This is a genomic window from Streptomyces flavotricini (assembly GCF_020639365.1).
Lineage (GTDB): Bacteria > Actinomycetota > Actinomycetes > Streptomycetales > Streptomycetaceae > Streptomyces > Streptomyces flavotricini.
The window spans coordinates 8,450,546-8,508,075 of sequence record NZ_JAINUL010000001.1; the positions used below are offsets into that span (position 1 = coordinate 8,450,546).

The 57,530-nt window shown below is 69.5% G+C and carries 47 protein-coding genes and 7 pseudogenes (1 of these 54 cut by a window edge); 36 read left to right on the plus strand and 18 right to left on the minus strand.

Annotated features, from left to right (window positions below):
• Window positions 1–83: 83 nt before the first annotated feature.
• Both K7B10_RS38830 and K7B10_RS38835 read left to right on the plus strand, forming a co-directional pair.
• Window positions 84–1,205 carry an IS630 family transposase gene (locus K7B10_RS38830; protein ID WP_229344297.1) on the plus strand — a complete coding sequence of 374 codons (1,122 nt, stop codon included), beginning with the start codon at window positions 84–86 and terminating at the stop codon, window positions 1,203–1,205.
• A gap of 72 nt (window positions 1,206–1,277) precedes the next feature.
• Window positions 1,278–1,505 carry a transposase gene (locus tag K7B10_RS38835; protein WP_229345723.1) on the plus strand — a complete coding sequence of 76 codons (228 nt, stop codon included), beginning with the start codon at window positions 1,278–1,280 and terminating at the stop codon, window positions 1,503–1,505.
• 896 nt (window positions 1,506–2,401) lie between these two features.
• Here K7B10_RS38835 and K7B10_RS38840 read toward each other — a convergent pair.
• Window positions 2,402–2,668, minus strand: a complete 267-nt coding sequence (locus K7B10_RS38840; RefSeq protein WP_229344299.1) for a hypothetical protein — start codon at window positions 2,666–2,668, stop codon at window positions 2,402–2,404.
• A 121-nt stretch (window positions 2,669–2,789) separates the two neighbouring features.
• On the minus strand, window positions 2,790–3,446 hold the full coding sequence (locus K7B10_RS38845; RefSeq protein ID WP_229344301.1) for a TetR/AcrR family transcriptional regulator: 657 nt from the start codon (window positions 3,444–3,446) through the stop codon (window positions 2,790–2,792).
• A 132-nt stretch (window positions 3,447–3,578) separates the two neighbouring features.
• Here K7B10_RS38845 and K7B10_RS38850 point away from each other — a divergent pair, with 132 nt between their 5' ends.
• The 4 genes and pseudogenes from K7B10_RS38850 to K7B10_RS38860 form a co-directional block, all read left to right on the plus strand.
• Window positions 3,579–4,529 carry an alpha/beta fold hydrolase gene (locus K7B10_RS38850; RefSeq protein WP_229344303.1) on the plus strand — a complete coding sequence of 317 codons (951 nt, stop codon included), beginning with the start codon at window positions 3,579–3,581 and terminating at the stop codon, window positions 4,527–4,529.
• A gap of 22 nt (window positions 4,530–4,551) precedes the next feature.
• The gene (locus tag K7B10_RS41745; RefSeq protein WP_372481583.1) at window positions 4,552–5,349 is read left to right on the plus strand and encodes an ATP-dependent DNA ligase; all 798 of its coding nucleotides are present in this window, start codon (window positions 4,552–4,554) and stop codon (window positions 5,347–5,349) included.
• A 57-nt stretch (window positions 5,350–5,406) separates the two neighbouring features.
• The gene (locus K7B10_RS38855) at window positions 5,407–6,714 is read left to right on the plus strand and encodes a serpin family protein (protein WP_229344305.1); all 1,308 of its coding nucleotides are present in this window, start codon (window positions 5,407–5,409) and stop codon (window positions 6,712–6,714) included.
• 83 nt (window positions 6,715–6,797) lie between these two features.
• Window positions 6,798–7,253, plus strand: a pseudogene (locus K7B10_RS38860) (GNAT family N-acetyltransferase); the annotation flags it as partial.
• 407 nt (window positions 7,254–7,660) lie between these two features.
• On the opposite strand, the gene K7B10_RS38865 reads toward K7B10_RS38860, so the two are convergent.
• On the minus strand, window positions 7,661–7,912 hold the full coding sequence (locus tag K7B10_RS38865) for a hypothetical protein (RefSeq protein WP_229344307.1): 252 nt from the start codon (window positions 7,910–7,912) through the stop codon (window positions 7,661–7,663).
• Between the two features lie 362 nt (window positions 7,913–8,274).
• Here K7B10_RS38865 and K7B10_RS38870 point away from each other — a divergent pair, with 362 nt between their 5' ends.
• The 5 genes from K7B10_RS38870 (at window position 8,275) to K7B10_RS38890 (ending at window position 15,107) form a co-directional block, all read left to right on the plus strand.
• Window positions 8,275–9,477, plus strand: coding sequence for an IS110 family RNA-guided transposase (locus K7B10_RS38870; protein WP_372481517.1), 1,203 nt, complete (start codon window positions 8,275–8,277; stop codon window positions 9,475–9,477).
• 1,367 nt (window positions 9,478–10,844) lie between these two features.
• Window positions 10,845–11,600, plus strand: coding sequence for a (5-formylfuran-3-yl)methyl phosphate synthase (locus K7B10_RS38875; RefSeq protein ID WP_229344308.1), 756 nt, complete (start codon window positions 10,845–10,847; stop codon window positions 11,598–11,600).
• 8 nt (window positions 11,601–11,608) lie between these two features.
• A complete protein-coding gene (locus tag K7B10_RS38880; protein ID WP_229344310.1) occupies window positions 11,609–13,012 on the plus strand; it encodes an aldehyde dehydrogenase family protein in 1,404 nt (467 codons plus the stop codon).
• A 2-nt stretch (window positions 13,013–13,014) separates the two neighbouring features.
• The gene (locus tag K7B10_RS38885; protein WP_229344312.1) at window positions 13,015–14,121 is read left to right on the plus strand and encodes an NAD(P)-dependent alcohol dehydrogenase; all 1,107 of its coding nucleotides are present in this window, start codon (window positions 13,015–13,017) and stop codon (window positions 14,119–14,121) included.
• 80 nt (window positions 14,122–14,201) lie between these two features.
• Window positions 14,202–15,107 (plus strand): class I SAM-dependent methyltransferase, encoded by a 906-nt coding sequence (locus K7B10_RS38890; RefSeq protein ID WP_229345727.1) that lies wholly within the window; start codon window positions 14,202–14,204, stop codon window positions 15,105–15,107.
• 265 nt (window positions 15,108–15,372) lie between these two features.
• Here K7B10_RS38890 and K7B10_RS38895 read toward each other — a convergent pair whose 3' ends face one another.
• The 3 genes and pseudogenes from K7B10_RS38895 to K7B10_RS38905 all read right to left on the minus strand — a co-directional run bounded on the left by K7B10_RS38895 (window position 15,373) and on the right by K7B10_RS38905 (window position 17,327).
• The gene (locus K7B10_RS38895; RefSeq protein ID WP_229344314.1) at window positions 15,373–15,906 is read right to left on the minus strand and encodes an EF-hand domain-containing protein; all 534 of its coding nucleotides are present in this window, start codon (window positions 15,904–15,906) and stop codon (window positions 15,373–15,375) included.
• A 240-nt stretch (window positions 15,907–16,146) separates the two neighbouring features.
• Window positions 16,147–16,392, minus strand: a pseudogene (locus K7B10_RS38900) (transposase); the annotation flags it as partial.
• 65 nt (window positions 16,393–16,457) lie between these two features.
• Complete coding sequence (locus K7B10_RS38905) at window positions 16,458–17,327, minus strand: IS5 family transposase (RefSeq protein WP_229344316.1); 870 nt, start codon at window positions 17,325–17,327, stop codon at window positions 16,458–16,460.
• A 471-nt stretch (window positions 17,328–17,798) separates the two neighbouring features.
• Here K7B10_RS38905 and K7B10_RS38910 point away from each other — a divergent pair.
• A pseudogene (locus tag K7B10_RS38910) lies at window positions 17,799–18,533 on the plus strand (transposase).
• 46 nt (window positions 18,534–18,579) lie between these two features.
• Here the strand turns inward: K7B10_RS38910 and K7B10_RS38915 are convergent.
• Window positions 18,580–18,720: a hypothetical protein gene (locus K7B10_RS38915; protein WP_229344318.1), complete on the minus strand. Its 141-nt coding sequence runs from the start codon at window positions 18,718–18,720 to the stop codon at window positions 18,580–18,582.
• Window positions 18,721–18,927: 207 nt separating this feature from the next.
• Between K7B10_RS38915 and K7B10_RS38920 the strand changes: the two genes are divergently transcribed.
• From K7B10_RS38920 to K7B10_RS38930, 3 genes are read left to right on the plus strand one after another with little or no spacing between them, the layout of a single operon-like run.
• On the plus strand, window positions 18,928–19,395 hold the full coding sequence (locus K7B10_RS38920) for a hypothetical protein (RefSeq protein WP_229344320.1): 468 nt from the start codon (window positions 18,928–18,930) through the stop codon (window positions 19,393–19,395).
• A complete protein-coding gene (locus tag K7B10_RS41090) occupies window positions 19,389–19,649 on the plus strand; it encodes a helix-turn-helix transcriptional regulator (protein ID WP_372481518.1) in 261 nt (86 codons plus the stop codon). Before K7B10_RS38920 ends, K7B10_RS41090 begins: the two co-directional genes overlap by 7 nt.
• Window positions 19,646–20,617 (plus strand): NAD(P)-dependent alcohol dehydrogenase, encoded by a 972-nt coding sequence (locus tag K7B10_RS38930; protein ID WP_229344321.1) that lies wholly within the window; start codon window positions 19,646–19,648, stop codon window positions 20,615–20,617. The genes K7B10_RS41090 and K7B10_RS38930 overlap by 4 nt, the downstream gene beginning before the upstream one ends.
• A gap of 18 nt (window positions 20,618–20,635) precedes the next feature.
• Here K7B10_RS38930 and K7B10_RS38935 read toward each other — a convergent pair whose 3' ends face one another.
• A complete protein-coding gene (locus tag K7B10_RS38935) occupies window positions 20,636–21,502 on the minus strand; it encodes a S1 family peptidase (RefSeq protein ID WP_229344323.1) in 867 nt (288 codons plus the stop codon).
• On the minus strand, window positions 21,499–21,726 hold the full coding sequence (locus K7B10_RS38940; protein WP_229344325.1) for a hypothetical protein: 228 nt from the start codon (window positions 21,724–21,726) through the stop codon (window positions 21,499–21,501). Before K7B10_RS38940 ends, K7B10_RS38935 begins: the two co-directional genes overlap by 4 nt.
• A 135-nt stretch (window positions 21,727–21,861) precedes the next feature.
• Here K7B10_RS38940 and K7B10_RS38945 point away from each other — a divergent pair, with 135 nt between their 5' ends.
• On the plus strand, window positions 21,862–22,248 hold the full coding sequence (locus K7B10_RS38945) for a barstar family protein (protein WP_229344327.1): 387 nt from the start codon (window positions 21,862–21,864) through the stop codon (window positions 22,246–22,248).
• Between the two features lie 299 nt (window positions 22,249–22,547).
• On the opposite strand, the gene K7B10_RS41430 is transcribed toward K7B10_RS38945, so the two are convergent.
• Window positions 22,548–23,813, minus strand: coding sequence for a helix-turn-helix transcriptional regulator (locus K7B10_RS41430; RefSeq protein WP_229344329.1), 1,266 nt, complete (start codon window positions 23,811–23,813; stop codon window positions 22,548–22,550).
• 170 nt (window positions 23,814–23,983) lie between these two features.
• Between K7B10_RS41430 and K7B10_RS38955 the strand changes: the two genes are divergently transcribed.
• From K7B10_RS38955 to K7B10_RS38970, 4 genes are all read left to right on the plus strand, one after another.
• Window positions 23,984–24,202: a hypothetical protein gene (locus K7B10_RS38955; RefSeq protein WP_229344331.1), complete on the plus strand. Its 219-nt coding sequence runs from the start codon at window positions 23,984–23,986 to the stop codon at window positions 24,200–24,202.
• A 271-nt stretch (window positions 24,203–24,473) separates the two neighbouring features.
• A complete protein-coding gene (locus K7B10_RS38960; RefSeq protein WP_229344333.1) occupies window positions 24,474–24,692 on the plus strand; it encodes a hypothetical protein in 219 nt (72 codons plus the stop codon).
• A gap of 102 nt (window positions 24,693–24,794) precedes the next feature.
• Complete coding sequence (locus K7B10_RS38965; RefSeq protein ID WP_229344335.1) at window positions 24,795–24,998, plus strand: hypothetical protein; 204 nt, start codon at window positions 24,795–24,797, stop codon at window positions 24,996–24,998.
• Between the two features lie 64 nt (window positions 24,999–25,062).
• Entirely contained in the window at window positions 25,063–26,304 is a 1,242-nt protein-coding gene (locus K7B10_RS38970) for a ricin-type beta-trefoil lectin domain protein (RefSeq protein WP_229344338.1), read from the plus strand.
• Window positions 26,305–26,945: 641 nt separating this feature from the next.
• On the opposite strand, the pseudogene K7B10_RS38975 reads toward K7B10_RS38970, so the two are convergent.
• Window positions 26,946–27,762, minus strand: a pseudogene (locus tag K7B10_RS38975) (IS5 family transposase).
• A 42-nt stretch (window positions 27,763–27,804) separates the two neighbouring features.
• Here K7B10_RS38975 and K7B10_RS38980 point away from each other — a divergent pair.
• Window positions 27,805–27,933: a hypothetical protein gene (locus K7B10_RS38980; protein WP_372481519.1), complete on the plus strand. Its 129-nt coding sequence runs from the start codon at window positions 27,805–27,807 to the stop codon at window positions 27,931–27,933.
• 148 nt (window positions 27,934–28,081) lie between these two features.
• Here the strand turns inward: K7B10_RS38980 and K7B10_RS38985 are convergent, their stop codons facing one another.
• Both K7B10_RS38985 and K7B10_RS41435 read right to left on the minus strand, forming a co-directional pair.
• On the minus strand, window positions 28,082–29,125 hold the full coding sequence (locus K7B10_RS38985) for a hypothetical protein (protein WP_229344340.1): 1,044 nt from the start codon (window positions 29,123–29,125) through the stop codon (window positions 28,082–28,084).
• 516 nt (window positions 29,126–29,641) lie between these two features.
• Window positions 29,642–31,567 carry a multicopper oxidase family protein gene (locus K7B10_RS41435; RefSeq protein ID WP_229344342.1) on the minus strand — a complete coding sequence of 642 codons (1,926 nt, stop codon included), beginning with the start codon at window positions 31,565–31,567 and terminating at the stop codon, window positions 29,642–29,644.
• A gap of 830 nt (window positions 31,568–32,397) precedes the next feature.
• Between K7B10_RS41435 and K7B10_RS38995 the strand changes: the two are divergent.
• Both K7B10_RS38995 and K7B10_RS39000 read left to right on the plus strand, forming a co-directional pair.
• Window positions 32,398–32,619 (plus strand): annotated as a pseudogene (locus K7B10_RS38995) (transposase); the annotation flags it as partial.
• Between the two features lie 56 nt (window positions 32,620–32,675).
• Window positions 32,676–32,837 (plus strand): annotated as a pseudogene (locus tag K7B10_RS39000) (universal stress protein); the annotation flags it as partial.
• A gap of 67 nt (window positions 32,838–32,904) precedes the next feature.
• Here the strand turns inward: K7B10_RS39000 and K7B10_RS39005 are convergent.
• A pseudogene (locus K7B10_RS39005) lies at window positions 32,905–33,629 on the minus strand (response regulator).
• Between the two features lie 261 nt (window positions 33,630–33,890).
• On the opposite strand from K7B10_RS39005, the gene K7B10_RS39010 reads away from it, so the two are divergent.
• Both K7B10_RS39010 and K7B10_RS39015 read left to right on the plus strand, forming a co-directional pair.
• The gene (locus tag K7B10_RS39010) at window positions 33,891–34,217 is read left to right on the plus strand and encodes an STAS domain-containing protein (protein WP_229344345.1); all 327 of its coding nucleotides are present in this window, start codon (window positions 33,891–33,893) and stop codon (window positions 34,215–34,217) included.
• A 126-nt stretch (window positions 34,218–34,343) separates the two neighbouring features.
• Window positions 34,344–34,838, plus strand: a complete 495-nt coding sequence (locus K7B10_RS39015) for a pyridoxamine 5'-phosphate oxidase family protein (protein ID WP_372481520.1) — start codon at window positions 34,344–34,346, stop codon at window positions 34,836–34,838.
• Between the two features lie 15 nt (window positions 34,839–34,853).
• Here K7B10_RS39015 and K7B10_RS39020 read toward each other — a convergent pair whose 3' ends face one another.
• Window positions 34,854–36,536: a sensor histidine kinase gene (locus K7B10_RS39020; protein ID WP_229345735.1), complete on the minus strand. Its 1,683-nt coding sequence runs from the start codon at window positions 36,534–36,536 to the stop codon at window positions 34,854–34,856.
• An 889-nt stretch (window positions 36,537–37,425) separates the two neighbouring features.
• Between K7B10_RS39020 and K7B10_RS39025 the strand changes: the two genes are divergently transcribed.
• The 4 genes from K7B10_RS39025 to K7B10_RS39040 all read left to right on the plus strand — a co-directional run bounded on the left by K7B10_RS39025 (window position 37,426) and on the right by K7B10_RS39040 (window position 42,230).
• Window positions 37,426–38,649 (plus strand): arginine deiminase, encoded by a 1,224-nt coding sequence (locus tag K7B10_RS39025; protein WP_229344348.1) that lies wholly within the window; start codon window positions 37,426–37,428, stop codon window positions 38,647–38,649.
• Between the two features lie 65 nt (window positions 38,650–38,714).
• Entirely contained in the window at window positions 38,715–39,716 is a 1,002-nt protein-coding gene (gene argF / locus K7B10_RS39030) for an ornithine carbamoyltransferase (protein WP_229344350.1), read from the plus strand.
• 32 nt (window positions 39,717–39,748) lie between these two features.
• On the plus strand, window positions 39,749–40,696 hold the full coding sequence (gene arcC / locus K7B10_RS39035; RefSeq protein WP_229344352.1) for a carbamate kinase: 948 nt from the start codon (window positions 39,749–39,751) through the stop codon (window positions 40,694–40,696).
• Between the two features lies 1 nt (window position 40,697).
• A complete protein-coding gene (locus K7B10_RS39040; protein WP_229344354.1) occupies window positions 40,698–42,230 on the plus strand; it encodes a YfcC family protein in 1,533 nt (510 codons plus the stop codon).
• 706 nt (window positions 42,231–42,936) lie between these two features.
• Here the strand turns inward: K7B10_RS39040 and K7B10_RS39045 are convergent.
• The 3 genes from K7B10_RS39045 to K7B10_RS39055 form a co-directional block, all read right to left on the minus strand.
• Window positions 42,937–43,869, minus strand: a complete 933-nt coding sequence (locus K7B10_RS39045) for a universal stress protein (RefSeq protein ID WP_229344356.1) — start codon at window positions 43,867–43,869, stop codon at window positions 42,937–42,939.
• Window positions 43,870–43,955: 86 nt separating this feature from the next.
• A complete protein-coding gene (locus tag K7B10_RS39050) occupies window positions 43,956–44,753 on the minus strand; it encodes a sigma 54 modulation/S30EA ribosomal C-terminal domain-containing protein (RefSeq protein ID WP_229344359.1) in 798 nt (265 codons plus the stop codon).
• 312 nt (window positions 44,754–45,065) lie between these two features.
• Window positions 45,066–45,752: a CBS domain-containing protein gene (locus K7B10_RS39055; RefSeq protein ID WP_229344361.1), complete on the minus strand. Its 687-nt coding sequence runs from the start codon at window positions 45,750–45,752 to the stop codon at window positions 45,066–45,068.
• 344 nt (window positions 45,753–46,096) lie between these two features.
• Between K7B10_RS39055 and gap the strand changes: the two genes are divergently transcribed.
• The 7 genes from gap to pflA form a co-directional block, all read left to right on the plus strand.
• On the plus strand, window positions 46,097–47,125 hold the full coding sequence (gene gap / locus K7B10_RS39060) for a type I glyceraldehyde-3-phosphate dehydrogenase (RefSeq protein ID WP_229344364.1): 1,029 nt from the start codon (window positions 46,097–46,099) through the stop codon (window positions 47,123–47,125).
• A gap of 232 nt (window positions 47,126–47,357) precedes the next feature.
• On the plus strand, window positions 47,358–50,015 hold the full coding sequence (gene adhE / locus K7B10_RS39065; protein ID WP_229344367.1) for a bifunctional acetaldehyde-CoA/alcohol dehydrogenase: 2,658 nt from the start codon (window positions 47,358–47,360) through the stop codon (window positions 50,013–50,015).
• Between the two features lie 187 nt (window positions 50,016–50,202).
• A complete protein-coding gene (locus K7B10_RS39070) occupies window positions 50,203–50,913 on the plus strand; it encodes a response regulator (protein ID WP_229344369.1) in 711 nt (236 codons plus the stop codon).
• A gap of 346 nt (window positions 50,914–51,259) precedes the next feature.
• Window positions 51,260–52,129, plus strand: coding sequence for a universal stress protein (locus K7B10_RS39075; protein WP_229344371.1), 870 nt, complete (start codon window positions 51,260–51,262; stop codon window positions 52,127–52,129).
• 82 nt (window positions 52,130–52,211) lie between these two features.
• Complete coding sequence (ppdK, locus tag K7B10_RS39080; protein WP_229344372.1) at window positions 52,212–54,989, plus strand: pyruvate, phosphate dikinase; 2,778 nt, start codon at window positions 52,212–52,214, stop codon at window positions 54,987–54,989.
• 202 nt (window positions 54,990–55,191) lie between these two features.
• The gene (pflB, locus tag K7B10_RS39085) at window positions 55,192–57,462 is read left to right on the plus strand and encodes a formate C-acetyltransferase (RefSeq protein WP_229344374.1); all 2,271 of its coding nucleotides are present in this window, start codon (window positions 55,192–55,194) and stop codon (window positions 57,460–57,462) included.
• On the plus strand, window positions 57,459–57,530 hold the 5' end (the start) of the coding sequence (gene pflA / locus K7B10_RS39090) for a pyruvate formate-lyase-activating protein (RefSeq protein ID WP_229344377.1). The gene runs 657 nt beyond the window's last position; the window shows 72 of its 729 coding nt (coding positions 1–72); its start codon is at window positions 57,459–57,461; the stop codon falls past the right edge of the window. Before pflB ends, pflA begins: the two co-directional genes overlap by 4 nt.

The following is a 57,530-nucleotide window of genomic DNA, read 5'->3' on the forward strand; positions in this document are numbered from 1 at the left end:
CTAGTGCTGTGACCGGGAAGGTTTGCCGGGTTGTTCCTGGTGCTGGTTGGACATGAGTTCTCCAAGCAGCGTGGGGAGGCGTGATGGCGAAACCGGTCCGGGTTCGCGGGCTGACGGAGCAGGAGGGCCAGAAACTCCAGCACATCGTCCGGCGGGGCAGCACGAGTTCGGTGCGGTTTCGGCGGGCGATGATGCTGCTGGCTTCGGCCGGCGGCAGTACGGTCCCGGTCATAGCCCGCCTGGTCCAGGCGGACGAGGACACCGTCCGCGACGTGATCCACACGTTCAACGAGATCGGGCTCGCATGCCTGAACCCTCGGTGGGCGGGAGGCCGTCCCCGCCTTCTCGATCGTGACGACGAGGACTTCGTCGTCCAGACGGCCGCCACTCGTCCGACCGTGCTGGGCAAGCCCTTCACCCGCTGGTCGATCCGAAAGCTCGCCGATCACCTGCGCAGGAACACTGCCCGGCCCGTCCGGATCGGCCGGGAGGCACTGCGGTGCTTACTGGCCCGCCGCGGGATCTCCTTCCAGCGCACGAAGACCTGGAAGGAGTCCCCGGATGAGGCCTTCGACGCGAAGCTCGCCCGCATCGAGTACGCGATCAACGAGCGGCCGGACCGCACGTTCGCGTTCGACGAGTTCGGGCCTTTGGGGATCCGCCCCACCGCCGGCTCCTGCTGGGCCGAGCAGACCCGGCCCGACCGCCTGCCGGCCACCTATCGGCGCACCCACGGCGTCACCTACTTCCACGGCTGCTACTCGGTCGGCGACGACCAGATGTGGGGGATCAACCGGCGCCGCAAAGGCATCGACCACACCTGGACCGCGTTGAGAACGATCCGTGCCGCCCGCCCGGACGGCGCCCCGATCTACGTGATCCTCGACAACCTCTCCGCCCACCTCAACTGGAAAATCCGCAGGTGGGCGGCTCGCAACAAGGTCGAGCTGTGCTTCACCCCGACCTACGCCTCCTGGGCCAACCCGATCGAAGCCCACTTCGGACCGCTACGGCAGTTCACCCTGGCCAACTCGAACCACCCCAACCACACCGTCCAGACCCGGGCCCTGCACGCCTACCTGCGCTGGCGCAACACGAACGCACGCCACCCCGACGTCCTTGCCGCCCAACGACGCGAACGCGCCCGCATCCGCAGCGAGAAAGGCATCCGCTGGGGCGGCAGACCCCTACCCTCCGCGGCCTGACCGCTCAACCCGGCGAACCTTCCCGGTCACAGCACTAGGCGAGCATGGGTCGCCGAACAGGACTGGCTGACCCTGGAGCGATTACCCGCCTACGCTCCGGAGCTGAACCCGGTGGAACTGCTGTGGTCCTCACTCAAGAAACGCGAACTCGCCAACCTCGCCGGCGACCACCTCGCAGACGTAGCCGACGCCACCGAACACGGCATCCACCACAACCCACAACTGCCATGGTCCTTCCTCACCCACACCGGACTCACCATCCACCCACCACACCCACCGAACTTACGAAAAGATCAGTAGTGCCGAGACGATCAGTCGCGTTGAGTCTCGCGGGAGGCCGGATGTCCGCTTCTGCGGGAGTTTCAGCGGGTGATGCGCCTGGTCGACCGATTTCCCCGATCGAAACGGGCTTACTGGAGGGGGCCGTAGGCGATGTGAAGGCGGCCGGGGCTCCCGCTGATGGCCGGCTCCGACATCGTCCTCGGACCGGGGGTGGCGCTGAATCCGCTCCAGGCGGTGCCTTGGACGTGTTGAGATGGACATGTGAGTCCAGGCCCCGGACTGCGCAGTACAGGATGCCGCCGAGGACGCCCAGGGCCGGGGCGCTGTCGGACATTCCGCCCAGGTTCGATGCCGCGGACCAGGCGCTGCCGTCGTGACTCAGCACGTAGGTCTTGCCGTCGAAGCCGACGCAGGCGAGGTAGAGCTTGCCTCCGGAGGCGGCCAGTGGCGGAGCGTAGAACGTCTTCAGGCCCCCGACTCGCACGAGGTTGCTCCACGTGGTGCCGGTGAGCCAGGAGAGGTGGACGTTGGCGTCGCCGTGCTGGCCGTGGCCGTGGATCGCGCAGTGCAGTACCCCGGGCCGGCTGGCCAGAGCCGGGGCGGCCGAGCCGTACGCGGGAGCGTGACGGCCTGGCCCCAGCTGCCGGAATGGTTGGCGGTGACGTGCACCCGTTTCTGCGGGTCGCAGGTGCCCACATGCAAGGAGCCTTCATGCACGGCCAGGGCCGGCGGGGTCCCGGTCCAGACGTTGGGCTCGTATCCGTAACCTTGCCAGACGCCACCGCTGAACTTGCCGATGTGAGTGCCGGAGTTCAGGCTCCGGGACGCGACGTAGAGGTCGTCGTTGAAGAACGCCATCGAGTGCCCTGCGTCGGTGACCCCGGCGGCCGTGGCTGGGGCGCCCCAGTTGCCGTTCAGGGGGAGAGGGCCTTGATTTCGCCGGGTGCGTCGGCCGACGGCGGGTTGCCGACCCACTTGAGGTGGCGGAGGTGGCAGCCCTCGCTGCCACCTCCGAATCGCCAGCCGGTGCTCGCGCCGGCCGCCAGCAGGCGCAACGCGGCCTGGTCGAAGACGAGGGTGCGCTGCTGGACCAGGCCGTCGGCGTTCTTGAACAGGTCGATCAGCCAGGCGACCATCGCGGCCAGTTCGGCGTACTGGAGCATCTGGCCGTACTCGGGCACCGCGTCGAAGGAGGGGCTGAGGTGACACGCTCAGAACGCCGGTTGGGCCGACGCAGGCGCAAGCTGCGGAGTCGGTGCCGGGCCCGGCCGCACTCGGGCCGGTGTGGCGTACGAGCAGAAGTTATGGACAGGTGTTGGTGTCTGTCTGTTGTCGGGCGTCCGGGGTGGTGTGGCCGCTGGCGGTGAAGATGCGGTCGAGGTGGTGGCGGAGTACGGCGATGGCTGAGTCTGGTGTCCGTTGGGCGACGAGGATGCTGGTGCCCATGGTCGCGGTCATGGCGAGCAGGCTGATGGCCTCGGTGCGTGCGTCGGCGCCGGGATCGGCCAGGCCTGCCGCCTGGGCTCCTGCGAGCAGGCCGGTGAGGGTGTTCTCGGCCGCGTCGGGGTTGTCGATGAAGGGCTGGGCGGCGAGGGCTCCGTCGGTGACGGACAGGATCGAGTAGGAGCTGTACAGGAGGTGGAAGGTGCGGCTCTCCTGGTCGGTCGGCAGGGAGGCGAGCAGCAGCGCCTCGATGGCCGCGCGCGGGCCCGGGTTCGGGCCGACGGCGGCGAGACGGGAGCCCACGCGGGCGGTGAAGCGGTCGGTCAGGTGTTGGAGGCCGTAGAAGAGCAGCTTCTCCTTGGTCTCGAAGTAGTACTGCACGAGCCGGAGGGATACGCCGGCCTCGGCGGCCACGTCGCGCATGCCGACGGCGTGCAGCCCTCGCCGCCCGGCGACTTGGATGAGCGCTTCGGCGATCTGTGTGCGCCGTTCCTCGTGGTCCACGCGCTTTGGCATCAGTGCTGTCTCCGGCCGTGGGGTGGGTGGTTCAGGGGCTCGTCCGGTTCGGTCCGAAATCTGCATGGTACCGTCGTACCATAAATATGGTACGTTCGTATCACGAAGAGCGGATCTTCCTGGAGGTGCCCCGTGCCCGAGAACACGACCCGAGTACGCCGCGACATCGGCCACTACGTGAGCGACGAACTGCGCGATCGGTACTTCGCCGCCTGCGACGTCCTCTACGCGAAGGGAGCGCCCATCCGCTCCGAGACGGACGTCGAGACCAGCTTCGGCACCACCCACGTCTACCGGTACGGCCCCGCCGACCCTGCAGCCGAGTCACGCACACCCGTGGTCCTCATACACGGTTCGGGAGGCTGCTCCGCCCAGTGGTATCCCAACACCGTCGCCCTCAGCGCCGAGCGCCCCGTCTACGCTCTCGACACTCCCGGCGACCCCGGCCGCAGCGTCCAGTGCGAACCGATGTGGCAGCCCGAGCGCGCGGCGCAGTGGATGGACGAGGCCCTCGACGCGCTGGGCCTCGACAAGGTCCACCTGGTCGGCTCCTCGTACGGTGGCTGGCTGGTCATCAACCAGGCCCACCTTCGGCCCGGGCGGCTCGCCTCGGTCACCGCCCTCGACCCGGGCGGCCTGGAGAAGGTCGGCCTGCGCTTCTTCGTCTGGATCTTCGCCAGCCTCTTCGCCACCTACGCCCCCAAGGCGTGGCGCCCCCGCCTCGCCAAGTGGCTGGAGCAGCCGGTAATCGTCGTCCCCGAGCTCCGCGCGATGATCCAGGCCAGCGTGAAGGCCTTCCGGATCCGCCGCCCCGCGCCGCTGCCGCTGTCGGACGCGGAACTGGGCTCCATCCGGACGCCGTTCTACCTGATCATGGGCAAGCGCAGCCTGCTCGTACACCCCAAGCGGCAGCTGGAACGCGTACCGCGCCTGATCCCCGGCGCCCGCGCCGAGATCGTCGCCGCGACCGGCCACGGCCCACAGATCGACCACCCCAACCTGGTCAACGCCCGGATGCTGAGTTTCATGGACGACATCGACTCCCTCGATCCTGCGGCGGCACGGGGCGCCACGGGCGCGTAGCCGCGAGGGCCGCAGTCGCGAACTGTCCAACAGTGCACAACAGAAGTTCGACGGGCACCGGACCGTGCTCCGGGTCACGGACGAGACGGTGGTGTTGTACGCGCGCTCGGGCCGTGTGGTGACCGCTCTGTGGATGGACCTGGCCCTGGCGGCGCAGCGGAGCTTGCGGCCGGGGACGGTGCTGGACGGCGAGGCGGTGATCTGGCGCAAGGGTGCGCTGGATTCCTCGGCCGTGCAGGCGCGGGCCGCCTCGACCTCGGCGAGGGCCCGCGCTGTGGAGGCTGGCCTGCAATCCCTCGGCCTGCTCGACGACTGCGGCGAGGAGAGCGTCGCAACGGGCGCTGCGCATCTCCTTCAGGGCTGTGTCCCCGGGAATGGCCCGCCACACCCCGCCAAGCCGGTCCAGTGCCTGCGCCTTCCACACGTCGCGGAAGCGCGGCCAGACCCCGGGCGGCAGGCAGTTGCCGGGGCGGGCGCCGGTCGGCCAGGTGTGTCGGCAGCAGCATGTTCGCGCTGCGCAGGTAGTCCGTCTCGGCCTTGTAGGAGATCGCCACGGCGGTGGTGCGCGCTCCGTGGTCGGAACGTTGTCCACGCGCCGGGCAGCTGCACCGGCAGCGTCGCCCTGGGCGCTCAGTTCGGCGATCGCCCGATGCCAGCGGCTACTCACCGGCTGCCCCCTTCCGTGCCTGTGCGGGTAGCAGCCCCACGTGGCCACCCGCACGGTCGGACATGCCATACTCCCCAGCCCCGTCCCGCCGCCGTGCAGTGCGCGCTGAACGGCGGCTTCGCCGACGACGTCGGCCACCGGAGCCTGCCGTAGCGGCGACCGGGGAAATCGGCTGCGGCCCGGCGGCGTTCGTCCCTTACCCTCGCGACCATGCGCAACTCGACGATCCGTGCGGTCAACCGGCTCACCGCACGCTGGGCCGAACAAGCCGTCGCCGACGACACCGGCACGGTCCTCACGGCCGTGGGGGTCTGGCCCCTGCTCGCCCTCCTGGCCGACGGCGCGGCCGGCCCCGCCCGCGGGGAACTCTCCGAAGCCCTCGGCATATCCGCCGACTCGGCGGCCGCGGCCGCACGCGAACTCCTCGCCGACCTGGCCGGCGTACGGGGCCTCCAGACGGCCACGGGGCTGTGGGCCCTGCAGGAGCTGCCCCTGGAGCAGCGGTGGCTGGACGCGCTCCCGAACGGCGCGCACGGGCTGCTGACCGGCGACCCCGACACCGACGCCAAGACCCTGGACGCCTGGGCCGCCGAACGCACGGGCGGCCTGGTCGAGCGGATGCCGGTCGACTTCCCGCCGCCCCCCGCGCACACCCAGCTGGTGCTCGCCTCGGCGCTGGCCCAGCGGCTGCGCTGGATCCAGCCGTTCCGCTCCGGGACCGTCGAGCCGTCCGAAGGCCCCTGGGCCGGACGGGGCCTCACCGCGCTGCGCCGCAGCACCACCCTCCTGGACCGGGTCCGCGTGGCGCAGACCCCGGCGGGTCCGGTCACGGTGCTCGAGGTGGTCGGCGACGGCGGCGTGGACGTCCACCTGGTGCTGGGCGCACCCGGTGCGTCGCCGCGCCGGGTGCTGTCCGCAGGGGTGGACGTGGTGACCCGCGCGCTCGCGGCCACCGGCGCGAGCCTGCTGCCCGAGGGGAACCCGGGTCCCGGCCTGCGCATCGGGACAGTCCTGTCTCCGGATCCGGAGCCGTATCTCCACATCCAGACGACGGCTTTCGACGTGACCGCCGAGCACGATCTCCTCGACCATCGCGGCCTGTTCGGCCTCGCCTCCGCCTCGGACACCGGCGCCGGCCACTTCCCGGGGATCAGCCCCCGCCCCCTGGCCGTGGGCTCGGCACGCCAGTCGGTGCTGGCCCGCTTCCATGCCGAGGGCTTCGAGGCCGCGGCCGTGACGGCCGTCGCGGCGTGCGTCGGCGCGGCCGCACCGCCCCGGTTCCGCTACCGCACCCGGCAGGCCGAGGTCTGCTTCGACCGCCCCTTCGGCTTCCTCGCCGTCCACCGCACCTCCCGCCTGGTGCTCGCAGCGGGCTGGGTCACCGATCCCCTGCCGTACGAGGAGCCCGAGTACCCCGAGTACGAGGAGTGGCAGAAGCGGGCCGAGGAAGAGGCAGCGGACGCCGAGTGGGAGGCGGAGCAGCGGGCCTCGGCGGAGCGGGCGGAGCAAGCGCAGTGAGCGTCGCCGAGGGCCCCGGCGCGCCGGAGGAGAGGCCGGGCCTGCGCATCCGGCGGAGGGCCGAAGACGATGTCGAGGCGTGCCTGCGCGTCCTCGCGGAGGTCCACCGGCACGACGGCTACCCTCTCAACTGGCCTGTGCAGCCCGGCGCCTGGCTGTCGGACGGCCCCCTGCTCGGCTCCTGGGTGGCCGAGCTCGACGGCCGCCCCGTCGGGCACATCGGCCTGTCGCACGCGGCCGCGGGCGATTCGGCCCCCGCCCTGTGGAGCGGGCGGACCGGCGCGCCACCGGAGGCGGCCGCCGTGGTCACCCGGCTGTTCGTCTCTCCCGGCGCCAGGGGGCACTCCCTCGGCGCCCTGCTGGTCGGGCGGGCAGTGGAGGAAGCACAGCGGCACGGACTGCATCCGGTGCTCGACGTCCTGTCCGGCGATGCCGCCGCGGCAGCCCTGTACGAGCGGCTGGGCTGGGAGCTGATGGACACCGTCGAACAGCAGTGGAGTCCGCAGCAGACGGTGTACGTCCGGTGCTATGCCGCCCCGCTCGCCGCCCGGTGGGCCTCGGCCAGCGCCCTCGTTTCGCAGAAGGACGGGACGCGGCCGGTGCCGCCGCGGCCCGACACCCGGCACCGGCACGTGGTGTACGCCGGCCAGGGAGCCGCGCCTTCCGGGGGTCAGGGGGAGTACTAGCTGTCGGCCAAGGGGATCCGGTACGCGGCCGACTGATCACCAGACGGTGACATCATCCGGCCGTAGGGCCGACTCATCCTGCCTGCCGGAATGCGACCAAGATCGGCCGGACAGGTTCCAGCCGCCGCCGACCCCGGACGCACGTGGAACGGCATACGGTTTCGCGTGGTGGCCTGGGGTTCGCGAGGCGTCTTGGACGGGTGGTGCTGCGCAGGGGTCACGCTCTGGCGTGAACACCTTGACGGACGTACGAGCGGGTTTCAGGTTCGCGCGGGCCCGGTGGCCTTGGGTGGGCAGGCGAGGCGTGATCCGAGGCGGGACCGCATGTCGCCTGCGGCTGCGCGTACCTCGTCGGAGCGGGTCTCTTCCTCGAACGCGCCGAGCAGCATCATGATCGCCGTGGCTTCGTCGCCCGTGAGCAGTTTCAGGCGGGTGTCGGTCACCGCGTCCAGGAGCACGCTCAGGAAGTCTTCGTCGTCCATGTCCATGTCCATGTCCATGTCCATGTCCATGTCGGGTTCAACGCCGTGCCGCGGCCACGGGTCACCGCGGCCGTACCCGCCTGCGGTAGCGGGGCCTGGCATTCCCTCCGGGGCCTGCTTCTCAACGCCTCGCTGCCCCTCTCGTCCCCCCCGTTACCTTCTTCGTGGCTCCGCAATGGGGCTACCGGCCTTCGGGTCCGGCATGACTTCCCCCCCCTTGTTGCAGTTAATGATCCGGGGGGTGGTGTCACCGGTCCCGGAGGCATCGACAGACCGCTGATGAGGGGCTTGAGCACCGGCTTCACCCGGGCCGGAAGAGCTCTCCGTAACGTGGGTGTGGCAGCTCGGTGCCGAGGCAAGGCCGGACGAAAGCGTGATGGAGGGGCCTGCACGTGATCGACACCGGCGACATCGACGTCTTCCTCGGCCTGGACGTCGGCAAGGGCGAACACCACGCCACCGCCGTCACCCCAGCCGGGAAGAAGGCCTTCGATAAGCGGTTACCCAATACCGAGTCCAAGCTCCGCGAGCTGTTCGCCAAGCTGCAGGCCAAGCACGGAAGGGTGCTGGTCGTGGTCGACCAGCCGGCCTCGATCGGCGCCCTGCCGCTGGCCGTCGCGAGGGACATGGGCTGCCCGGTCGCCTACATGCCCGGCCTGACGATGCGGCGGATCGCCGACCTCTACCCGGGCGAGGCCAAGACCGATGCGAAGGACGCGTTCATCATCGCGGACGCGGCCCGGGCGATGCCTCACACGCTGCGGGCGATCGACGGCGAGGACGAGACGATCGCCGAGCTGGAGATGATCGTCGGGTTCGACGACGACCTGGCCAGCGAAGCAACCCGGGTCGCCAACCGGCTCCACGGCCTGCTCACGCAGATCCATCCGTCGTTGGAGCGGGTACTGGGGCCGCGATTGCAGCACCCAGCCGTCCTGGCCCTGCTGGAGCGGTTCGGGTCACCGGCCCAGATCCGCAAGGCAGGCCGGCGCCGTCTGGTCACGCTGTTACGGCCCAAGGCCCCGAGGATGGCCGAGCGGCTGGTCGAGGACATCTTCATCGCGCTGGACGAGCAGACCGTCACCGTTCCGGGCACCGAGGCGGCCACGCTGATCGTCCCGAGCCTGGCCGGATCCCTGGCCGCCGTCCTTGACCAGCGGAAACTCCTGGCCGGGCGGATCGAAGAACTCCTGGAGGCCCACCCTCTTTCGAAGGTCCTGAGGTCGATGCCGGGAGTCGGCGTCAGGACCGGAGCCCGCATCCTCATCGAGGTCGGGGACGGCAGCACCTTCCCGACCGCCGGCCACCTCGCCGCCTACGCCGGACTCGCCCCCGCGACCCGCAGTTCCGGGTCCTCGATCCGCGGCGAACAAACCTCCAGGAGAGGAAACAAGCAGCTCAAACGAGCCTTCTTCCTCTCCGCGTTCGCCGCCCTCGGCGACCCGGCTTCGCGGATCTACTACGACAAGAAGATCGCCCAAGGGAAGCACCACACCCAGGCACTGCTCTGCCTCGCTCGGCGCCGGGCCGATGTCCTCTTCGCCATGCTCCGCGACGGAACCTTCTACGAACCCCGGCCAACCTCAGCCGGCTGATCTTCAGCGACAGCCTCGCCGCACACGGGGCAGTCCCGCTCGTCGACCGAGTCCAACACGACCGGATGACTGCAAAAGTCGCACGGCCGCATACCCTCGCCCGCCGACTTCCGAACAGGCACGTCATCACTCATGACAGCCACACTGCCACCCGACCACCTTGACCAAAGACATAGGGGCACCCCCCGGAGCGGCGGCCCCGTCTCTGCCCTGGGGTGGTCAGCGCTCGTTGCCGTCCGGTGCGCTCCGCACCAGGCGGCAGGTGGAGGTGCAGGCCGCCCGGTGGCGGGGCCACTGTGGTTCTCACAACGGTGAGCGAAGTCGTGGCAGCGGCACAGGACTAGATCGTCGCGTTCGCGCGTCTCGAAGCCGGGGCCACGCGTGCTCACCACCACCGGCCCGGAGGTGAGGGCTGTCACCTCCAGTGGCGGCCCTGCGCCGTGCTTCTCGGTTCCCCGTGACTGGGCAGGTGCAACGGCGTGCGTTGTTGGGCTGCCGGGGTGTGGGCGCCGTCGCGGGCGGGGCAGGGTGGCAGACGGGAACGTGTCGGAGGGTGGTGTGCTGGTGGAGTGGGACTGGTGGTCGGTGGAGTTCGGGGACGCGCACGCGGGCGCCGTAGGGGTTCTCGTCGGTGGTGGTGAGCCGGGGCCGGTGTACTTCGATGTCGGGAGCGGTCCGGACGTGCCGTCGACCTCCCACTGGTCGGCCTACGACGGCCGGCACCGGCGGCCACGCGCCGAGGCCCTGAGGGCGGGATGCGCGTGTTGATGGCGCGGCGCCGCGGAGTACCCGCTGGACTGGGACGCGATGGGCGACCAGCCCCTGGACGAGACGGCTGTAGACCTCACCGCCCCGCTCGCGGACTGGAACGCGCACATCTCCCTCGTCCGCGACAAGGCGGCACCGCTGCCCGAGCCGCTGGCCGCCCTCCTGGTCGAGATAGCCGAACAGTCGACCGCCACCGGCCGCGGATGCGCCGCTGGCCGCGCTGCGCGCCGTGAGGGTGTTGTAGCGGATCGCCGACCGTATCGGGTGGGAGGCCGCCGGCGCGTTGAGTGACGCCGACGTGTCCGTGGAAGAGGTGGCCGCCGGTCTGGGGACCACCTGGTGCTGTCGGCCGGGTATCGGCCGCCGTCACACGTCGCCGACACGCAGCCGGGCCGACAGCACTCGTCTACCCGTCCGCCGGCGTCTGTTCTCCCCGGTATGTGCGGCGCACTGCACGTGAGCGTGAGCGCCCCACGAATACTCTGCGCGCCCTACCGGTGACCGCCGGTGGTGGAAATGATGAGCGCACCGCACATGAATCAGGTGATCCGCACCCCCTGTCCCTCGGCCAGGTGGACATGCGACAGAAGGAGCTCACGGTGTTGCTTCTCATCTCCCCGGACAGCGTCGAGGAAGCCCTCGATTGCGCGAAGGCGGCGCAGCACCTCGACATCGTCGATGTCAAGAAGCCCGACGAGGGCTCGCTGGGCGCCAACTTCCCCTGGGTCATCCGGGAGATCCGTGACGCGGTGCCGGCGGACAAGCCCGTGTCCGCCACCGTGGGTGATGTCCCGTACAAGCCCGGCACGGTGGCGCAGGCCGCACTCGGCGCTGTCGTCTCCGGCGCCACGTACATCAAGGTCGGCCTCTACGGATGCACGACGCCCGATCAGGGCATCGAGGTCATGCGTGCGGTCGTCCGAGCGGTGAAGGATCACCGCCCCGACGCGCTTGTCGTCGCCTCCGGCTACGCCGACGCCCACCGCATCGGCTGCGTCAACCCGCTCGCCGTGCCCGACATCGCCGCCCGCTCCGGTGCCGACGCGGCCATGCTCGACACCGCCATCAAGGACGGGACGCGGCTGTTCGACCACGTTCCTCCGGAGGTCTGTGCCGAGTTCGTACGGCTGGCCCACACCTCTCGTCTGCTCGCGGCTCTCGCGGGCAGTGTCACGCAGGCCGACCTCGGCCCGCTGACCCGCATGGGTACGGACATCGTGGGCGTGCGGGGAGCGGTCTGCGAGGGCGGCGACCGCAACGCCGGGCGGATTCAGCCGCATCTGGTGGCCGCCTTCCGGGCGGAGATGGACCGGCATGCCCGGGAGCACGCCGTCGGCGTTCCCGCCGTGAACTGACGTCCGGCATGCCGACGCCTGAGGTGGGCAGCGTCTCCGGACGCAAGGCCGTACGTTTCCCGGTCGTCGACCCGGCCACCGGGGAGACTTTCGACGAGGCCCCCGACCAGCAGCCGGGGGAGCTGGACGACGTGGTCGCGCGCGCCCAGCGAGCCTGGCACGGCTGGCGCGCCGACCCCGCCGCCCGCACCGCCGCGTTGCGCGGCGCGGCCGACGCCGTGGAGACGGCCGGCGACGACCTCGCCCGGTTGCTCACCCGGGAACAGGGCAAGCCCCTGGCCGAGTCGTACGCGGAAGTCGCCCGTACCGCGGCACGGCTGCGCTACTTCGCCGACCTGGCCCCCCGGACCCGCAGGATCGACGACGGCAGGCCCGTACACAGCGAGGTCCGCTGGCGACCCGTCGGGCCCGTCGCCGCGATCGTGCCGTGGAACTTTCCCCTCCAGCTCGCGGCGGCGAAGTTCGCGCCCGCGCTCGCGGCGGGCAACACCGTGGTCCTCAAACCGTCGCCGTTCACTCCGCTCGCCACCCGGATGCTCGGCTCCGTCCTCGCCACAGCCCTGCCCGAGGACGTGCTGACCGTCGTCACGGGCCGCGAACCCCTCGGTGCCCGCCTCGCGTCCCACCCGGGCATCCGTCACGTCACCTTCACGGGTTCGGTGCCGACCGGGCGGGCCGTCGCCGGAGCGGCGGCGGCCTCGCTCGCCCGGGTCACCCTGGAGTTGGGCGGCAACGACGCCGCCGTCCTGCTGGACGACGTCGACGTGGACCGGATCGCGGACCGGCTGTTCTGGGCGGCGTTCCGCAACTGCGGGCAGGTCTGCATGGCGGTCAAACGCGTCTACGTCCCGGCCCGGCTCCACGCCGAGGTCGTCGAAGCCCTGGTCCAGCGCGCGAAGACCGTCGCCGTCGGGCCCGGCCTCGACTCCGGAACCCGGCTGGGGCCGGTCAACAACGCCCGGCAGCTGGCCCGGGTGGAACAGCTCACGGAGCAGGCCCTGGCGGACGGCGGCCGGGCGGCGTGGGGCGGCCACCGGCTGGACGGGCCGGGGTACTTCTTCGCTCCCACGATCCTCACCGACGTCCCGCCCGGCAGTCCGGTGGTGACCGAGGAACAGTTCGGACCGGTTCTGCCTGTGCTGCCGTACCGGAGCCTCGACGAAGCCGTCGACGCGGCCAACAGCACCGGCTTCGGCCTTGGCGGCTCCGTATGGGGCACCGATCTCGACCGGGCCGAGGCGGTGGCCGACCGGCTCGAATGCGGCACGGCCTGGATCAACCACCATGCCGAACTGTCCCTCGCCCAACCCTTCGCAGGGGTCAAGGACAGCGGAGTCGGCGTCGCGGGCGGACCGTGGGGGCTCTACGGCAACCTCCGGCCGTTCGTCGTCCACCGCCCGCAGGAGGTGTGACGATGAGGTTCCAGGCGGCCGTACTGCACTCGTACAAGGACCCGTTCACGGTCGAGGAGGTGACCCTGCGGACGGAACCCGCCGCCGGCGAGATCCTGGTCGAGATCGCAGGCACCGGGATGTGCCGGACCGATCTTGCGGTCCGGCGATCCGCCGGCCGCAGCCCCCTGCCGGCCGTCCTGGGCCACGAGGGCGCCGGGGTCGTGGTGCGGACGGGCAGCGGCCCTGACAGCACGATCAACGTGGGTGACCACGTGGTGCTGAGCTTCGACTCCTGCGGACACTGCCGGAACTGCCGCGGCGCGGCCCCCGCCTACTGCGACTCCTTCGCCTCCCTCAACCTCTTCGGAGGACGCGAGGAGGAACCGCCGCGGCTCACGGACACGACCGGGAAAGCGCTGGCCCCCCGTTGGTTCGGCCAGTCCTCGTTCGCAGAGTACGCGCTCGTCCCGGCCCGCAACGCCGTCCGGGTCGACCCCGCACTCCCGATCGAACTGCTCGGGCCCCTCGGATGCGGCTTTCTCACCGGCGCCGGAGCCGTACTGAACACCTTCGGCGCAGGCCCCGGCGACACCCTGACGGTCCTCGGCGCCGGAGCCGTGGGCCTGGCCGCGGTGATGGCGGCCACCGCCGCCGGCGCACTGACCGTGGCCGTCGACCGGCATCCCCAACGGCTCGCCCTGGCCGAACGCTTCGGCGCGATCTCACTGCCCGCCGGAACAGCCGGACTGCCCGAACGGATCCGACAGCTGACCGACGGCGGCGCACAGTACGCGCTGGACACCACGGCCTCGGCCCCGCTCATCAACAACGCGCTCCAAGCACTGCGCCCCACCGGCAGCCTCGGTCTGGTGGCACGTCTCCACACCGCGCTGCCGCTCGAACCCGGCACGCTCGACCGAGGCCGCAGCATCCGCCACATCTGCGAAGGGGACGCCGTACCCGGGCTACTGATACCCCGGCTGACCGGGCTCTGGCAGGCCGGCCGCTTCCCCTTCGAGCAGCTGATCCGCACCTACCCGCTGGCCGACATCAACGAGGCCGAACGCGACTGCGACGCCGGCCGCGTGGTCAAACCCGTCCTGCTCCCGGAAAGAACAAGCCGATGAGCGAGGCACGCGGCACCGCGGACCCATCTCATCCGACGAGCAGACACCTCGTACTCCCCACTCCCGCCAACGGAGGAAACATGGCCGGCGCGGCGCCGCAGCAGACAGACGTGGAAGGCGTGGACGGAGGTGTGGGCGTGACCGCCCTCCTGGTCGCCGCGGCAAGGGCGATCGAGACCTACCGCCACGACAGCCTGGCCCAGGACGTCTACGCGGAACACTTCGTGCGCGCCGCCCCGGCATGCACGGACTGGCCGGTCCGCATCGAGCAGGTCCCGGACGGGGACGACAACCCACTGTGGGGCCGGTTCGCCCGCTACTTCGGCCTGCGGACCAGGGTCCTCGACGACTTCCTCCTCCAGTCGGTCCGTACGGACGTCCGCCAAGTCGTCCTGCTGGGCGCGGGGTTGGACACACGCGCCTTCCGGCTGGACTGGCCATCCGACTTGGTGGTCTTCGAGATCGACAGAGCGGGCGTGCTGGCCTTCAAGCAGCAGGTGCTCACGGACCTGTCGGCCGCCCCGAAGGTGAAGCGCGTACCCGTGCCGGTCGACTTGCGCGCGGACTGGGTCACCGCGCTGACCACCGTCGGCTTCGACCCGGCCGTGCCGAGCGTCTGGCTGGCCGAGGGTCTCCTCTTCTACCTGCCGAGCACAGCCGAGACGAACCTCATCGACACGGTGGACAGGCTGACCACCGGAGGCAGTGCTCTGGCCTTCGAGGCCAAGCTGGAGAAGGACCTGCTGGCGTACCGCGACAGCCCGATCTACACGGCGACGCGCGAACAGATCGGCATCGACCTGCTCCACCTCTTCGACACCGGCCCACGACCCGACTCCGCGGGCGACCTGGCGGCCAAGGGCTGGTCCACCTCGATGCACACGCCCTTCGACTTCAGCCGCCGGCACCGACGTGGCCCCCTCCCCACGCCGAACGACGCGCTGGAGGGAAACCGGTGGGTCTTCGCGCACAAGCCCCGGTCATGACGTCCGCAGCGCTCACGACGACGTCCGCACAGGGCCCGGCATCCCGTACCTGGCCGGGGGCTTCACCGGGGTCGGGAACGACCGGCCGACAGCACAGGAGTTGAGAGCGGGTCCCTGCCGCAGGCCCCGCTCAGTGGGACACCTCCCGGCAGAGGCGGCAGCCCGTTGCGTCGTAGCGATGGACGCCTGGGCCCGGGACCGCGAGCGGCGCTCCATGATGAACGAGCGCCTGCCCCCCCGGACAGCCGCTGACGGGCGGGCCGTGTCAGACGGCCTGGGCAGCCACCAGCTGGTCGCCCGGGATCCCGGCCAGATCCGGCGCGTAGTAGTCCTCGATGCCGGCGGCCCACGTGGCCACGGTGATGCGGTCCTCGGCGTCCGGGCCGAAGGCGTCGAAGAGCGCGTGGATGTTCGCCTTCTCGAAGCCGATCGCCGTCATCAGCGATTCGAAGAGCGGGCGCTCGATCAGGCCGTCCTTGTCGGGGTCACCAAGTGCGGCGAGCGCCTCGGCGAACTCGGTGATCGTGGGACCGAAGCGCTCGGGGTCGAGCACGAACGGACGAAACTCGTCGACCGTGATCACACCGTCGCCGTTGGCGTCCAGTTCAGTGGCCAGCGTCGTCCAGTAGCGGCGGAACGCGGCCCGGATCGCGGCCTTGGCGCCGTCGTCCGATGCGACGGCCGCCTCCAGAACACGGCCCGTCATGAGGTCGAAGTCGTCGGAGTCGATGACTCCGTTGCCATTGGCGTCGAAGAGGGAGAAGACCAGCTCGACCCGCTTGGCGGCCTCAGTTCGCATTTCCGTCACCTGTCTTCAGCAGCCCGTCGATCCCGGGCCTGGCTCAATGAGTGCTTCTACGTAACCGTGCTGGGAGAGAGGCGTGACGGTGAGGCGGTTTCCGCTACCGGAAGGAGTGAGTTCACTGACAATCAGTCCGGGTGGGCCGGACCGGACGCCTGCGGTCCGGGCGAGGCCGCCCACCTCTCTCCCCCCTCACCTCCGGTGGGGAATTCCGGACAACCGCCCCGGAGCCCGGCAGACCCGGGCCCGGCTCCACTGGGCGAAGCATCGGTAGACCGTCTGCCGGCTCGGGCCGAACACCGGCGGCAGCTGCCGCCACGTGCAGCCCGAGGTCGCCACGAAGATGATCGCGGCCAATGCCTCGCGGTCACCGGCTCGCCGCCGACCGCCACCTTGCGGACGTATGACCTCCGTCGGCGGTACCACCCGCCGGAACAGCACCCACAACTCGTCAGGCACCAGCCGCTCGACCAGATCCGTCATGCACGGTTCAACGAACGATCACGCCAAAAGAAGCGATGTCTAAGAGGTCGTTTTCGTCCGTTGTTTCATCCCGGGATGGTCTGTTTGGTGGGTTTCTTGGGGTCGCGCCAGGAGATGGTGTTCTCGCTGGTGATGCGGCGGGTCATGAGGTCGGTCATGGCGAGGTGGATGATGGCTTCGGAGCGTCCGGGGAGGGTTTCGTAGTCGCGGGCCAGGCGGCGGTGGAGCATGAGCCAGCCGTAGGTCCGCTCGACGGCCCACCGCTTCGGTATGGGGGTGAAACCTCTGGTCCCGGGCTTGCGGGCGGTGATTTCCATGTCGATGCCGAGGGTGGCGGCGTGCTCGACGAGGTGCTGGCGGTAGCCGCCGTCGACCCAGACCTTGCGCAGGCGGGGATGTTCGGCGGCGACGCGGTCGATGAGCCGGGTGCCGGCGACGGAGTCCTGCACGCTGGCCGCGGTGACCAGCACGGTGAGGAGGAGGCCGAGTGTGTCGGTGACGATGCTCCGTTTGCGGCCCGCGATCTTCTTGCTCGCGTCGATGCCCTGGCTGGCAGCGGGAACGCTGGTGGAGGTTTTGACGCTCTGGGCGTCGATCACACACGCCGAGGGCTCCGCGTCCCGTCCCTCCTTCTCGCGCAGAAGTTGTCGCAGGACTCCGTTGAGCTGGGCGAACACGCCCTCGTCCGCCCACCTGGCGAAGTAGCCGTAGACGCTCTGGTGCGGCGGGAAGTCGTGCGGGAGGTAGGCCCACTGGCAGCCGGTGCGGTCCACGTAGAGGATCGCGTTCATGATCTCGCGCAGGTCATGCCGAGGAGGCCGGCCGAAGTCCAGAGCGCGGCCCCGGCGCTCGAAGCGCCACGCGGACAGCACCGGCTCGATCAACTCCCAGCGCGCATCGGACAGATCACTCGGATACGGGCGTCGCGTCGTCATGATTCCTGCGTACCGCCGCGGACCGAGTGCGCCCAGGCGCACAGCCGCGGCACCGGAAGTAAACCGGCCATCTGACCGGACATCCTGGGATGAGACAGGAACAAGACCCGACCCGCCCCACCCGCCACCTCACCCGGCAAACAGGCACCGACTCCCCCCATGGCCACTACCGCACCACGACCGACCACCTCCAGAACCACACCAAAATATTCCTATCCAGGTTAAATCGACCTCTAAGAGGTCGTTTTCATCTCTCTCAAGTCGTTATCGACTGATTTGAGGATGGCTGGATGGTGGTGCAGGAGAGTCGGCAGGTGTGGCCGCGCCCGATGAGGCCTGAGGGGTGACGAATGAGGCGAGGAGTTGCTCCTGTCTGTCTCATCCCAGGATGCCCGGCGAGCCATGCCGGGCGCTTCGGTCGTCATCCCGGTGTGCCTGGGCGGACTCGGTCCGGCGCGGTACGCCGGAAGCATGGGGAAACGACGTCCGTATCCGAGCGAGCTGTCCGATGCCCGCTGGGAGTTGACTGAGGCGGTGCTGTCCGCGTGGCGTTTCGAGCGCCGTGGCAGGGCTCTGGACTTCGGCCGGCCTCCACGCCATGACCTGCGCGAGATCATGAACGCGATCCTCTACGTGGACCGCACCGGCTGCCAGTGGGCCTACCTCCCACATGACTTCCCGCCGCACCAGAGCGTCAGGACCTCCACCAGCGTTCCCGCCGCCGGCCAGGGCATCGACGCGGGCAAGAAGATCGCGGGCCGCAAACGGAGCATCGTCACCGACACGCTCGGCCTCCTCCTCGCGGTGGTGGTCACCGCGGCCAGCGTGCGGGACTCCGCCGCCGGCACCCGGCTCATCGACGCGTCGCCGCTGAACATCCCGCAATCCGCAAGGTCTGGGTCGACGGCGGCTACCGCCAGCACCTCGTCGAACACGCCGCCACCCTCGGAATCGACATGGAGATCACGGCACGCAAGCCGGGACAAGGGGGTTCCCCCCACCCCCAAGCGGTGGGCCGTTGAGCGGACCTATGGCTGGCTCATGCTCCACCGCCGCCTGGCCCGCGACTGCGAAACCCTTCCCACCCGTTCCGCAGCCATCATCCAGCTTGCGATGACCGACCTCATGGCCCGCCGCCTCACCGGCGAGAACACCACCTCCCGGCGCGACCCAAAGAATCCACCAAAACAGGCCAAAACGGGATGAAACAACAGACCAAAACGACCTCTACTAGGACCAGTTCCGGGCACGCCTACTTCTGCGCGGCGGGCGGGGTGAGGCCGCGGTGTTCGACGCTGGTGTGGATGCCGCGGGCGGTGAGGATCTCGGTGAGGGCGCCGTCGGCGACGACGGCGCGGGTGCGTCCTTCGGCGTCGCCGACGAGGACCCCCACGATCAGGTTCGACTTGGCGTTGTGGTCGAGGAGAGCCTGGGCCTGGTCGGCATTCCGGGACAGCGGGGTGAAGGTGCGGGGCGACTCCAGACGTGCCCGACGGCGTCCTCGTCCGTGCCGTCACGGTCGGCCACGGCCCGTTCGAGGCCACCCGAGGAGCCATGTAAGGAATTATTGACACCGTGTACGAATGACTTTACATTCCTCGTGTCAAAGTTGTTTTACACGGAAGTGGGTGCGGACGTGGCCTTCGAGGAGAAGCGCGCATGGATCGCGGCGGTGGTGGCCATCACCGGGTACGCCGTCTACCTGGCCGTCGTACTGGGGCGGGCCGGCGGCGGCGTGCCGCTCGCGGAGGTCGCGTACGCGGCCCCGCTGCTGTGGACGGTCGGGGGCGCGATCGTCGCCGCCATCGCCCTGAACATCGCCGTCGCGCTGGCCTCGCCCCGCGAGGCGGACGCCAAGGACCAGCGGGACAAGGAGATCGGCCGCCTCGGCGATCTCGCCGGACAGTCCTTCCTCGTCATCGGCGCCGTGGCCGCACTGGTCCTGTCGATGGCCGAGGCGGACCACTTCTGGATCTCCAACGTGATCTACCTGGGGTTCGTCCTGTCGGCGCTGCTCGGTTCCACCGTGAAGCTCGCCGCCTACCGGTGGGGGTTCCAGTCGTGGTGAAGGCGACCGGCATCACGAACCGGATCCGGACCCTGCGCTTCGAGCACGCGGAGATGACTCAGGCCGAGCTGGCGGAACGCGTCGGCGTGACCCGGCAGACCGTCATCGCCATCGAGAAGGGCCGCTACTCCCCCTCCCTCGAAACGGCGTTCCGAATCGCCCGCGTCTTCACGGTCCCGCTAGAACAGGTCTTCCAGTACATGGACGAGCAGTACGACGAACAGCACACGAACGAGGAAGGGACGGCGCCGTGAAGGCGATCGCGCAGGACACGTACGGCAACAGCGAGGTACTGGGGCTCCGGGACGTGCAGACGCCCACCCCGGGTGGTGGCGAGGTGCTGATCGCGGTCCGGGCCGCCGCCCTGGACGCCGGGGTCTGGCACCTCATGACCGGCCGGCCCTACCTGGTCCGCCTGATGGGATACGGGCTGCGCAGACCGAAGGTGCCCGTGCGGGGCCGTGAGGTGGCAGGTCGGATCGAGGCTGTCGGCGAGGGGGTGACCGGCTTCCGGGTGGGGGACGAGGTGTTCGGCGTCTGCGAGGGGTCGTTCGCCGAGTTCGCGACCGCCCGACAGGACAAGATCGCCGCCGTGCCCGCGGGCATTCCCCCGGAGCACGCGGCGGCCCTCCCCGTCTCGGGCCTCACCGCGCTCCAGGCCCTGCGCGACGCGGGCCGCGTCCGACCGGGGCAGCGGGTCCTGGTCATCGGCGCGGCGGGCGGGGTGGGCACGTACGCGGTACAGCTGGCCAAGGCGTACGGCGCGCACGTCACCGGTGTGTGCAGCACCTCGAAGACGGAGCTGGTGCGCTCGCTCGGCGCGGACGAGGTCGTCGACTACACCCGCGAGGAGTTCGCCGACGGCGTCCGTGCCTACGACCTCATACTCGACACCGCCGGCAACCGCGCTCTCTCGCACCTGAGACGGGCCTTGACCCCTCGGGGGACGCTCGTCCTCGTCGGCGGTGAGGGTGGCGGTCGCTGGATCGGCACGATGGCCCGGGTGCTGCGCGCGGCGCTGCTGAACCCGTTCGTGCGGCACACCCTCAAGCCGTTCATGGCCGCGGAGCGCCGGGCCGACCTGGAAGTCCTCGGACGGCACGTCGAGGCGGGTGAGCTGACGCCGGCCATCCACCGTGTCCGCCCCCTCGCCGAGGCTGCGGCCGCGATCGACGCGATGCACCGGGGCGAGGCCCGGGGCAAGACCCTGATCGTTCCCTAGGCCGGCGCCCGGGCGCGCTCAGCGGTGCGCGGCGATGGTCTTGGTGATCCAGCCCTTGTACGCGGGCACGGAGGTCCAGATCCCGGGACCGCCGGCGCAGTGCGGGTCGGCGGCGTGGTCGCCGTCCCCGGAGGTGGCACCGACGAGCTGCCAGCGGCCGGCGAGGCGCTGGATCTGCGGCCCTCCGGAGTCGCCGGAGCAGGCCATCGCCCGGGGGGTGCGGGCGGCCGTGCACAGCTCGCTCTTGCCGTTGATCTCGGCGCACTCGCCGGTGGCGATGCTGCGGGTGTCGAGTTCCTGGAGGCGCTCGGGGAAGACCCACTGCGCGGGGTCCAAGGCGTCGACGACGGTTCCGAAGCCGATGACCCGGGTGGCGGCGCCCACCTTCGGCGCGTGGTCGGCCATGGCGACGGGCTTCTGCCGGACGGGGCGGTCGAGCTTCAGCAGGGCGATGTCGGCGGTCGAACGCTCCTCGCCCAGTCCGTCGTACCCCGGGTGGACCACCTTCTGGACGATCTTGGCGACCGTACCGCCCGAATGCCGTGCGGCGCTGCCGATCCGGACCGTCCCGGTCGGGTGGGTCGCCCCGACGTCCTGGGCGCAGTGCGCGGCCGTCACCACCCATTGGGGGGCGATCAGCGCGCCGCCGCAGACTCCGTCGAGTGAGGCCGGGCCCTCGTCCAGCGTCATCGGGATCGAGGCCATGAACGGATACGCCTCGGTGGAGTCCTTCCCGTGGACGATCGCCTGGGCACCGGTGGCGGACGCCACCAGGCACAGGACGGCGGCGGCCCCGACCGCCGTGACCCGGGCCGGGAGACGGAGGACCGTCCGGGAGCGGGCGGTCGGACGGTGCGGGCCGGGAGGCGGAGTGGAAACGCTCATGAGGTTGTCCTTCCCAGCGGCGCTCGGCTGATGCGCGCGGGAAGCGGGAGGCTGCACGGCACGGGAAGGACGCACGGAACGGGGGCGGGCTCGTCGGCGGGGTCCTGGAGGGGCGTGTTGCGCAGGTCGATCCGGAGGGCCCCGGTCGGGGTGGAGGGGACGCCGTGGTCGAAGCCGAAGGTCTCGATCTGGATCCAGGACTGTTCGTTGGTGTCGTAGTTCATGGTCGTGGTCCTCTTCGTCGGTGTGCGGGCGGGCGGGTGGGTCAGCGTTCGACCGTGCCAGCGCTTTTCCGGACTAAGTGGAGGCGGCCAGAACCGAGGGGACGCAGCCGCGGAGCTGCACGTATCCTCCGAGCCGTGACACCGACATACGTGCTGGACGGCAGGCAGATCAGAACGCTGGAGGACTTCTGGCGAGTCATCGGCGTAGCGATCAACGGTCCGGGGGGCTACTTCGGTCGAAGCCTCGACGCCTTCGCTGACTGCCTCAGTGGTGGCTTCGGAGCGCCCGACGACGATGACTACGTGGTTGAGTGGCGCGACCACCAGGTGTCTCGCCAGCATCTCGGCTATCCGGAGACAGCTCGCCAGCTTGAGATCCGGTTGTCACACTGTCACCCCACGAACCGGCCCTCGGTCAGCGCCGATCTTGCCGCAGCGAGACAAGAGCGCGGGACCACTGTCTTCGATTGGCTGATCGAGATTTTCAACGATCGCGCACCTGGCGTTCTGCGACTCCGGTGACTGGTCATAGGGGCGCCTTGTGCAGCACACGGAGCAGGAGCCTCGTCGTGTGAGAACCGCTTCGGTATGACAGTCGACGAAGTGGTCGAGGCGGCTGAGATACTCGGCCAGACGAACGTCAGCGATTGTGCACGGGACCACGCGATCTTCTCGCCAACTTGGGAGGTCGAAGTCCACCGTCGCGGGGCCGCTCCTTCTCCGCCTGCCGTCGCCCCCGGCGGCACCACAGTCCTCCGGGAGGCGCTTGGGCCGGTTTCATCGGCTACGCCGAGATCCGCCAGTGGGGTTTCGTCGCGCCGTCAGGGGGATTCGTGACGGCCGCTGGCTGCGTGGCGGGTGCGCTCGCGGTAGGCGCGGGAGCGGCACGAGGGTGAGCAGTAGCGGGCCGGACGTCCGTTGACCGGGCCTCCGGGCCGGACCGGCATGGAGCCGCCGCACGCGGGACACCCGGATGCGACGGGTGCAGGACTCGGCCCAGCGACCTCCGCGACCTCCACGGGTGTCGCGGACGCTGGCACCCGGTGCTGGGTGAGGCCCTGCCGTTCGGCGATGACCCCCGCCTCGAAGCGGCTGTGCGCGCCCAGGCTCTCCAGCAGTTCCGAGACGTGGCGGCGGCAGGTGCGCAGGGAGATGCCGAGGCGGCGGGCGATGGTGTCGTCTTTGAAGCCCTTGGCGAGCAGGACGAGGATGGACTGCTTCATGGCCTGCGACACGCCGTGCGCGGCCTGGGGGCCGGTGGCGTACGCAGTGGCGTTGGCCCAGTCCCGTTCGAAGACGTCCAGGAGGTAGCCGAGGAGGTCGGGTTCGCGGATGAGCAGCGCGCCGCCGGAGCGGGCCGGGAGCAGGGCCAGGGACTGGTCCACGATGATCATCTGGGGCAGGACCTCGGGGAGGGTGCGGATCTCGGCGCCGGCGGCGACCAGTTGCTCGGCGTGGGTACGGGTGGGCTGGTCGAAGCGGGTGGCGTGCTGGTAGAGGCTGCGCATGCGGATGCCGCGGGCGAGGAGGGCCAGGTCGCGCGGGAGGGCTTCGCGCAGGGCGGCGACGGGGAAGGAGCCGCCGTGCTTGGAGACCAGGACCTCGCTGTGGCAGGAGTCGATGACCTCGGTGAGCAGGTTGCGGACCGCGAACTTGTCGGGCAGGTGGTCGATGGTGCCCTGGGGGAAGGCGTGCTGGCGGGCCTGGAGGTAGACGGGCGTCAGGGCGGCGAGGCTGTCCTGCTCTTGCTGGATGCGGCGGCGCTGGGTGCGCAGGGCCTCCTCCTGGGCGCGTAGCGCGGCGTCGCGGTCGGAGAGCAGCCGGCTCGCGGCGGCCTGCGGGCTGACCGGCTGCCAGCGCACGCCCTGGGTACCGGCGGTGGGGAGCTCCTGGAGGAGGCAGGCGGCGAGGAGGGAGTCCAGGGCCCGGGCGGCCTCGTGGTCGTCGATGCCGGTCTCCGCCGCGGCCCGGGCCAGGGTGTCCCGGGTGAGGTGGGCGTGGACGACGGTCCAGCGGTAGAGCAGGACCGCGGCGCCGTCGAGTCCCTGTATTCCCGCCGACTCGCCGTCACCTGCTGGTACGTCCACGGAACCCCTCCTAAAAGTGCATGGCACACAGATGATGCCCGGCAGGGCTGCCGCCGCGGGCGCCGGGTTGGCACAGTGGTGATCACAGTCGGCCGGAACGGGCGGCGGTGCACACAGGACCACACACCGGCGGAGTGACCGCCGCCGGGTGACAGCAGGAGTTGACGCACATGCGGGGAAACACGCGCCGGGCCATGGTGGCCTTCGTACTGGCCACGGGCATCACGACGGGCGGCCTCGCCGCCTCCGCCGTCGCCGCCGCTTCGGAGCTGCCCGGCACCGGGCACCGGGTCGGCGTCGGCGTGGAGATCCCGGGGCTCGACCCCGGCAAGGACTGCATCGTGACGACCGCGTGGGGCGATACCACCTGCCCGGCCCGGCAGTACTAGACCTCCCGGAGGAACGGGAGAGGGGGCGGCGGGTTCCATCCGCCGTCGGTTGGGTGGTCGTGGGCCCTTTCCCGATTGAGCAGTAGGCGCGGAGCGACACGGTACGCGCGGCACATACGGCAAGCGCGGCAGGCGCAGCTCACCGGGCACGTGGCACACAGGCCTGACGCAGCGGCCTGACACACGCGCGAACACAGCGCCTGGCCACCGCCGTCGACCGGCGGTGGCCAGGCGCGCCCTTTTCACACCCCTCACCGAAGGCTCAACCACCATGAAAGCACCCAAGCGGGATAAGTCGTCACGGTGCCGGACGACCGTCGCGGCGAGCCTGGCCCTGGCCGGTACCCTGCTCGCCGTCCCGTACATAGCCCAGGCCGCCACCGCCGACGAACCGGTCTCCGGACCGGTCCAGGCGCCCCCCTCCGAACTGGGCTGGCCGAACATCGGGGGCTCCTGGACCGCGTGGCAAGTGGCGCCGAACGGGGGCTGAGTCCCGGCTCGGGGGTCCGGCAGGGAGCGCGCCCCGCGTGACCAGCATGGTGTCCGTCCCTTGCACGTGGAACTTCACCCGCCAGCCCGCCATTCGTAGGCGATGGACTTCGCCCGCACCATCAAGAAGGCCGTCCCCCGCCAGCGGGTCATCCTCACCGTGCACGAAATGAAGCGCCTCGAACGCGGCACCGCCGAACTCCCGGCCGTCACCGAACTCCTGGCCATCGCCGAGGACCTACGCCACCACGACATCCAGACGGACCATCGATTCACCCTGAAAGGAATTTTCAACAGTGAGCAGTAAAGCTCATTCGAGTCGATTGCAGAAACGCTTCCCTCTCATAGGGGCTCTGCTCTGCATTCTCAGTATGCTCATCCTGATTCCCGCGTCACCGGCCCAGGCTCAACCGACTCCATTCACAAGTATCAACCTGGTGACCTGGAACTCTCTCGGTCAAAACTGGAGCAGCGTCGCCGCCCTCCTGAGCCGTGGACACGGTCGGGAGAACCAGTTGGCGGTAATCCAGGAGGCAGGCCCCGCGCCCGCCGAGATGCAGGACTTCGGCGTCGTGGCGGAACGAACGTTCGGCAACGTGACGTACCAAGTGCGCCGTTACCGCTGGGAAGCGCCCGGCGCGACCTACCAGGTCTACTGGATGAACGGAAACGCCGCCAATGGCGGACGGGTCAACTTCGCCATAGTCGCAAGGGAAATGGCACTGTCCGTCCTCATCGCGCCGCCCCCGCGCCCCAACACCCGCCCCTCCTTCGGTATCAGGATCGGCCTGGACTACTATTTCAACGTACATGCGCCGTCTCCGAACAACGGGCAGGATGCTATTCAAATCCTGTCGAACATCAGCGACACCGTGGCAGCTGTCGACGGCTTGAACTGGACCGCGATAGGGGATTTCAATGTAAACCCTGGCACCCTTCAGCCCTACATCAACGGAGTATGGCCGACGGTGGGCAGGCGGCCGGTGATCTATCAACCCGGTGTGCCCACACAGGATAGCGGGGGAACTCTTGACTACATGGTGTCCAGTCATAGCTTCCCGGGGCTGCGCATGGTCCGTGACGGCCAGATCGGAAGCAGCGACCACTACCCGGTGTACAACGAGTTCAATTTGAGTGGCGGGGGGGAGGAATACTACCTTCGGTCCAACAAGTATCCGAATTACACCATGCAGCCAAATGGCAGCCCGTACACCGGCGACAGCGTTATTCTCGGATACCCCTCGTCCCCGTTCGATGAATTCGTCTTCTCTGGCTCGTTTTCGAAAGCGAAGGCGGCGGGCGTAGGGGCGGCAGCGGCACTGACAACGATCAAGGAAGCGGACAGTGGCCTCTGCCTGGACCCGCTCGGGTACGTTTCGCAAGTCAGGGCGAAGCTGGAACTCTACCCGTGCTCCGGGTCAGTGGATCAGACGTTCTCCACAGACCCCGCCGACACCGGAGGTACCGGCATGAAATCGATGATGATACGTCACGATCTCTCCGGGCTCTGCCTGAGTGTGTTCGAAAGCAGTACGTCTGCCGAACCGACGTGGATTGGGCTCGACAACTGCAATAAGAACTCGATCAATCAGAGGTTCTCCATCATTGCGTGAGCGCGTCATGACGCTTGCCTGACCTGAACCTCGGCACTGTTCCGAAACCCTGTCATCGCCCCGCCCGCAACCTGGGCGGGGCGATTCACCTGTCACGACGCACCCGATGGATCGATCGCGACATCCGGACCGCCAGCTCGTCGGGCAGACGCTGCCCGGGCACTCCTCCCTGGCGGTCCTGTGACGACGGCATCAGGCAGCGCCTCGGCAATACCCCGATTCAGACGCGTACGTGGAAGGGCTACTGGAGCTACACCATACTGGGCTCCCTGTACGTGGGGTGGATCCCGAGCTGCCGCCGCGCGTACGCCGAGGTCTCGTGGAACAGCATCACGGGCTGGGGCCCGGGCAACCGCTTCGCGGGCGGGACGATCTACCTGAACGACGAGTACGGCAACTCCGTCGGCCGCGCCCCCTTCTCCCCGACAGTCAGGGCAGCACCAACTCCGGACCCGTCACCATCGACGCCGTACCGGTCAACTCCACCGATATCAGGCCGAGTTCAACGCCGTCATCGCGATCCGCGCCGACGAGACAGACAAGACCGGCAAGCACACCCCCGGCAAGGTGATCACCAGCCTCACCACCGGGACCGACGGCGCCGCCACCGTCCCCCTCGACGTCACGCTTAAGACCGTGTCCTATGTGGTGAGGCGGAGGAGTCGTTTGTAGCAGCAGAGGGCGGCGGCGAGGCCGAGGAAGGCCAGGTAGTTGCGGGGGTTGCGTTCGTAGCGGTGGTTGAGCCGGCGGTAGCCGGTCAGCCAGGACATGGTCTGCTCGATCACCCACCGCCGACGCCCTAACCGTTCGCTGGACTCGATTCCTTTGCGGCGATGCGGACGCCGATGCGTTTGCCGCGGAGCCATTTTCGCAGCTCAGGAATGTCGTAGGCCTTGTCCGCGTGCAGTTTCCGGGGCTTGAGGTGGCGGCCGCGGTGGGGGTCGTGTCTCGTTTGGTGACCGAGCACCATGGGCTTCAGGGCCTGGCTGTCGTGGGTGTTGGCGGCCGAGAGGCCGACGAGGAGGGGCAGTCCGGCCGCATCCGACAGGACGTGCATCTTGGAACCGGGCTTGCCCCGGTCCACGGGGCTCGGACCTGTGAGTTCGCCCCCTTTTTGGCCCTCACGTGGGCGGAGTCGAGGACGGCTCGGGAGAGATCGAGGAGCCCGGCGTCGTCGAGCCGGTGCAGGATCTCCTCGTGCAGCCGGCCCCAGACCCCGGCCCTCGACCAGATCAGGAACCGGCGATGGGCCGTCGACTTCGATATCCCGAAGCACGGTGGCAGGGCCCGCCAGGCACACCCGGAGACCAGTACGTAGATGATCGCCGCGAACAGCGTCTCATCAGGCGTGTCCCGCGTCCCGCCGCCCTGCGGCCGCACCCTTGACGACGGGATCAACGGCTTCGCGATCTCCCACAACCCGTCCGGAACAATCCAACTCCACGTACCCCGCCCCATGGACTACCCAACGACCGCCTCACCACATAGGACACGGTCTTAGTGAAAAAGGTCCCGGCGATCGGCACGGACGACGTCCTGCCCGCCGAGGACGAGGGCGCGGTCTTCGCGAACTACGGCCCGTGCTACCAGTCCGGCGCGAACGGCGAGCGACAGCTCGCTCGCCGCTGACCCGCCGACTGTAGGAGGTGCGCGCCGTGACCCTCTTCCTGATCCTCGCCATCGTGGCCATCGCGCTGGGCATCATTGGCGTCGCCGTCGAAAACTTGCAGGTACGGCTGAGGGCCATCAGTCCGCTCCGCAGGAGCGGCCGTCCGGTTCAGGGGAGAGACGTGACCACGCCGGGCAAGCAGTTGAACGTTGATGCGTTGTCGAATGCCGGCGCGGACTCGCTGGCTGAGCCGCCTCGATTCCGGAACCAGATGTCACTCTCACCTTCGAGCTGGAAATCGTAGCGGAGCGCGGCGCGCAGGAGGATCGACACACCGCGCTGTCGGAGGTCCCTCATGTTCGCCGTAAACCTCAGGGGCCCGGGGACCCAGTCATAGAATCGGCGGTCATTTGACATGCCTACCGGATAGACGTCCTCGAGACTGGAGAGGGCGGTCGGCAGCGAGGCCCCTGCCAGCCACTCGCCGGAGCTGAGCATGATGGTCACTTCGACGGACTCCCAGCTCTTCGACCACTTATCGTCCGCGGCCCAGATCGGGTGGTAGAAACCGGTCGATCCAGATACAAAGGCTCTCACTCGAAGAACGGGGCTGACCTCGAAGACCGTCCGTCTCGTGTACTCCATGCGCTCAGGCGGAAGGATGAACGTCATCGCGAGGCCTACCGTGCCATTGAGGAGGGCGTCGCCGGTGTAGCCGATGTGTCCAAAGATCCGAAGGGGATCCTGATCGATGTCGTAGAAGAGGCCCGGGTCACTCGAAAACCCGCTCATCGAGGCCCTCCATAGTTCGCCCACGTGATCGGGCTGCCCCAGGAGCGGTGGGAAGTGAAGGATCGGGTCTTGCGGTACAAAGATCGGTCCGTCGTGCGGCACGATTGACCCGTACGGGCCGTGTCTCACGACCGGGTCGTCCACCGGCTGCCACGCAGTGCCTTTGAGCCTGTCGAACTCAGGCGTGATCCGCTCTCTCTGGGCGCGACCACGCTCCTCCAGATCCGGGATCGCGGACATTAGCGCCTCACGGGTCTCCTTGGCGAGCGACTTCCGGATCTCTGTGAGCGTGTCGTAACCCTTCGGAATTCTGTCCGCCGCAATAGAGGCGTTGAGCGCGTCGATCGTCTCCTTTTCCCTAGCGGTGAGCTGTACCCGGTCGTTGTACGCGGTTTTGATGGCCTGTCTCGCTGAACTCATGAATGTCCCTTCCGGAGCTGATGGCTCAGGGCGAAGCGCTTCAAAGTGAAGATATGAGAAGCCGTATTCATACCGATCATCGTGTGTGGCGATCGAACGGGTTTCCTGATCGGGTGATCTCGGGATGGTCGGCGCATGAGGGCAGGGCCTCTTGGTAGCTCGGAGGTGTTAAGTCCAACCGAGTGCCCAGGAGACCGTGCTGTCACAGTTGCACGGGCTCCTGGCTTTGTCGTTCAACTTGCTAGCCGTGTCGTGCGATTGCCTCGCCCATATGCACGGGAAGGCGGCGGACCAGCCGACTGGCAGCGGGTGTACCCGTCCGACATGACTGACGCGGAATGGGCGGCGGTGCGGTCGCAGCTGCCGGTGCCAGCCTGGAGGGCAAGGGCGGTAAGCCGAGAGCCACTGCCACCGGCCGATGATTCGGCCCCCTTCGCGAGCACGGGCCGGAGCTGTTTGCGGTAGACCGCGTCCGTGGTGGCCGGACTGCTGGGGGCGACCACGGACGCTGACCCGTCAGTGGTCCTGCTTGCGCCTGCCTCCGATTTGGTACGGCCGCATCATCTCGTTGTCCTCGTGCTCGACGATGTGACAGTGCCAGACGAAGCGGCCAGGGTGGTCGAACCGGGCCTTCACCCGGGTGATTTCTCCTGGATAGGCGATCACGGTGTCTTTGAAGCCGCGTTCCCAGCTCTCCGGCGGAATGGGTGACCCGCTGAACGGTTGCCGGTCCACCACCTCGAACGCCACTTCGTGGATGTGGATCGGGTGGGCGTCCACAGTGAAGTTGTGCAGCTCCCATGTTTCGGTCGCGTTCAGCCTTGGGTTCTCCGTGACCGGGTCGGCCCAGGCGAGTGCCACCGGATTGCCGGCCGCGTCGAGCGTCCCGAGCAAGTTCTGGACAGGTGTTCCCGGTGGCACCAGGGGGCTGCTGGAATTCGCCTCGGTGAGAGAGAGCCGACGGGTCACGCTCGCCGAGCCGAGTGGCCTGATCCTGGGCAGCCTGAGCCGGTCCGGCGGGACGCTGGTGTCCTTGCTCGCCAGCGGGCCGACCACGAATTTCATCACCTGCCCGGTGGTGGCCGGGTCTGCCACGGGGAAGGCCACGCCTGGTTCGCCCCGGCCGAAGGGTTCGTCCGCGCCCTCGTTGATGAGGTATAGCTCGGTCCCTTCCGGGATCCCGGTGAAGTCGACGATGACGTCGGCCCGCTCCGCGTTGGCCAACAGCAGCCGCTCCAGCTGCACCGGTGCGGGGAGGAATCCGCCTTCGTTGCCGATCTGCCAGAACGGTACGGCCGACTGGGCCGGCCGGGCGGTCGGGGTGTTCGCGATCTTCAGGATGAGGAACCGGGCATTGCATCCGTTGAGGAAGCGCAGCCTGTAGCGACGCGGTTCGACTTCGAGCTTCGGCCATGTCCGGCCGTTGACCACCATGGTGTTGGCGAAGAATTCGGGGTTCCAGATGGGGGACACGTCTGTGGTGGGAATGTACGGCCCCGCGAACCCGTCGAAGAATTCCCGGCTCGTGGGGTAGAACAGCGAGCCGTCCGAGTTGAACGAGCGGTCCTGGATGGCCAGGGGGATCTCGTGGTATCGGGTGCCCGGCGGATCGCTGAAGGCGGGCGCCGGTCCGGGCAGCTTCCCCTTGGGCAGGTCGGACTCGCCGCCGCGGAGCAGATAGAACCCGGCGGGTCCGGCGTAGACGTTGAGCCGGGTCAAGCCCAGGGTGTGATCGTGGAACCAGAGGGTCGATGCCCGCTGGTCGTTGGCGTACTGGAAGGTCGCGGTACCCGGCTCCCACTTCAGGCCGTGCGCTTCGGCGAACTTCTCCCGGAACTCGTCGTAGAACGAGCCCACGGTGGCGAATTCAGGAGGAATGTTGTTCGCGCGCGGCAGGTACCACGCTTCGGTGTAGCCGTCGCTCTCCTCGGTGGAATGCCCGCCGTGCAGGTGAGTGACGATCGGCACCGGGCCGGTATATGGACCCGGCGTCGATGTGAAGGTCGGCCGGGAATCACGCCCGGCGTCTCCGCCCGGCGGATTCGCCCAGTGCAGGGTGGGGTCGACCGCCAGCAGGTGCGGGAGGAAACGGCCCTGGCTGTCGACGAGATCGTTCACCCAGGTGACCCGGACAGGCCGGTTGGTCTTGGCCTCGATGGTGAACGACGGGTAGTTGAACGTGCTGTTGTCCCCGAGCGAGCCGTATCCCCACAGAGTGGTGGACGGTAGAGTGGGAGGCAGTACCTGCTGGCTGAACTGCCGGACGCCGATGACGTACGTGTCGATGCCGTGCCGCTCCGAGTGGTGGGCCTTCGGCATCACCGGCGGGATCAATAGGTTGGTGACGTACTTCGGAATGGTCGTGGGGTCCAGGGTGGGGACCGGGAACGTGCCGACAGCCCCGGCCCCTGGGGCCGCCCCGGTCCCCTTCGGGAGTGCCACGGCTCCACTGGGTCCTGGAAGAACCAGTGACGCCCCGCCAGCGGCTCCGGCTACGAGCACGTCTCTTCGCGCGATCATTTCTCTCGCCTTCTGCAGCCCGACGGCGCGTATCATTTCCGCACCAGATGTTATGGGTCACGCACAGTGAGTAATGGGACGACGCATGGCGTGTCGGCGGACCGGCGGTACCGGGCGGCGTGCGGGCTGTAGTCGGCGCGGTGACGGCCCGGATCCGCTACCGCGATTTTCGGACCTGGCATAGGGTAATGACGGATTGTGATCGCTGAATGCCGGTGGCATGCGGGATCCGGAGGACGCGGGCGTGACTGCTGAGCGCCGGGCGTTTTGTGAAGGGATCCGGCTGAAAGCCGGTGGGCTGTTCGCGGCGGGTGAGAAGACCGCGGTGATCGCGAATGAATTGCGGGTGAGTGTGCGGTCGGTGGAACGCCAGTGGCGTGCCTGGCGCGAGGGCGGGCTGGGTCACCGCCTACGGCGCACCGGTCGCACCCTGGAGCCGGCCACCACTCCAGCCAGGAACCCGGACCAGATGTCCGTTGGTTCGAAGTCGTATCCCAACCGATCTTGGAGCGAGGGGGTCGAACGGACTTCCCGGTCGGGTGAGCTTTGGGGGCCTGGTGTGTGAAGGCAGGGCCGCTTGGTAGCTCGGGGGTGCGAACCGATCCGAGCACTTCCGGGAGGCCCTGTTGTCGTTGTTGTACTCGCCCGCGCCTGCCCAGTTCAACTCGTCCGCGGTGTAGTGCGATTGTCTCGCGCATGTGTACGGGAACGCGGCTGAGCATCCGGAGCGGGTACGGCGGTATCCCTCGGGTATGACGGACGCGGAGTGGGCGGCCGTGCGCCCGCTGTTGCCAGTCCCGGCCTGGCTGGAGGGCCGGGGCGGGCAGCCCGAGGGCTACTGCCACCGTCAGATGCTGGACGCGATCCGCTACCTCGTCGCGGGCGGGATCTCCTGGCGGTCGATGCCGGTGGACTTCCCCGCCTGGGCCCGGGTCTATGCCTTCTTCCGGCGCTGGCGCGAGAACGAGCTGATCGCCGAGTTCCACGACCGGCTGCGGGAGAACGTTCGAAAGCGGGAAGGCCGCGAGGCGGCAGCGCCGACCAGGTGCTGCTGTCCGAGGCCTCGGACGCCCAACTGGTTGTCGTCGGCCGCCGGGTCCGGGAGTCGGCGGTGGGTACGCGCATCGGTTCGGTGGCCCATGCCGTGCTCCACCACCCGGCCTGCCCCGTTGCCGTCGTCCCGCACCACTGATCGCCGAGTCGACGGCGAAGCCGGGCACGCCATGGTACGGCGTGCCCGGCCCTTCCGTGGGCGGCTTCTACTCCGCGGCCGCCATCGGGTGCCGACCGGGCGGGGGCAGCGCGTGACTGGCGATCACCGGGGCCTGGACGCGCCTCTCCACGCCCAGCTTGACGAAGAGCCGCGAGATGACGTTCTTCACGGTCTTCTCCGCGAGGAACAGCCGCTTGCCGATCTCCCGGTTGGTGAGACCCTCGCTGACCATGAGGAGGATCTCCTGCTCCCGGTCGGTGAAGCCGGGAAGCCTCGGAACCTGTTCCTCCTTCGGCACGTCGCCGCGCATGCGTGCCATCAGCCGCGTCGTGGCGCCGGGATCGAGCATCGACTGTCCGGAGGCCACCGTCCGGACCGCCGTCACCAGGTTGGTTCTGGTGATCCGCTTCAGGACGTAGCCGACGGCCCCGGCCATCGCGGCGTCCAGGAGTGCCTCCTCGTCGTCGAACGACGTGAGCATCAGGCAGGCCAGCTCCGGCATCCGTGAGCGCAGCTCCCGGCACACGCTCACCCCGTCGCCGTCCTGGAGCCGTACGTCCAGGAACGCGACCCGGGGCGCAGGGCGGGGATGCGGATCAGTGCCTGTTCCGCCGTGCCCGCCTCACCGACCACGGTCAGGTCGGGTTCGGCATCCAGGAGGTCGTGTACCCCTTGGCGCACGACCTCGTGGTCGTCGAGCAGGAAGATGCTGATGGGATCGGTCGCGCTACTCGCGCTCGTCGCGTGGGAGTGGGCGCCGCTGCCGGTCATGACGCAACTCCTTCGCCTGGTTCGTCCTGAGCGCACGAACATCGGCATCCTGCCTTCCGTACGGGCCGAACGGACAGGGCCGATCGCCCCTCATCGACCTGCCGCTGCACGCGGCAGGGCCGGTGGGGGCAGAGGAGGAGGGACCTTCGGCCCTGTCCGAGGGCCTGCCGGGCCTTCCCGAGTGCGCTCAGCACCCGATGAACTGCGGGTGCACGGGGAACGGCGCGACTCGACGGAGCCGCACGCAGCGCGGAGGACACCATGACGACCGCCTTGATCGACCTGAGGACCGTGGCACGCGACCACCGCGGCCTGGGGATCGCCTTGGCCGGAGAGCTCGACTTCCATACGGCGGGACGAGTGGAACCACGCCTCGCCGAACTCGCCGGATTCGGCCACCGCAACATGGTCCTGGACTTGTCCGGGATCTCCTTCTGCGACAGCTCGGGCATCGAACTCTTCCTCCGGCTCCACCAGCGCTGCCGTAGCGCGGGCACGCAGCTCCTGCTCTGCGGCGTACCACCCCTGCTGGTCAAGTCCATGCAGGTGCTCGGTGTCGACCGCAGCCTGCCGCTCGCCGTGACGTGATCGAGCGGGCGTCCGAATCTCGCCCCTGGACGGGGACCGTTCGGCCCTGGTTCTCCCGTGGATCGCGGTGAAGGCTGGGACGCGGAAACTGCAAGGGCCCATCGGGGCCGGACGAAGGTAAGCAGCATGGATCACGAAGGCAACGCGCTACGGGCCCGAGAGGTCGGTGACACGACAGCCCGCCGCTACATGCGGGAGCTGGACAGGGCCGAGGCTCTGCGGCTGCTCTCGACGGTGTCCCTGGGGCGCATCGTCTTCACACAGCACGCGCTGCCCGCCGTCCGACCGGTGAACCATCTCGTCGAGAACGAGGCCATCATCGTCCGGATACATGAGGACGGGGCATTGGCATCCCTGGCGGCACCCGCCGACGCTCCCGGCGTGGTGGTCGCTTACGAAGCGGACGTCATCGATTCCGTCACGCACCTCGGTTGGAGCGTTGTCGTCACCGGTTACGCGAGGGTGGTGTCAGATGCCGACGAGACGGACCGGTACGCGCACTTGCTGCGTCCATGGGTGGCGCACCGGATGACCAGCACCCTGCGGATCCGTCCGGGTCTCGTCACCGGGTTCCGGCTGGAGGCGGACCCGACGCGGCCCGTGCCCGCGGCCCGGGGCTGACGCCCTGCCCCGGTCTCAGCCCCCTGTGGGGAGGGGAGCTCGCCAGACGAGCCTTGTACCCCCGTCATCCGGAGTCTCGTGAGTGAAGGAGCCGCCCAGGCTCTGCGCCCGCTCGTCGAGGTTGAGCAGGCCGCTTCTGCGGCCTTGGGCCGGAATGCCCTTCCCGTTGTCCGAGACGGTCAGCACGATCTCGCCCTGGCCGGCCTTGAGGGTCACTCCGACCCGGGTCGCCTGTGCGTGGCGGGCGGCGTTGCTGAGCAGCTCGCCCAGCACAGCCATGACGTGGTCGGCGATCTGCGGTGGTACGTCGGTGTCGAGCAGGCCTTCCATGCTCAGACGCGGCGGGTGACCGAGGGTGGTGGCCGCGTCGCCGACGGCACGGGCGGCGCGCGCCCGCAGACCAGGGCCGCCCTCGCGGTCCTTGGTACGCAGCCCGAAGATCGTCGACCGGATGATCTTGATCGTTTCGTCCAGGTCGTCGACCGCCCGGCCGACCCTTTCGGCGGCCCCGTCGTGCTCGACGAGCCGGGCAGCGCTCTGCAAGGTCATGCCGGTGGCGAAGAGACGCTGGATCGCCAGGTCGTGCAGGTCACGGGCGATTCGGTCGCGCTCCTCCAGCAGTGCTATCTGCTCGGCGTCCCGGCGCCGCTCCGCCAGCTCCAAGGCGAGTGCGGCCTGACCGGCGAAGGCGACGAGCGGCTCCAGCTCGCCCTCGCCGAAAGCCGGTTCTCCCGCCGGGCGCGCAAGCAGCAGGACACCTCTGCTTTCGCCGCCCGCGGTGCCCAAAGGGACGGCCACGGCGGGCCCCAATCCTTCCTGAACCTGGGACTCAGCGGGATAGCGCTCGTCGGCCCAGGCCTGCACCGCTGTGACGGGTTTGCCGGCCACGTGCGCCGCTCCTGCGAGCGTGCCCGCGAAGGGGACGACGAGACCTTGCCGCTCGGCTCCGTCCGCGTCGGCCGCGAACTCCACGACCAGGCCGTCGATACCCGCCACGGGCATGGCGATGTCAGCGAGGCGTGCCGCGGTGATCTCTTGTGCGCGGCGGGCGATGAGCTCCAGCACCGCCGGGCGGGAGCTGCCGGACAGCAGGCTCTCGGTGATCTCCGCATTGGCCCTGAGCCACCGCTGCTGGCGCTGAGAGCCCTCGTAGAGCCGCGCGTTGTCGATCGCGACACCCGCCGCCACCGAGAGGGTGGAGATCACCGTCTCGTCCTCGGTGTCGAAATCGATCCCGCCACGCTTGTCGGTCAGATAGAGATTGCCGAACACCTCCTCGCGGACCCGGATCGGCACACCCAGGAACGTACGCATCGGCGGGTGATGGGCCGGAAAGCCGTAGGAAGAGGAGTGCGCGCCGAGATCTGTCAGGCGCAGCGGTTCCGGGTGGTGGATGACCTCCCCCAGCAGGCCGTGGCCCGCCGGCAGGGGACCGATCTCGGCGATCTCCTCATCCGTGAGCCCCACGGTCAGGAACTGCGAAAGCGTACGGCCGTCCGGGCCGATCACTCCCAGCGCGCCGTACTCGGCGTCGACCAGCAGCGCGGCCGCCTCCACGATCCGCCGCAGTACCTGGGCGAGATCCAGCTCCCGCCCCACCGAAACCACGGCCTCCAGGAGGCTGTGCACCCGGTCCCGCGTACCGCGCACTTCGTCGATGCGCGCTTGGAGCTCGTCCAGCAGCTCGTCCAGCCGCATCCGCGGTACCTGCGTCAACGGATCCCTCACACCCACGTGCTTCCCCTCCGACGGCTCGCTCGGTTCCCCGATCCACGGCCAGCGTATCGACACGCGCAGGCCCGCCGGGCGTCGTTGCGCGCGGATGCCAGCCGAGACTGACGTGACCGAAGCGCCGGACGACGACGGGGAGGAGACACCATGGGCCTGAAGAAGGCGGTCTACGAGGACGCGCTGCTACGGCTCCAGACGGCGTGTTCTCGATGTCTGTGCCGTCGTAGAGGGTTTCGGCAGGCCGGTGTTCAGGATCGGGCCTCGAAGCCGGGCTTCTCCCGGTTGTGACGGCGCAGGTCCGCGGAACCCTTGAAGCGCCTGCAGACGACCAGTTGCAGGCGTGGGTGCTTTCGATGGGGAACTGCCCTTTCACGAAGCCGAGTCGACTCCGGCGGGGCAGGCTCTGACCACCAAGGAGGCCGCACGGTTCGGCCTCGGACGTCCGGCCCGTGACCTGGTCGCCGATTCACGGGACGCGGGGTCGGTCGCGCGGGACGGCTGCTGTACGTGCCGGTCACTGGTGGGCGGCGCGTTCTTGGGCGCCGTTACGCACGCTGCACGGCACCACAGCCAGCCGCCCGCGGCCTTCGCACCTCATGCAGACGCGTGACCGCGGGTTCGCCCCGCTGCGCCGCGGTTGCTTCGCAGGGCCGAAGGGCCCTGCGAAGCGACCGAACGGCTCCCCCGGAGAGTGCCGACCGGCCCGCCGCCAGGGACTGTTGCCGCCGGGAATGAGGGGGCGCGAGTGACAGAGTTCAAGTGCTCCCCGAGGCGCCCCCAGAGGGCGCCCGGCCGGGCGCACATCCCATTGCGGCGCCCGTCGAGCGCACCTTCCGTCTTACCTCCGGGGGACCCCATGACGTTTCACGTCGACTCCGAGACCGGCCGGCTGCGCCAGGTCATCCTGCACCGCCCCGACCGCGAAATGACACGCCTCACACCCACCAACAAGGACGAGCTCCTCTTCGACGACGTGCTGTGGGCCAAGCGCGCCCGCGACGAGCACGATGCGTTCGCCGATGTCCTGCGGGACCGCGGAGTGCGCGTGCACCTCCTCGCCGACCTGCTCACCGAGACGTTGGACGGCATTGAGGCGCGGCAGCTCGTGCTGGACCGGGTCTTCGACGAACGCGAGTTCGGCATCCTCGGCACCGACCGGCTCCGCACGCACTTCGACTCCTTGGAGCCGGCCGCCCTGACCGCCTGCCTCATCGGCGGCGTCACCAAGGCGGAACTGCTCGAGCGCACGGGCCCGATACCGAGCGTACGACTGCACGCCATGGCGCCCGACGACTTCCTCCTCGCGCCGCTGCCCAACCATCTGTTCACCCGCGACACCTCGTGCTGGGTGTACGACGGTGTGAGCGTCAACCCGATGAACAAGCGGGCACGCCGCCGTGAAACCGTTCACTTCGAAGCCCTCTACCAGCACCACCCCCTCTTCGCGAAGGGGGAGTTCCACCGGTGGTCCGACGGGCAGGCGGCCTATCCCGCCACCATCGAGGGCGGCGACGTCCTGGTCATCGGCAACGGCGCGGTGCTCGTCGGCATGAGCGAGCGCACCACGCCTCAGGCCGTGGAGAATCTCGCCCTGCGTATGTTCGCGGCGGGTTCCGCTCAGCGGGTCGTGGCCGTCAGCCTGCCGAAGAGCCGCAGCTTCATGCACCTCGACACGGTCATGACGATGGTCAGCGGTGACACCTTCACCCGATACGCCGGCCTCGGCATGCTGCCTTCCTCCACGATCGAACCGGGGGCAGGCGGGGAGGGGCTGAGGGTCACCGACCACGCCCCCGAGGACATGGACCGGGCCATCGCCGACGCGCTGGGTCTGCCGTCCATCAACGTCCTCACTCCGAGCCAGGACCTGCGGTCCGCCGAGCGGGAGCAGTGGGACGACGGCTGCAACGTGCTGGCCGTGGAGCCCGGTGTGGTCGTCGCCTACGAGCGCAACGTGACCACCAACACCCACCTGCGCAAGAGCGGGATCGAGGTGATCACCGTGCGAGGCAGCGAACTCGGCCGGGGTCGTGGCGGCCCGCGGTGCATGAGCTGTCCCATCGAGCGCGAGGCCGCCTGACCACCCCTACCGCGTCCCCGCCATCCGCCCGCCGCACACACCCCGTACGCATCAAGGAGCCCGCCATGCACGACGACCTGCACCAGCGCCCGTTCGTAAAGGAACTCGACTTCACTCCCGAGGAGTTCCGCCACCTGCTGGAACTCTCCGCCTCCATCAAGACGGCCCGCCGCGAGGGACGCGAGGAGCAGCGGCTGCGCGGCAAGAACATCGCCGTCATCTTCGAGAAGACCTCGACGAGGACCCGATGCGCCTTCGAAGTGGCCGCTCACCAGCAGGGCGCGCACGTGACCTACCTCGATCCGGCCGGCTCCCAGCTCGGGCACAAGGAATCCATCAAGGACACCGCACGCGTCCTCGGCCGTTACTACGACGGGATCGAATACCGGGGCAGCGAGCAGCGCCTGGTGGAGGAGCTGGCTCAGCACGCCGGCGTTCCGGTCTGGAACGGCCTGACGGACCAGTGGCACCCCACCCAGTCGCTCGCCGACGTTCTCACCATGTGGGAGCACACCGACAAGCCGCTGAACCAGGTGTCCTTCGCCTACCTGGGCGACGCCAGGAACAACGTCGGCAATTCCCTGCTGATCGTCGCGGCGATGCTCGGCATGGACGTACGCATGGTCGGCCCGCGATCCCTGCACAACTCCTCCGATGTCGTCGACCACGCGCGGCGGGCGGCGGCCGTCAGCGGTGCGCGCATCACCCTGACCGAGGACGTGACCGAAGGCGTGGCCGGCGTCGACTTCGTCTACACCGACGTATGGCTCTCCATGGGAGAGCCGCCGGAGATGTGGGACGAGCGCATAGCCCTGCTCAAGCGGTACCAGGTGACAGCGAAGACCCTGGAGGCGACGGGCAACCCGGAGGTCAAGTTCATGCACTGCCTTCCGGCCTTCCACAACAGCGACACCACCGTCGGCGCCAAGATCGCTGCGCGGACCGGCATGACCGCACTGGAGGTCACCGAGGAGGTGTTCGAGTCCTCGCACTCCATCGTGTTCGACCAGGCCGAGAACCGGCTCCACACCATCAAGGCCGTCCTCGTCGCCACCCTCGGCGACTGAACGGCATCCCCTCGACCTCCGGAGAACACGTCATGCGTGTAGTCGTCGCATTGGGCGGCAACGCCCTGCTCCGCCGCGAGGAGCGGCCGGACGCCGCTGTGCAGCTCGCCAACATCCGCGCTGCCGTGTCCGCGCTCGCCCCCCTCGCGCACGAGCACGAACTCGTCATCACCCACGGCAACGGACCTCAGGTCGGCGTGCTCGCTCTCCAGAGCGCCGCCGACCGCTCCCTGAGCAGCCCCTACCCCTTCGACGTCCTCGGCGCGGAGACCCAGGGCATGATCGGCTACTGGCTGCTCCAGTCCCTGCAGAACGCCCTGCCCGAACGGCAGGTCTGCGCCCTGCTCAACCAGACCCTCGTCTCCGCTGCCGACCCCGCCTTCACCGACCCGGCCAAATTCGTGGGCCCGGTCTACGACCGGACCGAAGCGGAGCGACTGGCCGCCGAACGCGGCTGGACGGTCAAGCAGGACGGCGCCCACTGGCGACGCGTCGTACCGTCCCCCCGTCCACAACGCGTCGTGGAGACCCGGCTCATCCGGCTGCTGCTCACCTCGGGAGCGGTGGCCGTGTGCGCAGGAGGCGGCGGCGTGCCGGTGATCCGTGACGAACAGGGGCAGCTGACCGGCGTCGAAGCCGTGGTGGACAAGGACCTCACCGCCGCCCTCCTGGCCGAGGCGCTCGACGCCGACGCGCTCCTGCTCCTCACGGACGTTCCCCACGTCTCGCTCGGCTACGGCACCCCCGGCGCCGTGCCCATCGGACGGACCACGCCTGCGGCCCTGAGAGCCCAGCAGTTCCCCGCCGGATCCATGGGACCCAAGGTCGACGCCGTGTGCCGGTTCGTCGAGCTCACCGGCGGAATGGCGGCCATCGGTGCTCTCGAAGACGCCCGAGCCATCCTCGACGGAGCCGCCGGCACCGTCGTCACACCCAGCGGCAGCTACGCGAAGCCCGCCACGACGGAACACAGGACCTGACATGACTCTGCAGAGCGCACCCGCATCCCCGCAGCCGGCCAGAGCTAGAACGGACTCCGGCGCGCCCGACGCCCCACGGCGGCGGCTTCGGTTCCCGTCCGCCTTCACCGTCCTGTTCGTCGTCACCGTCGCAGTCTGGGCCCTGACGTTCGTCATCCCCGCCGGCCGCTACGACAGCAAGGACGGCAGCCCCGTCCCGGGCACCTACCACTCCGTAGAACTGACCACCGGATTCTGGGAGCGGCTCAAAGACCTGTTCCTCGCCCCGGTCAACGGTCTCTACGGCGTCACCGATGCCGGGACCGGCCTCACCGCACCCGGCGGGACCGGCTCCTTCGCGGGCGCGGCCGGCGTGTTCCTCTTCATACTGGCCGTGGGAGCGTTCATCACCGTCACGATGCGCACCGGGGCACTCACGACGGGAGTGGCGCGCCTCGCGCAGCGTCTGCACCACCGCAGGACCCTGCTGCTGGTGGTCCTGCTGACGGTGTTCTCCCTCGGCGGGACCACGTACGGCATGGCCGAGGAAACCCTCGGCTTCTACGGGCTGATGATCCCCCTGATGCTGAGCCTGGGCTACGACCGCATGGTCGCCGCGACGGTCGTCATGGTGGGAGCCGGGGTCGGCACCCTCGCGTCGACCGTCAACCCCTTTGCCACCGGAGTGGCTTCCGACAGCGCCGGCATCGGCACGGGAGACGGCATCGTCCTGCGACTGGTGATGTGGGCCTGCCTGACGGCCCTGGCAGCCGCTTACGTCGTGCGCTATGCCCGCCGCGTCACCGAGGACCCCTCCCGGTCGCTGACACCCCTCACCGAAGACGACCTCCGCATCAAGGCCGAGGGTGGCGAAGCGGCGAAGCTCACGAGTCGCCAGCGCACGGTCCTGTACCTCTTCGCGACCACGTTCCTCTTCATGATCTTCGCCGTCGTCCCCTGGTCCGATCTTCACGTCACCTTCCTGCCCACCCTCGGCTGGTACTTCCCCGAACTCGCCGCCCTGTTCATCGTCGCGGCGGTCGCCGTGGGGCTGGTCGGCGGCCTGGGCGAGAAGGGAACGGTGAACGCCGTCACCGCCGGCGCAGGGGACTTCATCGGAGCGGCGTTGATCGTCATGCTGGCCCGGGGAGTCACGGTGATCATGAACAACGCCAGTGTCACCGACACCATCCTCGACGTCCTGCAGAGCGCGGTGGCCGACACGTCCTCCGGCGTGTTCGCCGTACTGATGTTCGCGGTGAACCTCCCGCTGGCCTTCTTCGTCCCCTCCTCGTCCGGCCACGCGGCGCTCGCCATGCCCATCCTCGCCCCCCTGGCCGACTTCGCCGGAGTGAGCCGAGCCCTGGTGGTGACCGCGTACCAGTCGGCTTCCGGATGGGTGAACCTCGTTACGCCCACCTCAGCCGTCGTCATGGGAGGCCTCGCCCTTGCCAAGATCCGCTACGACCGGTACCTGCGCTTCATGGCACCACTGATGGGTGCTCTGCTAGTGGCCGTCGCCGGATTCCTCGCACTCGGTGCGGCAGTGCGCTGAATCGCTACGGGGCAGGCAAGTGGCCGGCTGGTCGGGACACCGACCAGCCGGCCACCGACGTGTGCCCAGCACGAGGCGGACCTGTGGGCTCCGCCGGACGGCGCCAACAGGGCCCAGGGCGCTCCTCCTCTGAGCCGCGACCGTGAGCTCCGGCAGGGCATGGTGTCCGTGGCCGCTCAAGGACGTGGGGACTCATGCCCGGACTGCCTGCCATCGGAGCAGCTGCACGGGCGTGATTCCCATCCTCGCTGTGGACGGGCGGTGCGACAGCGCCGACGGGCCACTGGTGGGGCGCTCGCCCCACCGGATGGCCGTCTCGCTGCGGCTGCTGATGCGGATGCGCTCGCGGCGTCGGGCGGCCACCCATCGGGGTTGGCAGGCCTGAGAGTTGCGCCGGCGCAGGCGGGCGGGCAAGGCCTGCACGGACGCTTTGGCTGAGGTGGTGGGGACGGGCGGGGAACTGCCGCAACGGTCCTTCCCGGCCGGCCTGTGGACCCGGACCGACCGCCCCACCGCGCCCCTCGCCGCGGTGGCTCCCGTCTTTTCCACCCGGTACGACAAGCAACGCACCGACCACTGCGGTCGCAGCACACCAGGAGCCCTCGTCGCGCAGCTGCGCGACGAGGGCTCCTGGTGTCAAGGGGCGACGGCGTCCGTCGGGGGACCGCAGCCGGGGCGTATCCGTCCTCGGTGAGGCTCGCGACGATCAGAGATGAGGGACGACCGCCACGGGCGTCGTGGCGTGGTGCAGCACTGCGTGGGTGACCGGGCCGATGTGCGCTCCGACCGCCACCCGGCGTATGCGCCGTCCCACGACCATCAGCGAGGCTTCCTTCGACGCTTCCACAAGATGGCCCGCGGGCCGTCCCACCAAGCACTGCTCCTTGACCTCGACCTGGGGGAACTTGCCGCGCCACGACCGCAGTACGTCGGTGAGCGCGCTTGCCTGGCGCAGTCCCAGCGCGACGCCGTGGCCGGGGTCGGCCGCCGCAGGGTCGTACCCTTCGACCACCGGTACGCTCCAGCCGTGCACGACCCGCAGGGTGGCCGCTCGGGCAGCGGCGGCTTCGAATGCGTACGCGAGCAGCTCGTCGCACGGCCTGGAGAGGTCGAGGCCGAGCACCACGTCGAGGCACTGCCCCTTGCGGTCCCCGTGGTCGGCCGTCCCGGGGAGCGGTTCACACTCGGCCCGTTCCCCGGCCCGTACGGCGACGACCGGACGCTCGGCGTGCGCGATGACAGGCAGGGACACCGATCCGGTCAGGAAGCCGGCCAGGCCACCCAGCCCTCGTGAACCCACGACCAGGACTTCCGCCTTCTCTGCGGCGGACAGCAACACCTCCGCGGGGCGGCCGTGCACCTGCTCGACGCTGATCTCCAGGCCGGGGTACGCCGCCCGCAGCCGGTCGGACGAGTCGTGGGTGACCTGCTCGGCGTAGTGCTGTGCGGCGGTCGCCCCCTCACAGGGCGTGGTGTCCAGGCCGGTGAACGGGGCGTGGGCGAAGGCCCGTGACCAGTCCTGCCAGACGTGCAAGAGGTGCAGGGGCAGACGGCGCATCTGTGCCTCGTGGGCGGCCCAGTCCGCGGCGGCCAGCGACTCGGCCGAGCCGTCCACAGCGGCGATAACGGTACGTGACATGATTCCTCCAGGTGAGGGGTCTTCGGGTGGTTTGCGGCACTGGTCCGGAGACCGGCGGCCGGGCGCGCGGCGTCGCCCGGAACGTGTTACCGGGACGGAGTGATCAGCCCGTAGTGGCCGTCGTAGCGGTGGTAGAGGACGCAGCCCCGGCCGGTGGCCGTGTCGTTGAAGAAGACAAAGGGCAGCCCGGTGAGGTGCAACCGTGAAACGGCCTCGGTCACACTGCTCGTCGGCACGGGAACCGTGCTCACGCCGAGCAGACCGTCGACCTCCCGTTCCTGACCCAGAGGTCCCAGCGAAGCCATGCGATGCCGCCCGGTACGGACGTCGCGGTAGACGACGCTGTCGCGCCCGGAGGCCAGGTCCGTGAAGAGCCAGAAGTCGTGGTCCATGGCTTCCAGGTCGATCACGGCGTCCTCAGGCGTCTGGTGGACCAGGCTGAAGGACTTGTGCCGCACGATCCGGCGCTCTTCGGCGGGAACGTGATGCCGGTGCGGACGGTGGTCGTGCCCAGCGCCGTTGCGCGATGTCCGGCTGGGCGTGCCGTTGCGGTGGGGGCCGCCCGCCGCATACCGCCGTGGCCGCGTGAGCCGGGCGGCCAGGCGCTCCTGCAGGAGGTCGACCGCTTCGAACATGCTGTTCGCGGCCACGTGGGCGCGAACCATCCGGCCGTTGACGTCCACCACGGCCTGAGCCGTGGCCGGGCGGTTTGCCGAAGTGTTGACGGCTTGCGTGAGCTTCACCCGCACGGTCAGCACGGGTCCGCGCACGTGGCCGATCACCGCGAGCATCTTTCCCTGGGCGTACACGTCCGCGCCATCGGGCACCTGCCCTCGGTTGCGGACCTGAACGTCGGCTGTCCGGCTGGTCTTGAGACCGCTCATGAGAACTCCTCCTCGATCCCTTCCAGCCTGTCTGCCGGCGGCCGCTCCCGGGCAGAGCCGTCCGGACCCCGCCACGGCGCCACTGGTACCGACACCACCCGAGAAACCGGGACTTCCGGCCGGCCGGGCAAAGCCGTTCGGCCTACAGACCCAGAGACGGGTAAGTCGACGAGCCCCGGCCTGATATCGCGTGACGTGCCGGACCGACAGCACGGCTCGGGTCGGCGGCTCCGGGTCGCCGCGACCGGCCGCGGTGACTGCGGCCGCCAACCGACGGAAGAGCCCGTGGTGTCCCGGTGTCCCGCCCTGTTGTCAGGGATCGCTTTCGCGGCCGGTTGTCAGCCGGTTCACCACACCCACCACACCGTCCACGCGCCACGTGACCCTGATCAACGCCGTTGTATCGAGGGCAGGTTCGGATGATCCCACCATGGTGACCATCCCGTCACGAACGTCGATGCGGAGCCCGTCGATGCGATGGGCGGCTGGCGCCCGGCCGGAGACGGCATCGGCGACGTCCGCGAGGATCTCCTCGTCCGTCCTCAGGAAGACGCGCAGCAGATCACGTCGCGTGGTGATGCCGATCAGACGATCCTCCTCGTCCACCACCGGCAACCGGTCGACGCGGCGACGTTCCATGATGCGCGCGGCGTCGGCGACGCGCTGTTCGGGATGCACGGTTACAGCCGGGCTGGTCATCAGCTCGCCTGCCGCCAGTGCGGGTCCCGCGACGGAGTGGGCGTCGGCCGGTCGCCGTGGTGTGCGTGCCATCCGATGCCGCCCGGAGTCGTGCCGGCCGGGACAGCCCTGTTGCCTGGCAAGGTCTTTCCGTGAGACGACGCCCATGACCTTGTCGTCGTCATCCACCACCGGCAGCCCGCCGATCCGATGGGCGATGAGCATGCGAGCCAGTTCTTCGAAGGGGGTGTCCGGGCGGGCCTGGATCACCTCGCTGGTCATGACTTGGCCCACCGTCCGTTCTTCGACCACGGTGCTCATCTCCACTCGTCTCGCAGGTTTCCGGATACCGCCGATGGCGCCCCGACCTCTGACTGCCCGCCGACCGCTGTGCTCAGCGCGCCGGGGGCCGGGAAGCCCCGGGTTCGTCTGCTCCTCGTGCTTGCCGTTGCTTCCAGAGTGGGGCGGAGGACGGCCGGGGGACAGAACCGATCAGGACCCGCACGCCGGGCCGTTCGGCCCGTGACAGGCCGGGCCGGGCGGGGCCCGCCGGGGAGAGGGCCCAACGGCCCTGGCGTGCAGCCCGTTCGCCCCCTGCCCGCGGCGCGACATGCCCCCCAGGCTGGCACCACTCGCATCGGCACCCAAGGGAAGGGGCGGCGGAGATGACCGTGCGCATCGGAATCAACGGCTTCGGACGCATCGGCCGGAACTACCTGCGCTGCGTCATGGAACGCGCGGAGACGCGCAACGGCACCCCCATCGAGGTGGTGGCCGTCAACGACCTCACCTCCCCGGCTGCGCTGGCCCATCTGCTCACCTACGACTCCACCCACGGCCGACTCCACCGCACCGTTGATCACGACGGCGAATCCATCACGGTGGACGGTCACCGCATCGCGGTCACGTCCCGGCGCGACCCCGCCGACCTCGGGTGGGACGCGCTCGGCGTGGACGTCGTCATCGAGGCCACCGGCCGCTTCCGCACCAAGGAGGAAGCGGGCCGGCACCTGACGGCAGGAGCACGCAAGGTGCTGCTGTCCGTCCCCGGCAAGGACGTCGACGCCACCATCGTCATGGGCGTCAACGAGTCCGCGTACGACCCGCGCGTCGACCACGTGATCTCCAACGCGTCCTGCACCACCAACTGCGTGGCCCCCATGATGAAGGTCCTCAGCGAGCGCTTCGGCATCGTCAAGGGACTGATGACCACCATCCACGGCTACACCAACGACCAGGTCGTGCTCGACGGCCCGCACAAGGACCTGCGCCGCGGCCGCACGGCCGCAGTGAACATCATCCCGACCAGCACCGGCGCCGCCCGCGCCGTCGGCCTGGTGCTCCCGGAACTCACGGGCACCCTGGACGGCATCGCCGTGCGCGTGCCGGTCGAGGACGGCTCGCTGACCGACCTCAGCCTGGTGCTGGCACGGCAGGTGTCCGCACAGGACGTCAACGACGCGTTCCGGGAGGCTGCCGAGGGACCGCTGAAGGGCGTCCTGAGGGTGAGTGATGCCCCTATCGTCTCGCGCGACATCGTCGGCGACCCCGCCTCGTGCATCGTGGACGCCCCGCTGACGCAGGCCAACGGCGACCTGGTCAAGGTCTTCGGCTGGTACGACAACGAGTGGGGCTACACCAACCGTCTCGTCGACCTGACCCAGTACGTCGCCACGCTGCTCGACGCCCGGTGAGCCAGCGGTAGCCCGGGCAGCGGACGCCGTAGAGGCACGGAAGGCCCGGTGGTGGCGCAAGCCTCTGCGCTGCCACGGCGGCCGGAGACCATCGGCCCCCGTCGAGGGACCTTCGGGACCTCAGCCGAGGACGCGTCCCGGGCAAGGCTGTAGGTGACAGGACGGAACGGGTGGCCACCCCGGTGGCCGGCCACGTGTGGCCACAGCGCCACCCACACCCAGGGAGCTTTTCATGACACAGGCGACCAGCGACCCCCGCACCACCACCGACGGCACCCCGTCGGACACGCTCATCGCCGTGAACCTCCTGGTCGACAACGCCTCCAAGGCGCTCGCCGACTTCGAGTCCTTCACGCAGGAGCAGGTCGACCACATCGTCGCCAAGGCGTCGGTGGCCGCCCTGGATCAGCACACCGCCCTGGCCCGCTCGGCGGTGGAGGAGACCGGGCGGGGTGTCTTCGAGGACAAGGCGGCGAAGAACATGTTCGCCTGCGAGCACGTCACCCACAGCATGTCCCGGGCGCGGACGGTCGGCGTCATCGGCCGCGACGACATAGAGGGCATCATCGAGATCGCGGAACCCGTAGGTGTGCTCTGCGCGGTCACGCCCGTCACCAACCCGACGTCCACCACCATCTTCAAGGCGTTGCTGGCGCTGAAGACACGCAACCCCGTCGTATTCGCCTTCCACCCCTCCGCGCAGGCATGCAGCACCGAAGCCGCACGGATCGTGCGGGACGCCGCCGTCGCCGCCGGAGCGCCCGAGCACTGCGTGCAGTGGATCGAGGCTCCCTCCATCGAGGCCACGAGCCTCCTCATGCGACACCCAGGCGTCGCGCTGATCCTGGCGACCGGCGGCAACGCCATGGTCAAGGCCGCCTACTCGGCCGGCAAGCCCGCCGTCGGCGTCGGCGCCGGCAACGTGCCCGCCTACGTGCACCACAGCGCGGACCTGCGCCGGGCGGTCAACGACCTCGTCCTGTCCAAGTCCTTCGACAACGGCATGATCTGCGCGTCCGAGCAGGCGGTCATCCTGGACACCGACGTGTACGACGAGACGCTCGCCGAATTCCGGCGCCTGCACGCGTACGTCGCCACGGCCGAGGAGAAGCGGAAGCTGGAGACCTACCTCTTTCCGCCCGACCCGGCCGGCCGGCAGGGCCGCGTCAACCCGGCAGCCGTCGGACAGAGCCCCGACCGGATCGCCGAGCAGGCCGGGTTCACCGTACCCGCGGACACCTCGCTCATCCTGGCCGAGGCGAGCCACGTCGGGCCCGACGAGCCGCTGACGCGGGAGAAGCTCTGCCCCGTCCTCACCGTGCTGCGGGCAGCGTCCACCGAGGAGGGCTTCGATCTCGCGGCCGACATGGTCGACTTCCACGGGCAAGGACACAGCGCGGTGATCCACACCGGGGACCCGGCCCTCGCCGAGCGCTACGGCCGTCGTATGAAGACCGTACGGATCATCGTCAACTCGCCGTCCTCGCAGGGAGCGATCGGCGGCATCTACAACCGTCTGGTTCCGTCCCTGACCCTGGGCTGCGGTTCCTGGGGCAGTACTTCGGTCTCGGACAACGTCTCGGCCGTCCAGTTGCTCAACATCAAGCGCGTCACCACCCGGCAGAACAACATGCAGTGGTTCAAGGTGCCGCCGAAGATCTACTTCGAGCCCCAGGCCATCCGCTACCTCGCGGCGATGCCCGACGTCCACCGCGTCACCGTGGTCACCGACGCGACCATGACCCGGCTCGGTTACGTGGAGCGCGTCAGCCGTGTTCTGCAACAGCGGCAGCAGCCCGTGACCATCCAGGTCATCGACGACGTCGAGCCGGAGCCGAGCATCGACTCCGTACAGCGTGGCGCCGCCCTCATGCGCGACTTCCGGCCGGACACCATCATCGCCCTGGGTGGCGGATCCCCCATGGACGCGGCGAAGGTGATGTGGCTGCTGTACGAACAGCCGGACGTCGACTTCGCCGACATGCGGCAGAAGTTCTCCGACATCCGTAAGCGGGCCTTCCGCTTCCCCGTGCTCGGCAAGCAGGCCCGTCTCGTCTGCGTCCCCACCACCTCGGGAACAGGCGCCGAGGTCACCCCCTTCGCCGTGATCTCCGACCCGGCGACCGGCAAGAAGTACCCGCTGGCCGACTACGCCCTGACCCCCAGCGTCGCGATCATCGATCCCGTCCTGACCAACGACCTGCCGGCGTCGCTCGCGGCCGACAGCGGCTTCGACGCCCTCACCCATGCCACCGAGGCGTACGTCTCCGTCTATGCCAACGACTTCACCGACGGTCTGGCACTGCACGCCATCAGGCTGGTCTTCGACCACCTCGAGGCGGCGGTCACCGGCGAGGCGGCACGGCGGAGCGTGGCACGGGAGAAGATGCACAACGCGGGCACCATCGCCGGCATGGCCTTCGGCAACGCCTTCCTCGGCATCGTCCACGCGATGTCCCACACCCTGGGCGCCACCTTCCACATCGCCCACGGGCGGACCAATGCAATCCTCCTGCCGCACGTGATCCGCTACAACGGCACCGTTCCCGGCAAGCTGACGGGATGGCCCAAGTACGAGAGCTACCGCGCGCCCGAGAGGTTCCAGGACATTGCCCGTGCCCTGGGGCTCCCCGCTTCCACCCCCGCCGAGGGCGTGGCCTCGTACGCCGCCGCGGTGGAACGTCTGCGGGACGCCGTGGGCATCGAACCGTCCTTCCGTGCCCTGGGACTTGACGAGGCCGCCTTCATCGGCGCGCTGCCGCAGCAGGCACTGAACGCTTATGAGGACCAGTGCGCCCCGGCCAACCCGCGCATGCCGATGCTGGACGACATGGAGGACATCATGCGCGCGGCCTACTATGCCGGGCCGGGGCCCCTTCCCTCCTTCTGACTGCGCGTAGGGCGGCGGCCGCTCTGCGGGCGGGCCGCCGAGACCGTGTGGGACCGGGGTCCAGGGCAGCCATCTGGGGCGCGGCCGCGTATGAGGGCCATCCGGCCCTGGCCGGAGGTCCCGCTCGCACGGCACGATGCAGTGGATCCGCCGGCGGGCGGAAGACTCGGCGAACTCGGAGTGTGCGATGACGGACAGCAGCGGCGGCCTCACCGGGAAGGAACCGGTCAGGGTTTTCCTCCTCGACGATCACGAGGTCGTGCGCCGCGGTGTGCACGATCTGTTGGATGCCGAGCCGGACCTGACCGTGGTAGGGGAGGCTGGCACGGTCGAGCAGGCGCTCGTCCGTGTGCCCGCGCTGCGCCCGCAGGTCGCCGTCCTGGATGTGCGCCTGCCGGACGGGGACGGCGTGAGTGTCTGCCGGGAGCTGCGCTCCCGAATGCCCGACCTCGCCTGCCTGATGCTGACGTCCTTCGACGACGAGGAGGCGCTGCTCGACGCGATCATGGCCGGCGCGTCCGGATACGTGCTCAAGCAGATCACCGGAACCGACCTGGTGAACGCCGTGCGGACGGTCGCCTCCGGCCAGTCCATGCTGGACCCCGGCGCTACGGCGCGGGTGATGGCCCGGCTGCGCGGCGGACCTCCGCAGGAGGAGCTTCCACAGGGTCTGCCCGGCCTGACGGAGCGCGAGCGTGAGATCCTCGCCCTTGTCGGGGAAGGGCTGACCAATCGTGAGATCGGTCAGCGGCTCTACCTGGCGGAGAAGACGGTCAAGAACAACATCTCCCGGCTACTCGCCAAACTGGGCGTCGAACGGCGGGTGCAGGCCGCCGTCATCGCCACGCAGGCTCTGGCGGCTCAGGGAGACCAGAGCGGGCGGCTCGGCAGGGTGTGACGGCTGTGCCGGGATCTGAGCGCAGGTTCACGCGTCCGCGAAACGGCTGAGCGGCCCGGCCCGGCGTCCTTCTCGGACGTCGGGCCGGGCCGCTTCCGCATGTCTGCCGGAGAGGCCGGCCGGGGCCGTCCTCGAAGCGGGGCGGGACCGTCAGGCGTGCGGCACGACAGCTACGGGGCAGCGGGCGTGGTGCCAGAACGGCATGGGCGACCGACCGCCCGGCGGTGTGCGGTCGTGTGGGGCCTACAGGACCCGCAGCAGGGACCTGTGGCCCCTCGGCGGGCGGGTCTTGGGCAGGCCACTGTGGAGATGCAAGGCCCTTCCCCGTTCTCCCGAGGAGCCGTTCATGTCCCGCACCGTCACCGTCGGCTTCGACGGATCCCGTGAAAGCCTCGCTGCCGTGGACTGGGCGGCCAGGGAGGCAGTGTGCCGCGCGGTGCCGCTGCGGCTTCTCCAGGTCTGGAGCAAGGACGACGGCCGGCGTGCGCGCCTGGTGGCCCCGGCGACCGCCCGGGGGTGGGGTGAGCGGGCGCTCGGTACGGCGGAGAGGCGACTGCGCCGGCGCCACCCGGGTCTGCTGACCGAGACGCAGTGGGTCTGTGGTGACCCGGTGGAGGAGCTGTGTGCCGCCGCGGACGAGGCGGAGCTCCTGGTGCTCGGCTCCCGTGGCCTCGGGTTGGCCGGCTTCCTCGCCGGGTCCGTGTCGCTGGCCGTGCTCGCCCGCACCAGGCGCCCGGTCGTCCTGGTCCGCCCGCACAACGGCCCGACTGCGGGGGAGGACGGGCCGGTCGGAGAGGTCGTGGTCGGCCTGGACGTGTCCGCACCCGGCGACGAGGTGCTCGCCTTCGGCTTCGCGGCGGCCGACCGGTACGGCTGCGGTCTGCGCGTCCTGCACACGTGGGCCCTTCCGGCACTCTACGGAGCCGACATGGGCGCCGCCCTGCAACTGGTGTGGGCGGAGGTCGCGCAGGACGCGCGCCGGGCGCTCGACGAGGCGCTGGCCCCGTGGACGGAGAAGTACCCCGGTGTGTCCGTCGTCCGTGAATGCCACGAGGGCCGGCCGGCGCAGGACCTCGCGGAAGCCTCGCGAGGGGCCCGGCTGGTCGTGGTGGGGCGCCGGAACCGGCGTGCGCGGATCGGCACACACATCGGGGCCGTCACCCACGCCGTCATCCACCACTCCCTGGCTCCCGTCACGGTCGTGCCGCACGACTGACCGACCGAACCGGCCGCTACCGTGCGGCATGCCGCCCCGCTTCCCGGGACCCGACATCCACCGAAGAGACAGGCGTGCAGCCATGACCACCTATGTGTACGACTTCTCCGAGGGCGGCCGGGACATGGCCGGTCTCCTGGGAGGCAAGGGAGCGAACCTCGCGGAGATGGCGCGCATGGGCCTGCCCGTGCCGCCCGGCTTCACCGTCACCACCGAAGCCTGCCGGATCTTCCTCGCCACGGGGCAGGCTCCGGAGGGCCTCGACCGGCAGATCGGCGAGCATCTCGCGACGCTGGAACGAGCCGCCGGGAAGCGGCTCGGCCAGGTGGACGACCCGCTCCTGCTCTCCGTCCGCTCGGGGGCGAGGTTCTCGATGCCGGGCATGATGGAGACCATCCTCGACATCGGGTTGAACGATCTCTCCGTCCTGGGCCTGGCCAAGACCCCCGAGCGCGAACGCTTCGCCTGGGACTCCTACCGGCGCCTCGTGCAGATGTTCGGCAGTACGGTCATGGGCGTCGACGGCTCCCACTTCGAGGCGGCGATCGTCGCCGTCAAGCAGCAACACAGCCGGGGCGACGACACGCAGTTGGACACCTGCGACCTCATCCGGATCGTCGAAACCTTCAAGGACCTGATCCACGAGCGGACCGGGGAGGAATTCCCGCAGGATCCGGCCGAGCAACTCCGGCGGGCGGTCCTCGCCGTCTTCACCTCTTGGAACGGTGAGCGCGCACGTCTGTACCGCCGGCGCGAGCACATCCCTGACGATCTGGGCACCGCGGTCAACATCCAGACCATGGTCTTCGGCAATCTCGGTCCGGACTCAGGCAGCGGCGTCGCCTTCACCCGGGATCCGGCAACCGGCCGACCGGGCGTCTACGGCGACTACCTGCCCAACGCCCAGGGGGAGGACGTCGTCGCCGGCATCCGCAACACCGTGCCCCTCCAGGACCTGGCCGGTCTCGACCCTGCGTCGTTCGCGCGACTGCGCGGCTACATGGACCGGTTGGAGGCCCACTACCGCGATCTGTGCGACATCGAGTTCACCATCGAGCGCGGCACGCTGTGGATGCTCCAGACCCGCGTCGGCAAGCGCACGGCCCAGGCCGCCTTCGCCATCGCCTCCCAGCTCGCCGACGAAGGACTGATCAGCGAGCGGGAGGCGCTGGGCCGGGTCGGCGGCGAGGCGCTGGCACGGCTGATGTTCCCCCGCTTCGCCACCACGGACTCGAGCGAGGTCATCGCGCGGGGCGTGCCCGCCTCACCGGGAGCGGCCGTGGGCGCCGTCGTGTTCGACTCCGCGGAAGCGGTCCGCAGGGCGGCCGCCGGCGAGAAGGTCGTTCTCGTACGTCAGGAGACGACGCCCGACGACCTGCCGGGCATGGTCGCCGCCCAGGCGGTGCTCACCAGCCGGGGCGGGAAGACCAGCCACGCCGCGGTCGTCGCGCGCGGCATGGGCACGGTGTGCGTGTGCGGGGCGGAGGGCATCGTCGTGGACACCCGGCAGCGGCGCTTCAGCGCCGGTGGCGTGACGGTCCCCGAAGGCACGGTCGTCTCCGTCGACGGGTCGGAAGGCGTGGTGCGCCTCGGCTCCGTATCCCTGGTCGACTCCGACGTCATGCGGTACTTCGAGGAGGGCGGCGTGCTGCCGGCCGACGGCGCGGCCCGCCAGCCGGTGCGTGATGTGCACCGGCTCATGCGGCAGGCGGACGCCGTGCGGGGCCTGGAGGTCCGGGCGAACGCGGACACCCCCGAGGACGCGGCCCGCGCCCGTCGCTTCGGTGCCCAGGGGATCGGCCTGTGCCGTACCGAGCACATGTTCCTCGGCGACCGGCGCCCCCTGGTCGAGGCGGTGATCCTCGCGCACGGCGACACCGAACGAGAGGCGGCCCTCGCGGCGCTGCTGCCGCTCCAGAGGCAGGACTTCACCGGCATCCTCGAAGCGATGGACGGCCTGCCGGTCACCGTCCGGCTGCTCGACCCGCCGCTACACGAGTTCCTGCCGGACCGCACGGAACTCGCCGTCCGTCTCGCGCGCGGCGAAGCGCTCGGCACACCGGCCGATCCACACGACACCGAACTCCTGGCAGCCGTCACGCGCATGCACGAGGAGAACCCGATGCTCGGCCTGCGCGGCGTGCGCTTGGGGCTGGTGGTGCCGGGGCTGGTGGCCATGCAGGTACGGGCCCTCGCCGAGGCCGTCGTCGCACGGAAACGTGCGGGCGGTGACCCTCGGGCGGAGATCATGGTCCCGCTGGTGGACGCGGTCGAGGAGCTCCATCTCGTACGGGAGGAAGTGGACCGGGTCCTGGCACAGGTTTCGCAAGAGACCGGCATCGACGTCACCTGCCCGGTCGGAACCATGATCGAACTACCCAGGGCGGCTCTCACCGCCGGCCGGATTGCGAAGGAGGCGGCGTTCTTCTCCTTCGGCACGAACGACCTGACACAGACAACCTGGGGATTCTCCCGCGACGACGTCGAAGTCGCGTTCTTCTCCGCGTACCTCGACAAGGGCGTCTTCCCCGTCTCCCCGTTTGAGACGATCGACCGTGAAGGCGTCGGCCGGCTGGTGCGGATCGCGGTCGAGGAGGGCCGGGCAGCTCGCCCGGACCTGAAGATCGGCGTGTGCGGAGAGCATGGAGGGGACCCCGCTTCGGCCCACTTCTTCCACGGGGCCGGCCTGGACTACGTCTCCTGCTCGCCCTTCCGCGTCCCGATCGCCCGCCTTGAGGCCGGCCGGGCAGCCCTGGAAGCGAACGGCACCGACGCGAGCGCACAGCCCCCGCACCGTGCTGCCCGGGGGCGCGGAGAGCCACGTCGTCATGGACCCGTACCCGCCGCGGCTGCCGGGTAGGGCTCGTGACGCTCTGCGGGAGGGCCCATGGTCCCTCGCCTGGACGGGACCACAGGCCCTCCCCACCCCGCTCACCGGGGCCGGTCAGCGGGATCCGCCTTGCCTCTTCGACCCTGGCCGGCGACACAGTCGGCGGGAACCATCAGCAGTGAGAAGGGGCGATCGCCCACCTCGCCTCCGTCCCGTCCCAGGAGTTGACGACATGACCGCGACCGTCCAGCACCCTGCCGACCCCAGCCCCCTCGTCACCCGGTCGTGGCGTGGTTTCACCGGCGAGGAGTGGCAGCGACACATCGACGTCCGTTGCTTCATCCAGGCCAACTACACGCCCTACGAGGGCGATGCCGCATTCCTCGCCGGTCCCACGGAGCGCACCCACACCGTGTGGAAGACCGTCACCGCGCTCTTCCCGGAGGAGCGCCGCAAGGGTGTGCTCGACGTGGACACCGCCATGCCGTCGACCATCACCTCCCACGCGCCCGGCTACATCGACCGCGACCTGGAACTGATCGTCGGATTGCAGACCGATGCTCCGCTGAAGCGGGCGATCATGCCCAACGGCGGGCTGCGGATGGTGGACAACGCGCTGCGCGCGTACGGCTTCGAACCGGATCCGTTCGTCACCAAGGTCTTCGGCACGTACCGCAAGACCCACAACGACGGTGTCTTCGACGCCTACACCCCCGAAATGCTGGGCGCCCGCAGGGCCGGCATCATCACCGGCCTGCCAGACGCCTACGGGCGAGGCCGCATCATCGGCGACTACCGCCGCGTCGCGCTGTACGGAACCGCCCGGCTGATCGAGGCCAAGCGAGCCGAGCGGACCCGGCTGGACGAGACACCGTCCACGGCCGACGTGATCCGCGACCGCGAGGAACTGGCCGAGCAGATCAGGGCACTGGGCGAGCTGGAACGGATGGCCGTCTCCTACGGCTGCGACGTGTCCCGTCCCGCAGCCACCGCGCACGAGGCCATCCAATGGCTCTACTTCGGCTTCCTCGCCGCCGTGAAGGAGCAGAACGGCGCGGCGATGTCCCTGGGCCGCACCTCCACCTTCCTGGACGTCTACCTTCAGCGTGACCTCGACGAAGGAAAGATCGACGAGAGCCGCGCCCAGGAACTCATCGACGACTTCGTGATCAAGCTGCGGATCGTGCGGTTCCTGCGCACACCGGAGTACGACGCGCTGTTCTCCGGCGACCCCACGTGGGTCACCGAGTCCATCGGCGGCATCGGAGAGGACGGCCGCTCCCTGGTCACCCGCACGTCTTTCCGCCTTCTCCAGACCCTGTACAACCTCGGCCCCGCCCCCGAGCCCAACCTGACCGTGCTGTGGTCCCCCCGACTGCCGGCGGGCTTCAAGCAGTTCTGCGCCCAGACATCCATCGACACCAGCTCCATCCAGTACGAGTCCGACGACCTCCTTCGCCCCCGCACCGGCGACGACACCGCGATCGCCTGCTGCGTCTCCGCGATGGCGGTGGGCAAGCAGATGCAATTCTTCGGTGCCCGTGTGAACCTGGCCAAGGCACTGCTGTACGCCATCAACGGCGGCCGCGATGAGATGAACGGCGAGCAGGTCGCCCCGGCGACGGCCCCGCTGACCGGCGAGCAGCTCGACTACGCCGATGTGGCCGACGCGTACGACCGCACGCTGGACTGGCTCGCCGCGACCTACGTCAACGCGCTCAACGTGATCCACTACATGCACGACAAGTACGCCTACGAGCGCATCGAGATGGCCCTGCACGACCACCCGGTGCATCGGACGATGGCCTGCGGCATCGCTGGGCTGTCCGTGGCGGCCGACAGCCTCTCGGCCATCAAACACGCCCGTGTCAGCGTCATTCGGGATGCCACCGGGCTCGCCGTCGACTACCACGTTGCAGGCGACTACCCGACCTACGGCAACGACGACGACCGCGCCGACCGCATCGCGGTCGACCTGGTCCGCTCCTTCATGGCCAAGGTGCGCCGCCACCCGGCCTACCGAGGTGCCGAGCACACGCAGTCGGTGCTCACCATCACCTCCAACGTCGTCTACGGCAAGCACACCGGCAACACCCCCGACGGCCGCCGTGCGGGTACACCGTTCGCCCCGGGCGCAAACCCGATGAACGGACGTGACCGACACGGGATGGCGGCATCGGCACTGTCGGTCGCGAAGATCCCGTATGACCTGGCCCGCGACGGCATCTCCCTGACGTCCACCATCACCCCGGAGGGCCTGGGGCACGATCCGGCCGAACGAGCGGGGCACCTCGTCGGGATCCTCGACGCCTACACCGCCGCAGGCGGTTTCCACATGAACGCCAATGTCCTCGACCGAGCCACGCTCGAGGACGCCATGGAACACCCGGACAACTACCCCGACCTGACCATCCGCGTCTCCGGCTACGCCGTCAACTTCGTCCGCCTCACGCGCGAACAGCAACTCGACGTCATCAACCGCACCTTCCACGGTGCGCGATGACCACGGGCCGCATCCACTCCTGGGACCTGTCCACCGGCGTGGACGGGCCCGGCACCCGGTTCGTTCTC

Bases quoted from the DNA above. Each gene is read 5' to 3' on its own strand.
- K7B10_RS38830 (WP_229344297.1), top strand. From the start codon at position 84: ATGGCGAAACCGGTCCGGGTTCGCGGGCTGACGGAGCAGGAGGGCCAG.
- K7B10_RS38845 (WP_229344301.1), bottom strand. From the start codon at position 3,446: ATGCCAAAGCGCGTGGACCACGAGGAACGGCGCACACAGATCGCCGAA.
- K7B10_RS38855 (WP_229344305.1), top strand. From the start codon at position 5,407: ATGCGCAACTCGACGATCCGTGCGGTCAACCGGCTCACCGCACGCTGG.
- K7B10_RS38865 (WP_229344307.1), bottom strand. From the start codon at position 7,912: ATGGACATGGACATGGACATGGACATGGACATGGACGACGAAGACTTC.
- K7B10_RS38880 (WP_229344310.1), top strand. From the start codon at position 11,609: ATGCCGACGCCTGAGGTGGGCAGCGTCTCCGGACGCAAGGCCGTACGT.
- K7B10_RS38885 (WP_229344312.1), top strand. From the start codon at position 13,015: ATGAGGTTCCAGGCGGCCGTACTGCACTCGTACAAGGACCCGTTCACG.
- K7B10_RS38890 (WP_229345727.1), top strand. From the start codon at position 14,202: ATGGCCGGCGCGGCGCCGCAGCAGACAGACGTGGAAGGCGTGGACGGA.
- K7B10_RS38895 (WP_229344314.1), bottom strand. From the start codon at position 15,906: ATGCGAACTGAGGCCGCCAAGCGGGTCGAGCTGGTCTTCTCCCTCTTC.
- K7B10_RS38905 (WP_229344316.1), bottom strand. From the start codon at position 17,327: ATGACGACGCGACGCCCGTATCCGAGTGATCTGTCCGATGCGCGCTGG.
- K7B10_RS38935 (WP_229344323.1), bottom strand. From the start codon at position 21,502: ATGAGCGTTTCCACTCCGCCTCCCGGCCCGCACCGTCCGACCGCCCGC.
- K7B10_RS38940 (WP_229344325.1), bottom strand. From the start codon at position 21,726: ATGAACTACGACACCAACGAACAGTCCTGGATCCAGATCGAGACCTTC.
- K7B10_RS38955 (WP_229344331.1), top strand. From the start codon at position 23,984: ATGCGGGGAAACACGCGCCGGGCCATGGTGGCCTTCGTACTGGCCACG.
- K7B10_RS38960 (WP_229344333.1), top strand. From the start codon at position 24,474: ATGAAAGCACCCAAGCGGGATAAGTCGTCACGGTGCCGGACGACCGTC.
- K7B10_RS38965 (WP_229344335.1), top strand. From the start codon at position 24,795: ATGGACTTCGCCCGCACCATCAAGAAGGCCGTCCCCCGCCAGCGGGTC.
- K7B10_RS38970 (WP_229344338.1), top strand. From the start codon at position 25,063: ATGCTCATCCTGATTCCCGCGTCACCGGCCCAGGCTCAACCGACTCCA.
- K7B10_RS38985 (WP_229344340.1), bottom strand. From the start codon at position 29,125: ATGAGTTCAGCGAGACAGGCCATCAAAACCGCGTACAACGACCGGGTA.
- K7B10_RS39010 (WP_229344345.1), top strand. From the start codon at position 33,891: ATGACGACCGCCTTGATCGACCTGAGGACCGTGGCACGCGACCACCGC.
- K7B10_RS39015 (WP_372481520.1), top strand. From the start codon at position 34,344: ATGGATCACGAAGGCAACGCGCTACGGGCCCGAGAGGTCGGTGACACG.
- K7B10_RS39020 (WP_229345735.1), bottom strand. From the start codon at position 36,536: ATGCGGCTGGACGAGCTGCTGGACGAGCTCCAAGCGCGCATCGACGAA.
- K7B10_RS39025 (WP_229344348.1), top strand. From the start codon at position 37,426: ATGACGTTTCACGTCGACTCCGAGACCGGCCGGCTGCGCCAGGTCATC.
- argF (WP_229344350.1), top strand. From the start codon at position 38,715: ATGCACGACGACCTGCACCAGCGCCCGTTCGTAAAGGAACTCGACTTC.
- arcC (WP_229344352.1), top strand. From the start codon at position 39,749: ATGCGTGTAGTCGTCGCATTGGGCGGCAACGCCCTGCTCCGCCGCGAG.
- K7B10_RS39040 (WP_229344354.1), top strand. From the start codon at position 40,698: ATGACTCTGCAGAGCGCACCCGCATCCCCGCAGCCGGCCAGAGCTAGA.
- K7B10_RS39045 (WP_229344356.1), bottom strand. From the start codon at position 43,869: ATGTCACGTACCGTTATCGCCGCTGTGGACGGCTCGGCCGAGTCGCTG.
- K7B10_RS39050 (WP_229344359.1), bottom strand. From the start codon at position 44,753: ATGAGCGGTCTCAAGACCAGCCGGACAGCCGACGTTCAGGTCCGCAAC.
- K7B10_RS39055 (WP_229344361.1), bottom strand. From the start codon at position 45,752: ATGAGCACCGTGGTCGAAGAACGGACGGTGGGCCAAGTCATGACCAGC.
- gap (WP_229344364.1), top strand. From the start codon at position 46,097: ATGACCGTGCGCATCGGAATCAACGGCTTCGGACGCATCGGCCGGAAC.
- adhE (WP_229344367.1), top strand. From the start codon at position 47,358: ATGACACAGGCGACCAGCGACCCCCGCACCACCACCGACGGCACCCCG.
- K7B10_RS39070 (WP_229344369.1), top strand. From the start codon at position 50,203: ATGACGGACAGCAGCGGCGGCCTCACCGGGAAGGAACCGGTCAGGGTT.
- K7B10_RS39075 (WP_229344371.1), top strand. From the start codon at position 51,260: ATGTCCCGCACCGTCACCGTCGGCTTCGACGGATCCCGTGAAAGCCTC.
- ppdK (WP_229344372.1), top strand. From the start codon at position 52,212: ATGACCACCTATGTGTACGACTTCTCCGAGGGCGGCCGGGACATGGCC.
- pflB (WP_229344374.1), top strand. From the start codon at position 55,192: ATGACCGCGACCGTCCAGCACCCTGCCGACCCCAGCCCCCTCGTCACC.